Annotated in this window: 48 protein-coding genes (2 of these 48 running past the window's edge); 41 read left to right on the forward strand and 7 right to left on the reverse strand. The window is 31.3% G+C overall.

All coding sequences use genetic code 11. The features are described 5' to 3' along the window. The 14 genes from ACZ5N4_RS07545 to ACZ5N4_RS07610 all read left to right on the forward strand — a co-directional run. A protein-coding gene (locus tag ACZ5N4_RS07545; RefSeq protein WP_464208610.1) for a prolyl oligopeptidase family serine peptidase crosses the window boundary here: on the forward strand, nt 1-738 show its 3' portion. Its footprint begins 513 nt before the window's first position; the window shows 738 of its 1,251 coding nt (coding positions 514-1,251); the start codon falls outside the window, past its left edge; its stop codon occupies nt 736-738. Nucleotides 739-877: 139 nt separating this feature from the next. Next, on the forward strand, nt 878-2,305 hold the full coding sequence (locus tag ACZ5N4_RS07550; RefSeq protein ID WP_464208612.1) for a 6-phospho-beta-glucosidase: 1,428 nt from the start codon (nt 878-880) through the stop codon (nt 2,303-2,305). Nucleotides 2,306-2,476: 171 nt separating this feature from the next. After that, complete coding sequence (locus tag ACZ5N4_RS07555; protein ID WP_464208614.1) at nt 2,477-4,903, forward strand: glycoside hydrolase family 3 protein; 2,427 nt, start codon at nt 2,477-2,479, stop codon at nt 4,901-4,903. A 228-nt stretch (nt 4,904-5,131) separates the two neighbouring features. After that, nucleotides 5,132-5,602, forward strand: a complete 471-nt coding sequence (locus ACZ5N4_RS07560) for a MarR family transcriptional regulator (RefSeq protein ID WP_464208616.1) — start codon at nt 5,132-5,134, stop codon at nt 5,600-5,602. Between the two features lies 1 nt (nt 5,603). After that, nucleotides 5,604-6,149, forward strand: a complete 546-nt coding sequence (locus tag ACZ5N4_RS07565) for a cyclase family protein (protein ID WP_464208618.1) — start codon at nt 5,604-5,606, stop codon at nt 6,147-6,149. A 363-nt stretch (nt 6,150-6,512) separates the two neighbouring features. Continuing rightward, the gene (locus ACZ5N4_RS07570; protein WP_464208620.1) at nt 6,513-7,409 is read left to right on the forward strand and encodes a GNAT family N-acetyltransferase; all 897 of its coding nucleotides are present in this window, start codon (nt 6,513-6,515) and stop codon (nt 7,407-7,409) included. 89 nt (nt 7,410-7,498) lie between these two features. Then, entirely contained in the window at nt 7,499-8,944 is a 1,446-nt protein-coding gene (locus ACZ5N4_RS07575) for an aminotransferase-like domain-containing protein (RefSeq protein WP_464208622.1), read from the forward strand. A 124-nt stretch (nt 8,945-9,068) separates the two neighbouring features. Further along, the gene (locus ACZ5N4_RS07580) at nt 9,069-9,686 is read left to right on the forward strand and encodes a LysE/ArgO family amino acid transporter (RefSeq protein WP_464208624.1); all 618 of its coding nucleotides are present in this window, start codon (nt 9,069-9,071) and stop codon (nt 9,684-9,686) included. Between the two features lie 139 nt (nt 9,687-9,825). Further along, nucleotides 9,826-10,644, forward strand: a complete 819-nt coding sequence (locus ACZ5N4_RS07585) for an alpha/beta fold hydrolase (protein WP_464208626.1) — start codon at nt 9,826-9,828, stop codon at nt 10,642-10,644. A 2-nt stretch (nt 10,645-10,646) separates the two neighbouring features. Then, nucleotides 10,647-10,772 (forward strand): CGGC domain-containing protein, encoded by a 126-nt coding sequence (locus ACZ5N4_RS07590; RefSeq protein ID WP_464208628.1) that lies wholly within the window; start codon nt 10,647-10,649, stop codon nt 10,770-10,772. Nucleotides 10,773-10,806: 34 nt separating this feature from the next. After that, nucleotides 10,807-11,400 (forward strand): DUF1349 domain-containing protein, encoded by a 594-nt coding sequence (locus ACZ5N4_RS07595; protein WP_464208630.1) that lies wholly within the window; start codon nt 10,807-10,809, stop codon nt 11,398-11,400. Between the two features lie 138 nt (nt 11,401-11,538). Beyond that, the gene (locus ACZ5N4_RS07600; protein WP_464208632.1) at nt 11,539-11,967 is read left to right on the forward strand and encodes an N-acetyltransferase; all 429 of its coding nucleotides are present in this window, start codon (nt 11,539-11,541) and stop codon (nt 11,965-11,967) included. 224 nt (nt 11,968-12,191) lie between these two features. Continuing rightward, nucleotides 12,192-12,896 carry a response regulator transcription factor gene (locus tag ACZ5N4_RS07605; protein WP_464208634.1) on the forward strand — a complete coding sequence of 235 codons (705 nt, stop codon included), beginning with the start codon at nt 12,192-12,194 and terminating at the stop codon, nt 12,894-12,896. Beyond that, nucleotides 12,868-15,027: a sensor histidine kinase gene (locus ACZ5N4_RS07610; protein ID WP_464208636.1), complete on the forward strand. Its 2,160-nt coding sequence runs from the start codon at nt 12,868-12,870 to the stop codon at nt 15,025-15,027. Before ACZ5N4_RS07605 ends, ACZ5N4_RS07610 begins: the two co-directional genes overlap by 29 nt. 80 nt (nt 15,028-15,107) lie before the next feature. On the opposite strand, the gene feoB is transcribed toward ACZ5N4_RS07610, so the two are convergent. Both feoB and ACZ5N4_RS07620 read right to left on the reverse strand, forming a co-directional pair. Beyond that, nucleotides 15,108-17,225: a ferrous iron transport protein B gene (gene feoB / locus ACZ5N4_RS07615; protein WP_464208638.1), complete on the reverse strand. Its 2,118-nt coding sequence runs from the start codon at nt 17,223-17,225 to the stop codon at nt 15,108-15,110. A gap of 64 nt (nt 17,226-17,289) precedes the next feature. Continuing rightward, complete coding sequence (locus ACZ5N4_RS07620; RefSeq protein WP_464210864.1) at nt 17,290-17,517, reverse strand: FeoA family protein; 228 nt, start codon at nt 17,515-17,517, stop codon at nt 17,290-17,292. A gap of 367 nt (nt 17,518-17,884) precedes the next feature. On the opposite strand from ACZ5N4_RS07620, the gene ACZ5N4_RS07625 reads away from it, so the two are divergent. Together ACZ5N4_RS07625 and ACZ5N4_RS07630 are read left to right on the forward strand one after the other, a co-directional pair. After that, nucleotides 17,885-18,382: a sigma-70 family RNA polymerase sigma factor gene (locus ACZ5N4_RS07625; RefSeq protein WP_464208640.1), complete on the forward strand. Its 498-nt coding sequence runs from the start codon at nt 17,885-17,887 to the stop codon at nt 18,380-18,382. Nucleotides 18,383-18,407: 25 nt separating this feature from the next. Beyond that, on the forward strand, nt 18,408-18,845 hold the full coding sequence (locus tag ACZ5N4_RS07630; protein ID WP_464208642.1) for a DUF5643 domain-containing protein: 438 nt from the start codon (nt 18,408-18,410) through the stop codon (nt 18,843-18,845). A 123-nt stretch (nt 18,846-18,968) separates the two neighbouring features. Here the strand turns inward: ACZ5N4_RS07630 and ACZ5N4_RS07635 are convergent, their stop codons facing one another. After that, the gene (locus tag ACZ5N4_RS07635) at nt 18,969-20,345 is read right to left on the reverse strand and encodes a DUF4179 domain-containing protein (RefSeq protein ID WP_464208644.1); all 1,377 of its coding nucleotides are present in this window, start codon (nt 20,343-20,345) and stop codon (nt 18,969-18,971) included. Beyond that, nucleotides 20,342-20,899 carry a sigma-70 family RNA polymerase sigma factor gene (locus tag ACZ5N4_RS07640; protein WP_464208646.1) on the reverse strand — a complete coding sequence of 186 codons (558 nt, stop codon included), beginning with the start codon at nt 20,897-20,899 and terminating at the stop codon, nt 20,342-20,344. The genes ACZ5N4_RS07635 and ACZ5N4_RS07640 overlap by 4 nt, the downstream gene beginning before the upstream one ends. Nucleotides 20,900-21,286: 387 nt before the next feature. On the opposite strand from ACZ5N4_RS07640, the gene ACZ5N4_RS07645 reads away from it, so the two are divergent. The 8 genes from ACZ5N4_RS07645 (at nt 21,287) to ACZ5N4_RS07680 (ending at nt 30,252) form a co-directional block, all read left to right on the forward strand. Next, nucleotides 21,287-22,414 carry a tetratricopeptide repeat protein gene (locus ACZ5N4_RS07645; RefSeq protein ID WP_464208648.1) on the forward strand — a complete coding sequence of 376 codons (1,128 nt, stop codon included), beginning with the start codon at nt 21,287-21,289 and terminating at the stop codon, nt 22,412-22,414. Nucleotides 22,415-22,808: 394 nt separating this feature from the next. Further along, nucleotides 22,809-23,636 (forward strand): alpha/beta hydrolase, encoded by an 828-nt coding sequence (locus ACZ5N4_RS07650; RefSeq protein ID WP_464208650.1) that lies wholly within the window; start codon nt 22,809-22,811, stop codon nt 23,634-23,636. Between the two features lie 492 nt (nt 23,637-24,128). Continuing rightward, complete coding sequence (locus ACZ5N4_RS07655) at nt 24,129-25,214, forward strand: VanZ family protein (RefSeq protein ID WP_464208652.1); 1,086 nt, start codon at nt 24,129-24,131, stop codon at nt 25,212-25,214. A 175-nt stretch (nt 25,215-25,389) separates the two neighbouring features. Next, nucleotides 25,390-26,226: a hypothetical protein gene (locus ACZ5N4_RS07660; RefSeq protein ID WP_464208654.1), complete on the forward strand. Its 837-nt coding sequence runs from the start codon at nt 25,390-25,392 to the stop codon at nt 26,224-26,226. A gap of 17 nt (nt 26,227-26,243) precedes the next feature. Further along, complete coding sequence (locus ACZ5N4_RS07665) at nt 26,244-27,131, forward strand: ABC transporter ATP-binding protein (RefSeq protein WP_464208656.1); 888 nt, start codon at nt 26,244-26,246, stop codon at nt 27,129-27,131. Between the two features lie 3 nt (nt 27,132-27,134). Further along, a complete protein-coding gene (locus ACZ5N4_RS07670; protein WP_464208658.1) occupies nt 27,135-27,899 on the forward strand; it encodes a hypothetical protein in 765 nt (254 codons plus the stop codon). Nucleotides 27,900-28,120: 221 nt separating this feature from the next. Next, nucleotides 28,121-28,837 (forward strand): response regulator transcription factor, encoded by a 717-nt coding sequence (locus ACZ5N4_RS07675; RefSeq protein ID WP_464208660.1) that lies wholly within the window; start codon nt 28,121-28,123, stop codon nt 28,835-28,837. Between the two features lie 2 nt (nt 28,838-28,839). Then, entirely contained in the window at nt 28,840-30,252 is a 1,413-nt protein-coding gene (locus ACZ5N4_RS07680) for a sensor histidine kinase (protein WP_464208662.1), read from the forward strand. Nucleotides 30,253-30,412: 160 nt separating this feature from the next. Here the strand turns inward: ACZ5N4_RS07680 and ACZ5N4_RS07685 are convergent, their stop codons facing one another. Together ACZ5N4_RS07685 and ACZ5N4_RS07690 are read right to left on the reverse strand one after the other, a co-directional pair. Continuing rightward, the gene (locus tag ACZ5N4_RS07685) at nt 30,413-31,585 is read right to left on the reverse strand and encodes an iron-containing alcohol dehydrogenase (protein ID WP_464208664.1); all 1,173 of its coding nucleotides are present in this window, start codon (nt 31,583-31,585) and stop codon (nt 30,413-30,415) included. A gap of 52 nt (nt 31,586-31,637) precedes the next feature. Further along, nucleotides 31,638-32,408: a DeoR/GlpR family DNA-binding transcription regulator gene (locus ACZ5N4_RS07690; protein WP_464208666.1), complete on the reverse strand. Its 771-nt coding sequence runs from the start codon at nt 32,406-32,408 to the stop codon at nt 31,638-31,640. A gap of 422 nt (nt 32,409-32,830) precedes the next feature. Here ACZ5N4_RS07690 and ACZ5N4_RS07695 point away from each other — a divergent pair, with 422 nt between their 5' ends. From ACZ5N4_RS07695 to ACZ5N4_RS07765, 15 genes are all read left to right on the forward strand, one after another. Next, a complete protein-coding gene (locus ACZ5N4_RS07695; RefSeq protein ID WP_464208668.1) occupies nt 32,831-33,421 on the forward strand; it encodes a class II aldolase/adducin family protein in 591 nt (196 codons plus the stop codon). 227 nt (nt 33,422-33,648) lie between these two features. Continuing rightward, a complete protein-coding gene (locus ACZ5N4_RS07700; RefSeq protein ID WP_464208670.1) occupies nt 33,649-35,004 on the forward strand; it encodes a Na+/H+ antiporter NhaC family protein in 1,356 nt (451 codons plus the stop codon). 1 nt (nt 35,005) lies between these two features. After that, nucleotides 35,006-36,208 carry an S-methyl-5-thioribose kinase gene (gene mtnK / locus ACZ5N4_RS07705; protein WP_464208671.1) on the forward strand — a complete coding sequence of 401 codons (1,203 nt, stop codon included), beginning with the start codon at nt 35,006-35,008 and terminating at the stop codon, nt 36,206-36,208. Between the two features lie 69 nt (nt 36,209-36,277). Beyond that, nucleotides 36,278-37,330, forward strand: a complete 1,053-nt coding sequence (locus tag ACZ5N4_RS07710) for an S-methyl-5-thioribose-1-phosphate isomerase (RefSeq protein WP_464208673.1) — start codon at nt 36,278-36,280, stop codon at nt 37,328-37,330. A 285-nt stretch (nt 37,331-37,615) separates the two neighbouring features. After that, nucleotides 37,616-38,467: a methyl-accepting chemotaxis protein gene (locus tag ACZ5N4_RS07715; protein ID WP_464208675.1), complete on the forward strand. Its 852-nt coding sequence runs from the start codon at nt 37,616-37,618 to the stop codon at nt 38,465-38,467. 329 nt (nt 38,468-38,796) lie between these two features. Beyond that, complete coding sequence (locus ACZ5N4_RS07720; protein WP_464208676.1) at nt 38,797-39,759, forward strand: CobW family GTP-binding protein; 963 nt, start codon at nt 38,797-38,799, stop codon at nt 39,757-39,759. A gap of 26 nt (nt 39,760-39,785) precedes the next feature. Beyond that, on the forward strand, nt 39,786-40,655 hold the full coding sequence (locus ACZ5N4_RS07725; protein WP_464208678.1) for a uroporphyrinogen decarboxylase family protein: 870 nt from the start codon (nt 39,786-39,788) through the stop codon (nt 40,653-40,655). 129 nt (nt 40,656-40,784) lie between these two features. Continuing rightward, nucleotides 40,785-41,855, forward strand: a complete 1,071-nt coding sequence (locus tag ACZ5N4_RS07730; RefSeq protein ID WP_464208680.1) for a uroporphyrinogen decarboxylase family protein — start codon at nt 40,785-40,787, stop codon at nt 41,853-41,855. Nucleotides 41,856-41,956: 101 nt separating this feature from the next. Next, nucleotides 41,957-42,613, forward strand: coding sequence for a corrinoid protein (locus tag ACZ5N4_RS07735; protein ID WP_464208682.1), 657 nt, complete (start codon nt 41,957-41,959; stop codon nt 42,611-42,613). 15 nt (nt 42,614-42,628) lie between these two features. Beyond that, entirely contained in the window at nt 42,629-43,660 is a 1,032-nt protein-coding gene (locus tag ACZ5N4_RS07740; protein WP_464208684.1) for a methylcobamide:CoM methyltransferase MtbA, read from the forward strand. Continuing rightward, the gene (locus ACZ5N4_RS07745; protein WP_464208686.1) at nt 43,653-45,446 is read left to right on the forward strand and encodes an ASKHA domain-containing protein; all 1,794 of its coding nucleotides are present in this window, start codon (nt 43,653-43,655) and stop codon (nt 45,444-45,446) included. Before ACZ5N4_RS07740 ends, ACZ5N4_RS07745 begins: the two co-directional genes overlap by 8 nt. 342 nt (nt 45,447-45,788) lie before the next feature. Next, nucleotides 45,789-46,412: a TetR/AcrR family transcriptional regulator gene (locus tag ACZ5N4_RS07750; RefSeq protein ID WP_464208688.1), complete on the forward strand. Its 624-nt coding sequence runs from the start codon at nt 45,789-45,791 to the stop codon at nt 46,410-46,412. A gap of 14 nt (nt 46,413-46,426) precedes the next feature. Then, complete coding sequence (locus ACZ5N4_RS07755) at nt 46,427-46,957, forward strand: GNAT family N-acetyltransferase (RefSeq protein WP_464208690.1); 531 nt, start codon at nt 46,427-46,429, stop codon at nt 46,955-46,957. 338 nt (nt 46,958-47,295) lie between these two features. Further along, nucleotides 47,296-51,216 carry an alpha-amylase family glycosyl hydrolase gene (locus ACZ5N4_RS07760; RefSeq protein ID WP_464208692.1) on the forward strand — a complete coding sequence of 1,307 codons (3,921 nt, stop codon included), beginning with the start codon at nt 47,296-47,298 and terminating at the stop codon, nt 51,214-51,216. 42 nt (nt 51,217-51,258) lie between these two features. Further along, nucleotides 51,259-52,626 (forward strand): cell wall-binding repeat-containing protein, encoded by a 1,368-nt coding sequence (locus tag ACZ5N4_RS07765; RefSeq protein WP_464208694.1) that lies wholly within the window; start codon nt 51,259-51,261, stop codon nt 52,624-52,626. Between the two features lie 75 nt (nt 52,627-52,701). On the opposite strand, the gene ACZ5N4_RS07770 is transcribed toward ACZ5N4_RS07765, so the two are convergent. Next, the gene (locus ACZ5N4_RS07770; protein WP_464208696.1) at nt 52,702-53,634 is read right to left on the reverse strand and encodes a helix-turn-helix transcriptional regulator; all 933 of its coding nucleotides are present in this window, start codon (nt 53,632-53,634) and stop codon (nt 52,702-52,704) included. Nucleotides 53,635-53,894: 260 nt separating this feature from the next. Here ACZ5N4_RS07770 and ACZ5N4_RS07775 point away from each other — a divergent pair, with 260 nt between their 5' ends. Then, nucleotides 53,895-56,168: an ATP-binding cassette domain-containing protein gene (locus ACZ5N4_RS07775; protein WP_464208698.1), complete on the forward strand. Its 2,274-nt coding sequence runs from the start codon at nt 53,895-53,897 to the stop codon at nt 56,166-56,168. 233 nt (nt 56,169-56,401) lie between these two features. Next, a protein-coding gene (gene pepV, locus ACZ5N4_RS07780; protein WP_464208700.1) for a dipeptidase PepV crosses the window boundary here: on the forward strand, nt 56,402-57,671 show its 5' portion. 122 nt of this gene lie beyond the right edge of the window; only the first 1,270 of its 1,392 coding nucleotides appear in the window; the start codon lies at nt 56,402-56,404; the stop codon falls past the right edge of the window.

Raw genomic sequence — 57,671 nt, forward strand, 5'->3', positions numbered from 1 at the left:
GTAGATGATTTTAAAAAGTCAACTTATAGTGATGCAGCGGGTAATAAACTTAATTATAGATTTTTTGAACCAAAAACAGAATCTGGTAAAAAGTACCCATTAGTACTATTCTTACATGGCTCAGGGGAAAGAGGAAGCGATAATGCTATGCATCTTTTAGGAAATGAAGGAGCATTAGTATGGGCAGCACCAGAACAGCAAGCAAAGAATCCAGCGTATGTACTAGCGCCACAAGCTCCAATAACCGATAAGTTGACTGCTTACTGGATTGAGGAGCCTAATTATAGTTTAACACTAAGCTTACTTAAAGAGACAATAAAAAAATATGCTGTTGATACAAATCGTATTTATGTAGTAGGTATGTCTAATGGTGGAATAGGAACATGGAATATGATTGAGAAGAATCCGGATTTATTCGCAGCAGCAGTTCCTATTTGTGGAGTAGGTGATATTAACAGTTTTAAAATTGGTGGAGAATATGAACCTTTAAAAGACTATTCAGCATTTAAGGATATAAAGAATATGCCAATTTGGATTTTCCATGCAGAAGATGATCCATTAGTTGATGTTAGATATAGCAGAGATGCTGTAAAAGCAATAAAAGAATTAGGTGGAACTTCAATTAAGTATACAGAATATCCAAAAGGAACTATTAAACCAATGGGGCATTTCTCTTGGGTTCCAGCATTAGAAAATAAAGAAATGATAGATTGGTTATTCGCACAGTCAAAACAATAAAACTTAGAAGTATAGTATTAACGCAAAAGAATTTAAAGAATATTTACCGCATTACAAATAAAAGCATTAGTGAAAATATAGCTATATAAACATAAGTCTATGGGCATATAGCTATATTTAAAGAGAAGGAGGAATAAACATGCAAAATAAAATAAATCAGTTTTCGGAAGATTTCTTATGGGGAGGAGCAGTTGCTGCTAACCAATGTGAAGGAGCGTGGAATGTAGGTGGAAAAGGTGTAAGCACAGCGGATGTAGCTACGGGAGGGGCTGTAGATAAGCACCGTGAATATACAGATGGAGTTATAGAAGGAAAATACTACCCATCCCATGAAGCCATTGATTTCTATCATCACTATAAAGAGGATATTGCACTACTTGCTGAAATGGGATTTAAATGTTTCCGTACATCCATTAACTGGACAAGAATTTTTCCAAATGGGGATGAAGCTGAGCCAAATGAAGAAGGTCTAAAATTCTATGATAATTTATTTGATGAATGTTTAAAGTATGGAATTGAACCAGTGGTTACAATCTCCCACTATGAAACGCCTTATGCTCTAGTTGAAAAGTATGGGTCCTGGAGAAATCGTAAGCTAGTAGATTTTTATGTAAACTACTGCAAAGAAATATTCACCCGCTATAAGGATAAGGTTAAGTATTGGATGACTTTTAATGAAATAAATGCCATTACATTAATGCCAATTGTTTCAGCAGGAATTAAATTTAAGAGCGGAGAGAACAAGGAGCAAGTTTGCTATCAAGCAGCTCATCATCAATTTGTAGCAAGTGCAAAAGCTGTAGAGCTAGGACATGAAATTAATCCTAATTTTAAAATAGGATGCATGCTGCTTTATCCACTAGCTTATTCAGAAACTTGTAATCCAAAAGATGTGCAAGCGGTTAATGAAATGATGAATAAACATTATTTCTTCGCAGATGTACAAGTAAGAGGTTACTATCCAAACAATATGAAGCGTTATTTTGAGAGAAATAATATTAAGATTGAGATGGAAGCTGGAGATGAGGAAATCTTAAGAAATGGTAAGGTAGATTATATTGGATTTAGTTATTATATGACATTAGTAATTAGTACAAAACCAACTAAGGATGCTGCTACAGCTGGAAACATGTTAGGTGGAATAAAAAATTCTTATTTAGAAGCATCAGATTGGGGATGGCAAATTGATCCAGAAGGCTTTAGAATTTCATTGAATAATTTATATGATCGTTATCAAGTACCGCTGTTCTGTGTAGAAAACGGCTTAGGGGCTGTTGATAATGTTGAAGAAGATGGTTCAATTAATGACTGTTATAGAATTGACTATTTAAGAAAGCACATAGTTGAAATGAAGAAAGCAGTTACCATTGATGGGGTAGAGCTTATGGGTTACACACCTTGGGGATGTATTGACTTGATTAGTGCATCAACAGGTGAGATGAAGAAACGTTATGGGTTTATATATGTTGATAAAGACAATGATGGTAATGGAACTTTAGCAAGATTTAGAAAGAAGAGTTTCTATTGGTACAAGAATGTCATTGCTACAAATGGAGAAGAATTATAGTTTTTATTAAATAGTAAAACAGGTTTTATGCTGAAAGAAAAATAAAGATGGAAAATATAAAGTTGAATCTGTTAATGATATGAGTTACGTAGAAAAAGGTAAGGCAGAAAATAAGTAAAGGTGTTTACTTAAAATACTAAATTCAAATTTATTTAAGGAGGGAGAAGAATCATGAATAAAAAATTAATATCGCTTTTAACTATAGCTGTATTTATTAGCAGCTTATCTGGAAGTGTAAGCGTAAAAGCAGCCACAAGCGGAACTGATGAAAGCAGTAAGAAGTGGAATGTACAAAAGACAAATTATGGGTACTACGTAACTAATAAAGGTGGAAAAGCGTTAGGACATTCAGCAGACTCAGGAGTCAAATTATTGTTTGACAAAGGTTTTGCATTCAAAGACCTTAACAAAAATGGTAAGTTAGATAAGTATGAAGATTGGCGATTAAATGATGAAGAAAGAGCAAAGGATTTAGCATCTAAACTAAGTGTAGAGCAAATAGCAGGATTGATGCTATATAGTCCTCATCAATGGGAAATTAACGAAAAACTTAGTGATGAATTAAAAGGATATGTAAAGGAATCTGATGTAAGAGCAGTATTAAATGCCGGTGATCAGGCAAGTGTAAAGGATACTGTAAAATGGAGCAATGCGCTACAAGCTTATGCAGAAGCTATAGACTTTGGAATTCCAGTAAATGTTAGCTCAGATCCTAGAAGTACTGCAAAAGCAGACGGTGTGTATGTAAAGGGAACAGAAGGAGGTATTTCTAGATGGCCTTCAAACCTTGGTATAGCAGCAACCTTTAGTGAAGACACTGCTAGAAGATTTGGAAAAGTTTCTTCAACAGAATTTCGAATGCTGGGAATAAATACAGCATTGGCACCTCAAGTAGACTTAGCTACTGATCCAAGATGGACACGCTTTAATGGAACTTTCGGAGAAGACCCTGCATTATCAAGAGATTTAACTAAAGCATTAATAGAAGGTATGCAGTCAGCATATGACGGTCAAGGAAAAGACTTAGGATGGGGAGAGAGTAGTGTTAATGCCATGATAAAACACTGGCCTGGAGATGGAGTTGGCGAAAGTGGACGTGAATCACATACGCAAACAGGTAAATATGCTGTATATCCAGGAAACCAATTTGAAACACAGCTTATCCCATTTGTTGATGGTGGATTAAAGCTAAATAGTAAAACAGGATGCAGCAGTTCAGTAATGTCATCTTATTCTATAGCTTGGAGCAAAGATGGCTCTTTAGGTGAAAAGGTTGGAAGTGCTTATAGTAATTTTAAAATCACACAATTACTTCGTGATAAATATGGATATGATGGTGTTATATGTACAGATTGGTTTGTAGCATCAAATATGAATGAACCATTTGGTACTCCATGGGGAATGGAAGATAAGAGCATAGAAGAAAGACATTATAAAGCTTTAATGGCTGGAGTTGACCAATTTGGAGGAGATAGTGAGAAGGAACCTGTTATAGCAGCTTATAATATGGGAGTAAAAGAGCATGGCGAAAAGTTTATGCGTAATCGTTTTGAAACTTCTGCTGTAAGACTTCTTAAAAATATTTTCCACATAGGACTATTTGAAAATCCATATGTAGATATGAATGCAGCAGTTAAAACTGTAGGAAATGCAGAATATATGAATGAAGGTTTCAATGCTCAAGTTAAGTCAGTTGTTATGCTTAAAAATCAAAATAATGTTATAAGTCCTAAAAATGCTTTAGCAAGCAAACCAACAGTATATATTCCAATGGTATTTACACCAGTTATTGAACCTTCATTTCCAGGAGTAGAATATAGCCCAGCAAAATGGAGTTTACCTGTAAATAAAGATTGTGCATTAAAATATTTTAATGTTGTTACAGATACAATAAGTCCTAAACTTTCAGGGAAGGATAAAGATGGTAATCCAATGCCAACTGAAAAGGATATAGTGCGTCTATCAAAAGAAGAAATAAGAAAATGTGATTACGTATTACCAGTTATAAATAGTCCTAGAAATGCAGGTACTCAGTTTATAGGATATGGATACAATAAACAAGATGGATATATTCCAATATCATTACAATATGGGAAATACACAGCTGATTCCAGCAGTGTACGTAAACAGTCTATAGCAGGCAATGCAGGAGAAAATCGTTCATATTTTGGTAAGACAGCTAAAATTGAAAATAGTGTGGATTTAGAATCATTACTATATGGAGCAAATGCAGTTAAAGGAACCAATATTCCAGTTATTGCAATAGTACGTGCAGATAATCCTATGGTATTTTCAGAAGTTGAGCCAAATGTAGATGGAATCCTTATGGGATTTGGAGTAAGTGATCAAGCTTATTACGAAATTATAACGGGTAAAGCAGAACCATCAGGGTTACTACCAATGCAAATGCCTTTAAATATGGAGGAAGTTGAAAAGCAATGCGAAGATGTGCCAAGAGATATGAGTTGTTATAAAGACAGTCAAGGTAACAGATACGATTTTGCTTTTGGACTTAATTGGTCAGGTGTTATAAAGGACAACAGGACTAAAAAGTATGATGTGGAAACTTTAAAAAAACCAACTAACATGGAAAAATAAAATAGAATAATATAAAAGGTAATATTTTAATTTAAATTCTTGATAATAAGCTATTAGAATTATCATTCTTATAGCTTTTTTGTATTATATAAAGCAAGTGAGTTTATAGGTAAATCATAGAATAAATTAAATTCTATAAAATTGTTGACATGGAAACAAAAATATATTAATATTATGTCCAAGGAAACAAAAATATGATATTATTGTTTTGTTGAAAATAACAGGAAGGTGTTTAAGGTGGATAATATTAATAATATTATGGAGAGTTTAAAAGAAATATATGAAAAAGAAGAAACTCTAGGAAAGATAGCATTTAGAGGTGAATATGAAAAGTATGGAGTTTCAGAAATACATTGTTTAGATTGCATAGGAAAAATAAAAGATCCTAACGTTACTAAAATATCTCAAAGTATGAATATGACGAGAAGTGCTATAAGTAAGATTAGCAAAAAACTTTTGAATAGTGATCTTATTGATAAGTATAAGAAGCCTGAGAATGATAAGGAAATATATTTTAAGCTAACAGAATTAGGGGAAATGTTATATAAAGATCATGGAATAAAACATAAGAATTGGGAAGAAAGAAATAATAAATTTTTTAAAAATATAGATAAAGAAGAGCAGGAAGTTGTAGCTAGTTTTTTAAAAAAGTTTAATAACTATTTAGATAAGATAATAGAATCGGAAGGAGATATATAATATGAATTTGCATTTAAAGGATTTTAATATTCCTCAAAAAATATTAAAATGGGGAGATTCGCAGCCATCACATCAAAGACAACATATAGGAACTCATATAGATTGTTACAATCTATCAAGAATAGAGTTACCATCAGAAATAGATGTTACTGTAATAGATGTTAGAAATCTAGATATTATAGATATTGATATATTAGATAATATATCAATTAAGGAAGATTCTTTTGTAATATTTAGAACTGGATATTTAGAAAACTATGGATACGGAAGCGAAGAGTATTTTAATTCTAAATCAAGTCCATATTTAACCAATGAACTTGTAGATAAATTATTGGATTTCAATGTAAAATTAATAGGAATTGATTTAAGTGGAATACAGCATGGAAAAGATCATGTAGTAATAGATAAATATGTTGAAAATAAAGGGGCTTATGTTATAGAAAATATATGTAATTTAGATAAGGTTGATTCAAAATTTAAAGCAAATTTAAAATGGATTCAATTAGAAGGTGCTACAGCAATAAAAGTTGAGATTGAAACTTTATAAAGTTATTATAAAGTACATAAAAAACTGTACTTATACCTGCTACGGTTAACCGTAACATAAATGAAGTAGACTTTTCTGTAAATATATATTAAAATATTGAAATTATAAAATATTTATGGTATAATTTGGTATGTAAATTTTGAAAGGAGTGGTTGAACATGATTAAGATAAACAGTAGATTTATAATTAAATTTTTATGTCCAACTACTTTAAGCGAAAGTTATTAAATATAATTTTGATTTGTAACTATTACTACTGTTATGATCAATATTATAAAGATAAGTTTATCAACCCTGAAGTAGTTAGGACAACTAGTTCAGGGTATTTTTATGTCCAAATTTTGATTTGAAGAGGTGTTTTAAAATGTCAGAAAAAATGTTAAATGAAACCGTTTCTTTAAAACAATATATATCAGAAAAGGAGTATAAAGAAATAAATCAACTTGAGGAACTTTGCTGCTCACAGGATAAAACAAATCTAAAGTTAGAATTAGACTATAAGTTAAATATAAGGAGAAATTCTGAAATAGGACTAAAAGAGATTAATGAGTTTCTATATTATGTTGAGGATATTTTAGTAGCTTACCTGGGTATTTCAAGTTTTGGAGGTAGTAATATTGGTGAAATCAATGGAATGACTCATCCCGACTTTCGAAGAAAGGGGTTATTTAAAAAGATCTTTGAGCTTGCAATGGAGGAGTGTAAGAAGAGAAGCTTTAATAAGGTATTAGTATTATCCGATGGTAATTCTAACTCAGGTGTTAAATTTATAAGCTCTGTTTGCAGTGAATATGATTTTTCAGAGTATAGAATGAAGTTACTTAACAAAACTACTTTAGAAAGCACAAGTTCTATTAGTCTAAGAAAAGCTGGAAAGTCGGATGGAAAAGAAATTGGGAGACAAAATGCAATATTTTTTAACCATTCAGAGGAATGTGAATGCTTTTTGGAAGAAGAGGAAGAATTAAATAAAATCACATATATGGTTGAACTAAATGAAAGGGTTATTGGGAAAATTGCGGTAAGCTATAGTGATGATTCAGCTTTTATAAGTGGTTTTGGAATATTGCCTGATTTCCGAGGTAAAGGATATGGAAAAGCAGCATTAAAAGAAGTTCTACGTTTAATAAATGAAAAAAACATCTATGAGATAGAATTGGATGTGGAGTGTAAAAACAATACTGCACTTAATTTATACAAAGCTTGTGGTTTTGAAGAGCTGTCTGTAATGAATTATTATAAGCTACAATATTTTAAATAGCGAATTTGTAATAAAGTATACAAAAGGACCTACATTAGGAAGTTAAATGCAAAGAACACATTTTGATGGAGGAGATAGGATATAAATATATGGTAAGTATTAATTGGAAACCAAATAAAAATTCTTCTATTCCAATATATAAGCAGATTGTTAATTACATTAAGGAAAAAATAGCAACAGGTGAATGGAGTATTTCGAGCAAGCTGCCAGCTCAGAGAGAACTGGCAGAAAGATTTGAAGTAAACAGGAGTACTGTTGTGGAGGCTTTAGATGAACTGAAGGCAGAGGGGCTAATTGAAGGAAAAAGCGGTGGAGGAACAACTATAGTTAATAATACATGGTCTCTATTAGCATCAACACCACCACCCAATTGGCAGAGTTATATTTCAAGTGGAATACATAGACCTAATTTATCTATAATTCAAGCAATCAATAAATTTGAGTATAAAGAAAATATGATACGATTAGGTACAGGAGAACTTTCACCAGAATTATTTCCTAATAAAATGATGAAAGTAGTACTAGATAGTGTTTCAAATAAGATAGAATCTTTAGGATATGAAGAACCAAAAGGATCATTATATTTAAGACAAATTATAAGTCAATATCTAAAGAAATATGAAATAAACGCTTCCCCAGATTCAATATTGATTGTGTCAGGTTCACTACAGGCATTGCAATTGATCTCTCTTGGTATCCTACACCCTGGTTCTACTGTACTTTCAGAAAAGCCATCTTATATAAAATCACTTCATGTATTCCAATCAGCAGGAATGAGAGTAAAGGGAATACCGATGAATAGTCAGGGAATTAGAATAAGTGAGATTATGAGTAGCTTAAATAAAACAACTACGCTGCTTTATACTATACCTGCATTTCATAATCCAACTGGAATTGTTATGCCGCAGCATAAACGAAATGAACTTTTAGAAGTATGCGAAAAAGCAAGGCTACCTATTATTGAGGATGATGCATATAGAGAGCTGTGGCTTGACACAGAACCGCCATTGCCTTTAAAAGCTAAAGATAAAAATGGCAGTGTACTATACATGGGGACTATTTCAAAATCCCTAGCAGCTGGAATTAGAATTGGTTGGTTAATTGGACCGGAGCCTGTTATAGAGCGTTTAGGAGATATAAAAATGCAGACAGATTATGGCTCAAGTTCACTTTCACAATGGGTTCTAGCAGAATGGATCTCAAGCGGACTTTATGAAAAATATCTTGAAGAACTTAGAGAGAAGCTAAGAGTTAGAAGACAGGTGGCACTAAATGCTCTTGGAAAGTATTTTTCTGATATAGCTACATGGAATAAACCTAGTGGAGGGTTTTATATATGGCTAAAATTAAAAAAACAGATATCAATGGAAAAATTGTTTTACCTGTGCTGCGACAATGGTATATTGATTATTCCAGGAAACGTATATGATTTTTCTAAAAATCTAAACCTTAGAATTTCTTATTCATACTCCTCTTTATATGATTTAGAAAATGGATTAAAAAGACTTTCACAAATAATTAGGCTGTTAAATTAAATTTTAATAGCTTTTTTTGGTTGGGTTAAAAAAATTTTCTTGGTTGGAGACATAGAGCTTTTTAATAATTATAATTAGGATCAGATAGAGTATAGGTAAAATACGAAGAATAAGGGGGAGGGCTATGTTTAAATATGTTATGCAGGGGTTTCTATTAGGAATTGCTTACGTTGCGCCGATAGGTATGCAAAATCTTTATATAATCAATACAGCCATAAGTAAAAACAAAGTAAGAGCATATCAGGTAGCTTTAATAACAAGTTTTTTTGATATTTCCTTGGCATTAGGATGTTTTTACGGGATAGGAGTCTTAATGGAAAAATCAAAGATGTTAAAATTGACGGTTATGCTAATTGGAGCCATTGTAGTTGTAAACATTGGAGTTCAGCTTATACGAAGTACATCCAATACAAAACAAGAAGTAGATGTAAATCAATCTATGCTGCAAGTAATTGTGAATTGCTTTATGGTGACTTGGATTAATCCACAAGCTTTAATTGATGGATCATTACTGCTTGGTGGCTTCAGAGTAGCATTACCATATGAGGCTTCAGGATTGTTTATTATTGGAGTTTGTTTTGCTTCAATAGTATGGTTTATGGGAATAGCAACCGTTGTAGCAACTCTGAAACATAATTTTAATAATAAAATTATTAAAATTATAAATAGAATTTGTGGTGGAGTACTTGTTTATTATGGACTAAAGCTTGGATATAGTTTTTTAATTAGTATACATTCATAATGCAAACATATAAAACTTCATTGACACTATTATGCAAACATGTTATTATTTTGGTGAACGTACGTTCTGGTTCTCGCGAATTTAGCATGAGCAATTAAAGAATTGAAGGAGCAATTTATATGAACAAGGAGATGAAAGAATGGAATGTAATATGGAAAATATATCTATAAATTATGAAGTAATAGGTAGTGGAAAGCCAATTATTATGATACATGGTTATCACGTAGACCATAGATTAATGACAGGGTGTATGGAACCTGTATTTAATAATAGAGATGGATATAAGAGGATATATATTGACTTACCAGGGATGGGAAAAACCAAAGGTGAGGATTGGATTATAAATTCAGATGTGATGCTGGATATTTTAATTAATTTTATTGAAAAAGTTATTCCAAATGAAAACTTTTTACTTGCAGGTGAGTCCTATGGTGGATATTTAGCAAGAGGAATAGTACATAAAATGAAAGATAGAGTAGATGGGCTATTTTTATTATGTCCTGTTATTATTGCAGATTTTAAGAAACGTAACGTTCCATCACATATTATTTTAAAGAGAGATGATGAATTATTATCACAGCTTGAACCATCTGATACGAAAGGTTTTTCTTCAATACAAGTAATACAAAGTAGAGAAGTTTGGCATAGATATAGAGATGAAATTTTACCTGGTATAAGACTGGCAGATAGTAATTTTTTACTCAATCTTCAACAAAAAGGATACGCGTTTTCATTCGATGCAGATAGAATGAATGAAAAGTTTAATAAGCCAACTCTTATACTATTAGGACGTCAAGATTCAACTGTAGGTTATAAAGATGCTTGGAGTATTTTAGACAAATATCCAAGAGCAACTTTTGCTGTACTGGATAGAGCAGGCCATAATTTGCAGATAGAACAGGGAGCACTATTTAATTCATTAGTTAATGAATGGCTTGTAAGAATTAATGAAGCATAACAATGAAAGAAGCTGGTATTGAAGTAATTCATTTATCTACTTGTATGAAGAAAATGTGCCCTAGATATGATGAGCATCTAAAAGCACTGTCAAAAGACTTTGAAGTTGTTGGATACACTCATGACTAAAAGAGAGTGCTTTTAATAAAATAGGAGGATTAATATGTTTGAATTTAATGCTAAAGAAGCAAAATGGTTTTTTAAACCTCAAAATTATGTAATTGAAAGAGATAGAGTTGAAATTATAACAGACCCTAACACTGATTTTTGGCAAAGAACTTATTATGGATTTAGAAATGATAATGCTCATGTCCTTTATATTACAACAGATGAAAGATATTTTTCCTTTACAGTAAAGGCAGAGTTTAATAGTACAGCATTGTTTGACCAATGTGGAGTTGTAATTTATCAAAATAGTGAAAATTGGGTAAAGGCAGGAATAGAATTTCATGACAATAATACTGCATGGCTTGGAAGCGTGGTAACAAATCATGGATATTCTGATTGGGCAACTACGGATATTGGAGATTTTGTAAAATGTATGTGGTACAGATTAAGTAGACGAGAGAGTGACTACTGTCTTGAAAATTCTTTTGATGGTATAAATTTCAAACAGATGCGAATTTTCCACTTGTTTGAAGGTGAAAAAGAAATTAATATTGGTTTACTTGCATGTTCACCAAGTAAAAATTCTTTTAAGGCTGTATTTACTGAAATGAAGATAACAGATTGTTTATGGAAAGAGCACAAATCATAAAATAAGAAAAATATTTCGTATTTTTCTTATAAAGTGAATTAATAACTTATTAGACATTAAAAAATGTATAAAATGAAAGGAGGTAAACTTTAGTGAGAGTTTGGTATTTGTGATATACTATCTCGCTAAATATAAAGAATGATTAAGGAATTAGAAAAATTTGAAATAGAAGAAGTTATGGATATATGGTTAAAGACTAACATTACTGCTCATGGATTCATATCAGAACAGTATTGGACTAAAAATTATAACCTTGTCAAAGACGAGTATATGCCTGTTTCTACAACTTTTGTTTATAAAGAAGAGGGGATAATTAAAGGATTCATAAGTATTATAAACAATTCATTTATTGGTGCATTATTTGTTTTAGAAGAATATCATGGACAGGGTATTGGTAAAAAACTAATAAATTATTGTAAATCTCTATATTCAAGTTTAGAATTAGGGGTTTATGTTGAAAATGTGTCTGCAGTTAATTTCTATAAGTATTGTGGTTTTAAAGTAGAAAAAGAGCAGATCAATGAAGACTCTGGTTTTAGAGAATACATAATGTCATGGGTAAAATAAATATAGTATGAGAGATGGTGAAAATTATTTAATATTCATCATCTTTCTATTTTTGAGGACAACCTTTAGAAATTCTTTAGATTTATAACAAGATTATCTTTAAAAAATAAGTGTATTATAAAGGCAGAGAAATGAGGGGGGCAGCAGAAAATGACTATGGAGTAAAAGTTAACTATGATATTATATAATTTGGAACAATTTCATAGAAAGAGGTATGTGGATAAATGAATATATATAATATTTTAGTGGTGGAAGATGAAATAGACATAGCAATTGCAATAGAAGCTTATCTAGTGAATCAAGGTTATAAGGTTTCCATCGGACATAATGGATTTGAAGGTTTAGAAATATTAGAAAAAGAGGAAATACATCTGGCAATTGTAGATGTAATGATGCCAAAAATGGACGGTATAACATTTACCATGAAGCTTAGAGAAAATTATGATTTCCCAGTAATAATGTTATCTGCAAAATCTGAAGAAGTAGACAAGATAATGGGGCTAAATATTGGAGCAGATGATTATGTAACAAAACCCTTTAAACCTCTTGAACTTTTGGCAAGAGTAAATTCTCAGCTCAGAAGATATACAAAGTTTTTAAATATGGTTAAAGAGGCAGGTACAGTGGACAACGTTTATGTAATCGGTGGATTAGAACTTAATACAGATACAAAAGAGGTAACTGTAGATGGAAATTTTATAAAAACCACTCCCAGCGAGTTTAAGATTCTTACATTGCTTATGAAAAATCCCGGGAGAGTTTTTCCTGCAGAAGAAATATATGAAAGGGTTTGGAAGGAACAGGCCATAAACACAGACACGATAATGGTTCATGTAAGAAATATAAGAGAAAAAATAGAGATAAACCCGAAAAATCCAAAATATTTAAAGGTGGTGTGGGGTGTTGGATACAAAATTGAAAAGCAGTAAAAGTAAATATATTATAAATATAATTATTTTATTGATATTAATAGCTTCTTCCTTAGGAATGTATTCTACGTATCCTATAATAAGAGAAAACAGCAAGAGATATGAAAAAAATATTTTTGAAAGAAGTGATCTTCTATATTATATAACAGATAGTAATTATAGTATATATTTTGATATTTTAAAGAAAAAAGAAAATAAAAATATAGAACCATCAACTATTTTGTTAAATCTTGATAAAAAATATGATAACTACACACAGAATGCATTTAATGAAGAGATATATGAATATAAAAGAAACTTAGATGAACGTATAAAGAATTTAGAATATTATGCTATAGAAAAAGATAGTAAATTAGTAGAAGAGAGAAATCAAGGTGATATAAGCTCTCTTTTAGATAATAATATTAACATTAATCTTCTTGAACAAAATCTTAAGAAAAACTATGATTTTTACATGGTTATTGATTATGATGATAGAGGAAATATCACAATTAGCAAGCTTTATGGTGCAGATATGTCAAACATATCAGAACAACTTAAAAATAATAAAGTAACAAGTAGAAATGGTCTGGAAATGAAGTCTATAAAAAATATGACTTATGTTTATGCTGTTCCAAAAGAGTTAAAATATAAGGATTTAATATCTTCTTATAAAGAGAATAAAGAAAGCATCTCTTACCACAATATATTAACATTTTGTACGATTATAGCTTTTTTTGTCTGTATATTAATAACTGCTCTTATAACTCCATATAAAATATCAAAGGAATTAATTGGATTTAAAAAGATTGCTAAAACACCTATAGAGATAATTGGTTTTGTAATTTTTATGACATCTTTACTCATAAGTGAATCACCTAATCTTATTGCTATCAGCATAATAAATAAAGAATTACCTAAGTTTTTACCAATAGATGTGAGGCCAGAGCTTATTTATGGTTTAATAAATGTTCTTTATTGGTTCCTATGTTTTGCAGTAGCATTTATTTCAGTTATTATTATAAAGCATATTTTTAAAACTGGAATTAGAGAATATATAAAAGGAAATTCCTTGATATATAAAATTTTAAGAAGCATTTGGAGAACTAGTGGGAGAGTCAATAAAAAGTTTTGTGGTTACTTAAGAAATATAGACTTAAAAGAAAAAAATACTAAAAAACTTGCAATATTATTAGGAATAAATCTAATTATAGTATCAATAATAAGCTGTTTTTGGTTTTTGGGAATAATAGCAGCAATAATATACACTGTTATATTATTTGTAGTAATAAGAAAGCATTATAATAATATAAGTAATAAATATAATAAGCTCCTTGAAGCTGCAAACAAAATAGCAGAAGGTAATTTGGATATAACTATTGAAGATGATTTAGGAGTGTTTAATGCTTTTAAGAAAGAAATAGAAAGTATACAGAAGGGCTTTAAAAAGGCTGTAAATGAAGAAGTAAAAAGCCAAAGAATGAAGACAGAGCTTATTACTAATGTTTCTCACGATCTAAAAACGCCTTTAACATCTATCATTACTTATGTAGATTTATTAAAAGATGAAAATCTCTCAGTGGAAAAACGAAAGGACTATTTAAATACATTAGACAGAAAATCACAAAGACTACAGGAACTAATAGAGGATTTATTTGAAGTGAGCAAGGCTACAAGTGGAAACATACATTTGAATATTGTGGATGTGGATGTGGTGGACTTAATGAAGCAAACCCTACTTGAATTAGATGATAAAATATTAAAGGCATCACTTATAATAAAAACAAACTTCCCAAAATCAAAGGTAATATTGCCTCTAGACAGCCAACGTATCTTTAGAGTCTTTGAGAATTTAATAATTAATATGACCAAGTATGCAATGAAAGGTTCAAGAGTTTATATAGATATCGTTTCCATAGAAGATAAGGTTGAAATAACATTAAAAAATATGGCAGCCAATGAAATAGATTTTAATGTAGATGAGATAGCGGAACGATTCGTAAGAGGAGATAAGGCACGTAACGCAGAGGGATCAGGCTTAGGACTAGCTATAGCGAAAAGCTTCATAGAACTCCAAGGTGGAGAGCTAAATATAAGTGTTGATGGGGATTTATTTAAGGTTATTATAACTTTTCCCAAAATAAATATATAATATAGCTGGTTAAAATAAATAGTATAGTGTTGATTATTATAAATTTATAAGGGAAGTTCACTTTGGACTTCCCTTATAAGTTACCCTAAACCTAAAGTCTTAAATATTATGGTTGTCATAAAGCATACAATAAATGCTATGCAGGTTGGAATAAGTGCTGAAAGTGCCGTCCATTTTAAACTGCCTGTTTCTTTTCGTATAGTCAAGAGAGTCGTAGCACAAGGCCAATGGAGTAAGCTGAACAACATAACATTAAGTGCTGTGAGATATGTCCAACCATTATCAAGTAATATCTTTCTTAAGGACTCTATGCTGTCAAATTCAATCATAGAACCTGTTGCTAAATAAGACATCAACAGTATTGGCAGTACAATTTCGTTTGCAGGAAGTCCAAGTATAAAGGCCATTAATATAAATCCATCAAGGCCGATAATTTTGGCAAGCGGATCAAGAAAAGCTGCAGCATGACCTATAATACTTAAATCACCAATATATATATTTCCAAGTATCCAGGTTATAGCACCTGCTGGAGCAGCAACAACTGCCGCTCTCCATAGTACAAATATTGTTCTGTCGATTATGGAAGTATAAAGAACTCTTCCTATTTGAGGTACTCTATAAGGAGGAAGTTCTAGGGTAAAGGTAGAGGGAACACCTTTTAGTATTGTCTTTGATAATCCATAGGATACTAATAGTGTTACAGCTATACCTATAACTACTAAACCTGTTATAGATAATGCTGGTAAGAAGCTTGAATCATTGCCAGTTTTTGCAACAAGGAAAACCGTAGATATAGCTATTAAAGTTGGAAATCTTCCATTACAGGGAACAAAGTTGTTTGTTAAAGTTGCAATAAGTCTTTCTCGTGGAGATTCAATTATTCTGCAGGCTATTATTCCAGCTGCATTACATCCAAACCCCATGCACATTGTCAAACATTGCTTGCCGTGAGCGCAGGCTTTTTTAAACATATGGTCCAGATTAAAAGCTACTCTAGGCAGATATCCAAGGTCCTCTAGTATTGTAAAGAGAGGGAAGAATATTGCCATCGGAGGAAGCATAACAGATACTACCCAGGCCAAGGTTCTGTAAAGTCCAAGCACGAGAACTCCGTGTAGCCAGTTGGGAGCGTTCATGTTATTAAACCATAAAGTAAGCTTATCTTGTATACCGAAAAGTACATTAGCTATAATTTCAGAAGGTACATTGGCTCCGGTGATAGTAATCCAGAATACTATAGCTAAAGTTAAAAGCATCAGTGGGATACCAAAAATTTTTGATGTAATATAATTATCAATTAATTTATCTCTATTAATTTTAGCCTTATCTTCTTTTACATACTTATCTCTTATTTCTTCAGCTCTCCTGTAAATCTGTTCTGATATATTATCTCTAATATTTGTCTTATCATTATCTTTAGTAGATGAGTTTGTGATTTTCAATATTTCTTCTAATGAATCCTTGTCAATATTACTGAAGATAGAAGTCATTATTTTTGAATCTCCATCTATAGCTCTTAAAGAAAGCCATCTTGAATTAATACCCCTTATATTTTTTTCAATAAGGGGCTCTATAGATTTGATCTTTTCTTCTATATAATCTTGATATTTTACTATTTTAGGCTTAGGTTTAATCTGTCCTGTAGTAACCTTATATACCGCTTCCTTCAGCTCTTTTATACCTATACCACTTCGCGCTGCACATAAAACTACAGGAACACCAAGCTCCTTTTCTATACCTTGCCCATCAATAATTATATTTTTCTTTTTTGCCTCGTCTATGAGATTTATACATAGCACTACCTTATCAGTAAGTTCCATTACCTGATAAACAAGATTAAGGTTTCTTTCAAGGCAGGTTGCATCCGTAACTACTATTACTGCATCAGAATTACCAAAGCATATAAAGTCTCTAGCTACTTCTTCTTCTACAGAGGATGCAAACAAAGAATAGGTTCCAGGTAGATCTACCAGGATATTCTCTTTCTCTTTATGTGTAAATTCTCCTCTTGCGTTCACTACTGTTTTACCAGGCCAGTTGCCAGTATGTTGATGAAGTCCAGTTAATGCATTGAAAACGGTGCTTTTACCGGTGTTAGGATTGCCAGCAAGTGCAATAATATATTGTCCTTCTTTTTTCTCAATGGCAAATATGTCTGTTAAAGCATCATTTTTGGTGGACTGAAATGTGAGTCCCATTTTTGTTAACCTCCTGAAAATTTTTGCTAATTAAAAGCAGGTATCAACCTGCTTGAATACGTATCTAATTATGAGTAACTGAAATTAAGGATGCCTCCTCTTTTCTAAGGGCTATCATTGCGCCTCTTATATTGTAGACAGTAGGGTCTCCTGATGGCCCCTTCCTTACAACTTCTATTCGAGCACCTTTAGTTAAACCAAGTGCAAGCATTCTCTCTCTTAACATTCCAGTAGATGATAAGTCTTCAACGGTTACGTAATTTCCTACAGATACATTATTAAGTTCCAAGATAATATTCCTCCTCTTAGAATTAGTTGTTATATTATAAACAAAATAATCTTTCACTAGCTTAATTTAGTTTCTTCATATTAATTTTGTTACCCTAAGCTAACTTTAATATAATTTATGCTTATAGTTCTAAAAGGGTGCTACTATAAATAAAATAATAAGTTAGTATGTAAAGTTGTTTTAGCATCGTAATAATATAAAACCTTCATCACCCAGAACTATCAAAATGAACTAATTATGATAAAGTATCAGAAAATATCTTTTAAAAGTTGAAACTTTATTACCTACTTATATGTCTAATGTGTGTAACATCGATGTTAATAAAATGTTTTAATGCTTATAATTGTTAAATATGGAAGGCGTGACTACTATGAAATCAAAAATCCTTAACCTCAAAATAGATGACGAAACTCGGCTTATAAAAAAGTCTATAGCTGGTGATAAACAATGTTTTAGTGAGCTTATAAAAAGACATAAAATTTACCTTTATAAAACAGCTTATAGCTATACAAAGAATGAGGAGAATGCATTAGAGATAATACAGGAATGTACCTATAGAGCTATGATTAACATAGGAAAGCTTAAGAAGCCCAGTTACTTTAAGACTTGGATAACTAGAATAGTAATAAACTGTTCTCTGGACCTTATAAACAAGGGCAATACTATATGCTCACTAAATGACGAAGAAAAAATAGCTGTTATGGACACTAATATATCATTAGAAGAGAAGTTAGATTTGTATAATGCCATAGACTTGTTAAGAGATAACTATAAAACTGTGATCATATTAAAATACTTCAATGATATGACAATAGAAAATATTTCAAAGGTAATGGAAATACCGGAAAATACAGTTAAAACCTATTAAGTTAACTTCCATTGGTACAAAAGGCTTGAGTGAAAAAGATAATGATCAAAATTTTAATAGAACTTGGGCATTTAAAGGACCAGTCAAAGTAGATAAATCCATAAGTAAAAATATAGCTGTTAATTATAAGGGAGCTAATGGATTTTCACTAGATTCCATTACAATTACTCCATTTAATGTGGTGGTAAATAGCACCAATTCCAAGTATGACAATTATTATATAAGAGTATTTGATGACAATAATAATGAACTTGGATGTGATATGGGCAGGAAATTTAATGAAAATAAAGAAATAAATTATTTTAGCGCTATACATAAAGGATGTAAGAGCTTAAGAATTGTTGTATATAAAAATATACTAGAGAAAGGGGAAACTGTTAAAAACTCTGATGGTAGCTCTTCAGCTGCGTATAAATATGTAGGAGATGAAATTCTTATAGATAAGAGCATAATTATAGAGTAATTGATATGAAAATCCCTTTCGTATTTATTATTTATTTAATGGTGTAAAAAAAGGAAAGTACAAGGGTTAAAGGATTGTACCTTCCTTTTTTATTTTAATAGCCGATTAATATTTTGTTTGCAGTCATTTCTTTAAATCAATTGTAAACTTACTATCTTTAAGGATGATTACATCCTTCATATCAAGAGTTCCAACATAAATATTGCCACCGTTTCTATCTTTAAAAACCTTTGTAATTATGTCTTTATTATTATCTATTTTTCTTGAATTTCCTACATCTTCTATATCTAATTCCTTTTTGTTGTCATCATATAAATATAATAAATTTCCTGGTATACCAAAACAGATTCCTTCAACTCTATAATCCACATATATTTTTCCGTTTTTCCGTTGTATATTACTTATAGTTATTTTGCTTTCATTGTTTTGTTTTAAAATAATAGGTAAATCAACACTGTAGAGTATAGGTTCTGTAGGTTTGGAGTTAAAAGAATCATAATAAGGTGTTATATAAAGTTTTCTTGAATCAATAGGTACTGCTGAAAAACTAAGGAAACTAGGAGATTCTTTATTATCATAATTTATCTTATCTCTTTTAGGATTAAAGGATCCATTAGTATATGTCAAATATCTTCCTTTATCATCTGTAATTATAAAATACAAAGGATCACACATAGAATCAACGGGCATATCACGTTTAAAATCAAAGAATATAGTTGTACTAATAGGTGTGATAGTAATATTTTTAATATCCATATCTATATCCTTAAACTTTAAATTCTTATTTATTTTTATGGTATTTGTTTTATTTTGAATTTCGTTTTTCGATACATTAAATTCAAATTCCCAAGGTCCGTCTATTGTTTTAAAATCTTTTTGATCTTCCTGATAAATTACAAAGTTTTCATAAACAATTTTTATATTCACATTATTAGGTATTTTAATATTAGAAACATCAAGTTTATTTACAGCTACATAAGTATAATCATCGATAAACTGACTACCGCCACCGCCGCCCGAAACATTGATTAGCTTTCCGTTAATAAATAGTTGGAGACTCATTGTAGCAGGAACTGAGGATTTAGGAAGTTTTTCATTACTTTTAAAGGTTGAAGCAATTATAAGGCTATTGTCATCAAGTACTACTTCATCTAAAGTAACCTTAAGGCCATTTTTTTCTATAGTTTTATTTATTACTGAAGTGTATTTATCAAATTCATCAGTATTATAACCATAGCTATTTTTAATTAGGGTTCCTATTAGAGGTATTGTTCTTGCAAAGGTTGGATTAACTTTAAAAGTGGCAATTCCTATTAAAGTTAAAATAGCTAAAGATATGGCCACATATTTACTGATTTTACGAAAATTATATCTTTTATTTTTTATGGAATGTTGAAGTTTCTTTTTAATTTTTTTTCTTTCCAAATCATTTAATTGAGTTTCATCATATTCTTTTAAGTCTACTTCAATATAATTTAATAAATCATATATGTCTTTCATGACTTATTCACCTCACGAACAATTAATTCTTTTAGTTTTTTTCTTCCTCTACTGAGTCGATTATTTATAACTTCTTTATTTACATTTAAGCTTGAGGCTATATCTTTAGTGCTTTCATCATTAAAATATTTACGAACAAATATTTCTTTGTCTTGTGGTTTTAGCTTGGACAACAACTTTAATAACTCTTCATAATTTTCTTTTTCTAAAAGTTTTTTATCCACAGTAGTGACATCCTCTATTTCTAGGTTATCTATATTTTCACTATTTAGTTCTTTAATCAGCTTTCTTTGATAATCTATTGCCTTGTATTTGGCAATGGCAGCTATCCAGCTTTTTAATTTATTATCCTTATGAAACTTGTCTATGTTATTCCAAATTCCTAAGAAGACATCATTTATACATTCATCTACATTTCCACTATCCTCAAAATTGAAAAGTGTTTTTTGAACTATGGATTTTATAAGACCACCGTAAGTATCTACAATAAAATCTAATGCTTTAGGATTTTTTTTATGCAGTTCTGCAACTACATTGTCATTATTAATCTTCACGAGTTGGCTCCTTTCTGTAAAAGCTTCTACATTAATTAAGTCGTAAGAATCATGAAAATTATATCAAAAATGGCATAAAATTATTAAAAATATAAAATAAAATTTGCATATATTTTTGAATCGTAGGTAACAGACTGGGTTTAAGAGAGTAGTGATATAGATATAGTTTTATCTTTTTCTTTTTTGATTTTAATGTCATCAATGTTATATCTTGAATATTTCATAAAAAATATTATTTTTTTGCAATGCATTGAAAGAAAATGTCTAAAATTATATAATAAATATATAAAATTTAGCGTTATTTGTAATATGTAGAAATTTAAGATATTTTTTTGACGTTTTATGGTAAAAATAGAATTGTATTTGAAACAAAGGGGGACTGGGTTCGTGAATTTTAATTACGAAATAGAAAAAATAAATCCTATAAATATTAGTGATGAGGAATTTAACGTATATAAAATTCCCAATAATGTTCGAAAATCCATAGCCCTGTATAACAAATCCGTTATAAATTTTAAAATAAGTTGTGTGGATTTAGCTATAATCGATCTAAAAAAGTCATTAGCTCTTAATCCTGATTTTTCTGAAGCAATAAAGCTTTTAGGACTCTGTTATGTTTATAAAAAGGATTTTGATAAAGCCGAAAAGTTTTTCAAAAAACTAGCTAAATATGACATATATACTGAACCAGCAAATAAGTATTTACAGGAAATAAAGGCTGACAAAACTGCGTCAAAAGCTCTTGATACCATAAAAAGTGCTAGTTCAACTTCAGCTAATGATATGAAGAGAGATAGTATTGTAAAATTGCCTGCATATAGAGATAAAATAAAGAAGATTAAAAATCTACCTAAAAAGTTTATTGTACCATTCTTAGCAGCTACTATAGTCATTACTGTTGCAGGAGTAGCTTATTGTAATCGTTCTAATATTCAAAGTATCTTTAATAAATCTCAAAAGGCTGAGGTTGAAAAAAACAAAGAACTTGAACAGCAAAAAGCAGTAAGCGAAAAAAACAAGGAAATGGATGAGAAGCAGAAGAGATTGCAAAAGAACTTAGAATCTACAAAAGCAGAGCTTGACAATTATAAGAATAAAAATGCTATTTCAATTCTTAATGATGCTGAGAAGTTTTATTCTGAGGGGAATTATGAAAGAGCACTGGATAATTTAATAACGTTGAAGTCTTTAAAACTGGATGATGCAGAAAAATCAAGATTTGACAAACTGTGGAATAGCATAAAAACTAATGATGTATGGGCTATATATAACCAGGGAAATAAATTGTATAAACAGGGAAATTACCAAGAGGCATTGCCAAAACTTTTAAAAGTTCAACAAGTTGCACCGGAATTAAATGTTATGCCATGGACTCTTTATCAGATAGGAAATTGTTATAAACAAACTAATGATAATAAAAATGCACTTGTATTTTTTCAAAAAGTTAAAAATGACTATCCAAATACTGAATACGCAGGATACTCTGAAGGTATGATTAATGGAATAAATAAGTAAGAAATAAAATATAGGGTTACTAGACCGAAAGTTAACTTATACGCCGGAATATGTTTCCAAGCTTCAGCACGTTAAAAACTTTTAGCCAGTCTAAAGCTTGTGCTTCAAGACAACCTAAGAACTTTCGAGAACTCGCTTCGCTCAAACAACTCTAAAGTTCTAAGGTTCTCTTAAAACCCTTCGCTAAGACTGTCACAAAGTTTTTAAATCTACTTCAGCTTTGGAAACATATCCCTCTGTATAAGTTAACTTTCTAGTTAGTTTCTTTATAAATCAGTTAATTACTGAAAGTTAAAACATAGCAAATAACTTAAAATATAAATATTTCTAAAGCGTTTTTACAAATAAAGGTATTTTGGTAAAAATGAAGAATATTTAAGTTGGGGGTGTTACTATGTTTAATTATATTGAAGGTAAATTAAAAAGTTTTGATGGTACTGAAATATTCTATAGGAAGGACACAGTTGAGAATTCAAAAGCTGTAGTAGTTATAGTTCATGGCTTATGTGAACATTTAGGCCGTTATGATTACTTTACTAAAAGACTAAATGAAGCAGGGTATACAGTTTATAGATTTGACAATAGGGGTCATGGTAAATCTGCAGGGGAAAGAGGTTATGTAGAGAACTTCCAGGATTTTTTTGAGGATGCAGATAAGATAGTTAACATGGCTATAGAAGAAAATAAACATGCTCCTGTATTTATGTTTGGTCACAGCATGGGAGGATTTATTACTGCTGGCTATGGTATGAAGTATACGAATAAATTAAAAGGTCAAATATTGTCTGGAGCTGCAGTAATTGAGCTCCCTATATTTGAGGACTTAAAGAGGGATAACTATTTTGAAAGCCATCCTTTGGAGAAGTCTCCAAATGCCCTTTCTAGTTTAATATGTAGAGATAGAAAGGTTGTAGAGGATTATGATAACGATCCGCTGGTATTAAAAGAAACTAATCTTAAACTTTTAGGAGAGGCTTTTGTGAAAGGACCTATTTGGATTAAGGAAAATGTTAAAAACTATACTTATCCTTGTTTAATACTACATGGAGAAAATGATCAAATAGTTATAAAGGAAGCATCGAAATGGCTATTTGAAAATACAAATTCTAAAGACAAAAATATAAAGATATATCCTAAGTGTTATCACGAAATACTAAACGAAAAAGAAGAGAAACATATTGTCATAGATGATATTTTGAATTGGATTGAAGCTAAACTATAAGTATTGGTTATATTTATCTTCCCTCAAACTAAGAGTTTGAGGGAAGTTTTCTTATAAAGAAATATAATAGATACGCAGAACTAAGGGGGAGTTGCGTAAAGGGTTTGGGGTTTGCGCTGTTTTTTAGGTAACATAAGAATTTAAAGCGCTTATTGCAAGAGGGGAATGAATGGAGGTGAGTTTTTCTCTTAAAAAGGCAAATAAAATATGGAAACATATTGAAACTTTGTAATTAAATAAATTAAGGATTATTTAATGTTGGAGTTATCATCAGTTAAGGTTGTATATTTATAATAAAAGTAAATGATAATTAAAGGGATAACAATAAATAGAAAGAAAAATGCATCTATAATATGTTTATCTAATATATTTACCAGTAGAAATTAGACTTAAAGGGTTATTCTTTGAAAATTACAAATGGATGATTATTTTTGCAGCAACACTATTCTAATTGTATTTCTTAAATTGTTGAAGATATTGAGGAGGATTTTTATGCAAGAATATTTGTTACCTATAAAATATGCTTTTATCACATTCCCGTTTATAGCCTTACTTTTTACTTTTCCCTTTGCGATTTATCAATATAAAAAGTACGGATATATAAACAAATTTAGAATTTTTATTTTATATTCTTTTTTATTATATTTAATCGCAGCTTATTATTTAGTAATATTACCTCTGCCAAAAACAAGAAATATAAAAAGTCTGCAAAGACCTGGCACTCAATATTATAGCCTAGTACCTTTTAGGTTTATTGGTAACATATTTAAAGAAACAAATGTAGTTCTAGCTAAGCCTTCAACATATAAATATCTATTAACCGAAAGGGCTTTTTTACAGGCAGTTTTTAATGGAATTTTACTTACTCCACTGGGCATTTATTTGAGATATTATTTCAAAAAAGATTTGAAGAAAACTTTAGCTATTACTTTTCTAGTTTCACTATTTTTTGAAATAACACAGCTTACCGCATTATACGGTATTTACAATGCTCCCTATAGAATTTTTGATGTTGATGATTTGTTTTTAAATACTCTTAGTGGGTATATTGGATATTTGATAACTCCAATCTTTGCTTTTTTTCTTCCAGATACAAATGAAATTGATAATAATGTAAACTTTGAAGAAATAAGAGTAAGCTATTTTAGAAGAATTTTAGCATTTTCCATAGATATGTTTATAATTGGTTTAGTTCTAAACATAAAAGAAAATATTATTTTCGAAGGATTAATATATTTTGTATACTTTATTTTAATTGTTTATTTTACTAATGGTAAAACCATTGGTAAATGGCTTACAAGTACAAGAGTAAAAGGACGAGAAAATAAGTTAAGTTTTAAAGAAGTATTTAAGAGATATGGTATTTTGTATTTTGGGGTATTTGGTTTAAACAAAGCTCTACTTTCTGCAGCTACATTAAATCTAAACAGTGCAATTGGGTATGTATTTGTCGTTATAACTCTAATACAATTTGTAATAATCTTCTTAATTCTAGTTCATGCAGTGCTTTGTGTTATTAAGAAAAATAGATTTTTTTATGAAAAAATTAGCAATACTCGCATTGTTGTATCAAAATAATAATTTAAATAATAAAGGTGGATTGATTTACAATCTGCCTTTATTATTTTTTGAAATATCATCGAGTAATAGGCGGTTTATAATTGTAAGTTTTAATTAAGGTTCATGTTATCAAGAGTTAAGAATGAGGAGTTAAAATATTTTTGTAGTCAAGAAAATACAGGAGGAAGAAATAATGATTAACTGGGAAATAAAAAAAATATTTAAATCAAAAAGTGGAATAATTGCTTTAATATTATTCTTTATCCTCTTTATATCTATGGTATTTATAAAACCACAATTAGGAGGGGGAGGTGGTCATAAAGATATTACCTTTTGGAAGGTATTTAATTATAGAGCATTTCATCCACTTATGACCTCTATTATGCTTATCATAATAATAATAATTTTTTCTAATATCTATACAGATGAGGTTATATCAACTGTTGATAATTTAATTTTATCATCAAGAAATAAAAACAAGGTTTTGTATTCAAAATTAGCCTTAAGCATAGGAATTCCAACAGTTCTTTATACTGTGTATTTAGCAATACAATTTATAATCACCAATATACAATATGGAAAACCAATTAATGGAGAGTTACAGGCTATAAGAATATTTGATAATCCATTGTTACTTAAAGATGGTTATACCATATACAAATTTGTATTACTTAAAATAGGTATTATGCTTATAATCCTTATTTCATTAGGAGTATTAGCAAGCTTATTTTCATTCATTACCACAAATTATATTCAATCTACAAGCGGATTTTTAATCTTTATATTTTTGGGTAAAGCAATGACTTTAATTAAATTTTTACCAAAAGAAGCATTGCTTATATTTTCAAAAATTAATTTTATAGATTTGATATTTAATTTCAATGAATTCGCTGGAATGTATTCTGGAAGATTAAAAGTATTTTCTACAAGTTTAGATGTAACAAATTTATGCTTGGGGATTATGATAGTTACTTTATTTATAGAAATATTTTTATGCACAAATATCTTTAAAAAATTCTTAACAAGATAAATTAGGAGGAGTTAAACATGAATAGACTTGAAATAAAAAATTTAACTAAGAGTTATGGAGAGAAAAAGGCAAATAATAACATAACACTTACATTGGAAAATGGAGTATATGGACTTTTAGGACCTAATGGAGCAGGTAAAACAACACTAATGAAGCAAATTGCTACATTAACTAAGCCTACAAGTGGAGAGATAATCTACAATGGTAAAAGCATTTATAGTATAGAAGATGAATATAGAGGGGTTATAGGTTATTTGCCACAAGAGTTTGGAGTTTATAAGAACTTTTCAGCTAAGAAGTTTTTGCAGTATGTAGCAGCATTAAAAGGCATAGATAAAAGGGAGGCAAATGGAAAAGTAGATAAATTATTAAACTTAGTTGGATTGTACGATGTAAGAAATAAAGCTGTTGGAAAGTTTTCAGGAGGAATGAAAAGAAGAGTAGGAATTGCTCAGGTGTTATTAAATGACCCTAAAATTATAATACTAGACGAACCAACAGCAGGATTAGATCCTCAAGAGAGAACAAGATTTAGAAATCTATTATCAGAGATATCCAAAGATAAGATAATAATACTTTCAACTCATATAATTTCTGATATAGAGTCCATAGCAAAGGAAACTATTATGATAAAAGATGGCGGAATAATTATGAAGGGAAGCCATAGGGAAATCTTATCTGATATGAATGGAAAAGTATATAGAATAAGAACTAATGATGAAAATCAATTGGCAGAAATACAGAATAAATATAAGGTAGTAAATCTCCAAAGGGGAATAGATTTTACTGAGCTTAGAATTGTAAGCGATAAAACCATATCCTATGAAAATGCAGAGGTCATGGAAGCTAAATTTGAGGATGTTTATATGTTCTATTTCGATTTGGAAAACACAAAGGAGGTATAATAAATGGGTACACTTTTAAAAGCAGAATTAAGAAAGATGCTATTTAAAAAAAGTATTTTGATAACTTGGGTAGCAGCCTTATTGCTAGGAAGCTTATTAGTTCACAATGGTACTGTAAGTGATGTTTATGCAGATATCTTTTATAAAAGCTACGGATATACACCTATAATGGGGCTAATTATGTTTATGATTTTGTCTGGAGCCTATACCTTAGAGTATAATTCCAACATGCGTGATTTAATAAACACCACAAAGAATGGAAAGAAAAGATTAGTTATTGCCAAGGGAATAGGAGCTGGTATAGCAACTTCTATAGTAAATCTATCTATGGTAATTACAATATATTTGGATGGACTTAGGAAAGTAAACTTCAAAGGTCTGGACATGCCATTAAAAAATCTTTGGTACTTTAAAGGAATAAATTCAAATTTAAATGTACTGCAAATGATGATAATAGTGATTATTACAGTGGTTATAGCTTCTTTTTTCTTCTCACAGCTAGGTTTATATTTATCTTCAATAAGTAAATCAGCCTCTATGCCGTTTATTTTTGGCGGCTTGATTATGGGAATTCCATATATATTAGAAGCTATTATACCTAGCAAATTTATTGTTATGACTCCACTATGGGGAATGATGTCTTCACAGTTAATTAAATATAATGCAAGCTCATCAATAATGGTAATTCAAGGAGTTATATTAATAGTGGCGTGTTTGATCTTTCTCAAACCCACATATACTGCATTTACTAAAGAAAGTAAAAGATAAAGTTAAAAAGAAGAATTTTAAAATATTATCTGTTTCTTCTTTATAGAATATATTAGTATATATGTTTTATCCATACAAATAATAAAGTTAAAAAGAAGAGCCAAGTTAAAAATATTATTTGACTCTTCTTTTATTTGGATATAATTAATATTAGAATATAATTAATATACAGTGGTGGGATATTGGACAAATAATAGGAAAATGTGATGGGAGTGTTTAATATGGAAACGTCATTAAGCAAAAAAAAGATATTAATAATAGATGATGAAGAAGATATATTAAAGTTATTGTCTATGGTGTTAAAAAAAGAAGGCTTTGAAAATATATATACAGCCGAGGATGCAGAAAGTGGATTTAATCTGTTTGGAAGAGTTAATCCAGATATTATTCTTTTAGACATTATGTTACCTGATGAGGAAGGATATGAGGTTTGTAAAAAAATTAGAAAGACTTCTAATATTCCTATTTTATTTATATCAGCAAAAACTGAAGAAATTGATAGAGTACTAGGTTTTGCATTAGGGGGAGATGACTACATAACAAAACCCTTTAGTACCAAGGAAGTAGCTTATAGAATAAAAGCTCAGCTAAGAAGAAGTGGTTATAATGATGAAGAGGAAAATAAGAATACTGTACTTAATCTTGGAGCTTTTCAAATAGATGAGGAAAAAATTGAAGTTAGGAAAAATGGAGAGCTAATAGAATTGAAACCAAAGGAATATAAAATGTTTTTGTATATGGCAAAGCATCCTAATCAAATTATGAGTAAAGAAAAATTGTGCAGTGAAGTTTGGGGAGAGGATTATATAGGCTTTGATAACACTATAATGGTACATATAAGAAGATTAAGAGAGAAAATTGAAGAGGATGCGTCTAATCCGAAATATATTGTTAATGTAAAAGGTTTAGGATATAAGTTTGTTTTAAAGGATGAATAGATATGAATTGGAAAATAACAGGCAGGTTTATTGTAACTGTAGTTTCAGTTGCTATTATTGTAATAGTTATTAATATTATTGGAGGGGCTGTTCTTATATTTAGTGGAGGTAGAAATAATATTGGTATAACAAAGGATATTAGCTATTCTTCAGCAGAGGATTTTACAAGGGAATTCCAAGAGTATTTAATAGAAAATAACAATAAAATATATATCAATAGTAATGGTGAAAAAATTTTGAGAGAAAAAGAGGCTTGGATACAGGTTTTAGATGAAGAAGGAAATGAAATTTATAATTACCAAAAACCTGCTAAAGCTAAAAGCCACTATACACCTGCAGAACTAATAGATACATATAAATATATTTCAATTGATACTATGTCCACTATATTTGTATCAGAAAAGAAGCTTGGAAATAAAAATTATAGTTATATTATAGGATTTCCACCTGAAAGGATAAGGAGAAATGTTATTTCTTATGATGTTTATAGCCTAGGTAATGATTTGAAATTTGGAATGTATATAATTTTGGTTATTGATACCATTATAGCTTTATTGTTTGGGTATTTATTTAGTAGAAGGCTTACAAAACCATTGGTAAATATTATAAAGGACGTTAAAAACCTTTCAGAAGGAGAGTATAATTTAAAGAGAGAAGAAAGAGGAATTTATAAAGAAGTTTACTGTAATGTAAATAACTTATCTTCAAAGCTTAGAAGCAATGAAGAAGAAAGAAAAAAGTTAGATAAAATGAGGGAAGAATGGATATCAAATATCTCTCACGATATAAAAACACCATTAGTTTCAATAAAAGGATATGCTGAGATTTTATCCAGTGAAGATTATGAGTATACAAAAGAAGAAGTAAAAGAATACAGCAAAATAATAGAAGATAAGTCTAACTATATAAAAGATCTTATAGATGATTTAAATCTTAGTACCAGATTAAAGAATAAAGCTCTTGCGTTAAATTTAAAAAATACCAATATTGTAAGCTTAGCAAGGGGAGTTGTAATAGATATCTTGAATAATCCTGAAACTAGCAATGTAAATATTGATTTTTCAGCCTTAAGGGAAGTTATTGAAAAGGATGTAGATGAAATATTAATAAAAAGAGTTATTACTAATATTTTATATAATGCTATAGTTCACAATGATAAAAATGTTAATATTGAAGTTAAAGTAGAAAAAAGAGATAGAGTTCATATATCTATAATAGATAATGGAAAGGGCATTAAAGAAGAAGAGCTAAAACATATTTTTGAAAGATATTATAGAGGGACAAATACAGGAAAAAGACATAAAGGTTCCGGACTTGGAATGGCCATAGCAAAGGATATTGTAAAAGCACATGATGGCATTATAAATATAGAAAGTGAGTTTGGAGTAGGAACTAAAATTGAAATAATTCTTTAATCTACTGATTTTTTATCTGAAAAATGGAATCTAATATTTAATACAAAAAAATTTAACAATATGAAATCCAGTAGAAAGCTATTAACAAGGCTTACTACTGGATTTATCATATCAAAGGGAGCTTAATGGTTTTATATGGGAATTTTTAACGCTTATGTAATTACTGAGCCAAACATAATATATCTATAATTCTATCCTTATCTAGTGGTAAATAGTGACCTACAGTACATGTATTGTTCTGAGTAGCTCTAAGAGCCATTTCTTCAAAGTGTTCATTTGTAATATTTAACTCTGTAAGGGTTGTCTTTAAATTAAGAGATTGGAAAAACTCTTTTAACTTCTTAGATAATATTAATGCCATTTCATCTTCCCTATAGTCGTGATAGTCTACATTAAAGACACGATTAGCAAGTTGAGCCAGTTTTTTTGGTTTATGAGCTGTTGAAGCCATATAATGAGTCCAAGCAACGAGAACAACAGACATGCCTTCACCATGAGTGATTCCATATTGGGCACTTAATTCATGTTCTATTCTGTGAGAGCCCCAATCGCTAACTCTTCCTGTATCAAGGAGATTGTTATGAGCAATGGATGCTAACCACTGAACTTCAGCACGTGCATTATAGTTATTTGGATCTTTCATAAGACGATGAGCATTTAAAATTAAAGCTTTTATAGCACCTTCTAATAAAAAGTCAGTTGTATCTACATTTTCTATATCTGTAAAATATCTTTCTAATAAATGTGAAAGAATGTCTGCTAGTCCACATGATGTTTGATATGGAGGCAGTCCAATGGTGAATCTTGGATTCATAATAGCAAATTTAGGAATAATTAAATCACTTTCTACTCCAACTTTTAAAACACCATTAGAAATAATTGAACAGTTTGAGGTTTCAGAACCACTGGAAGGCAAGGTAGTAATAACACCTATTGGTAGTGCTTTTTCTACATTATTTGTTCCATCAAAGAAATCCCATACATCTCCTTCATGAGGAATTCCAATAGATACAGCCTTGGCAGTATCTATTGAGCTTCCACCACCTACAGCCAATATAAAGTCTACTTTCTTGGATTTTCCTAAGGATACTAAATCACGAACAAGCTCTACCTTAGGATTAGGGACTACGTTTCCTTCTTCATAAAAAGCAATATTTAATTTTTGACAAGCAGAATGTACAGTATCCCATATTCCTAGCTTCTTTATAAAATCACCACTATAAACTAAAAGTAATGAGTTGACTTTATACTCTTTTAATAAATTCTCGATTTCATTTTCCGCACCATCGCCGAATATAACTCTTGCGGGATTATTATATTTAAAATTTATCATACATAAACCTCCTGTAATTAAGATTGCAAAACTATGCTAACGAATACCTATATTAAATATAATCTACTTTAATATTCAACTCTGAGCATTTTCTTTCCCATTCAGAAGTAAGCTTTTTATCAGTAACTATAACATCTATGCTGCTTAAATCAGCAAATATAACATTTGTAGATTCTGAAAACTTTGTATGATCAACAATTAAAAAATGCTCACGAGATTGCTTTAACATATAGGATCTAACCATTCCCTCATCGCTATTGTTATCTACAAGACCATGATTAATATCAATAGAAGGACAGCTAATAAAGCTTTTGTCCGCAATAAATGATTGTAATGTATCAATGGTTTTGTAGTCCACGAAAGAACTGTTTCTTGTACTTAATGTTCCACCGGGACATATTAATTTAATATTTGAAGGTGTATCATTACATAGATTACAAATCCTTAATGAATTTGTTATAATCGTAAGACTCATATTAGTTGACAATAATTCTTTAGCAAGTGTTAAACAGGTACTGCTGGAATCTAACATTATGAAGTCCTTCTCTTTTATGTAAGATTTAATAACATGCCTTGCCATAAGTTCCTTTTCTTTTACGAAATAGATTTCACGAAGTTGTATAGGAATTCCTTTAGTATAAGTTTCAGGTAAATACGCGCCTCCATGAATTCTACATAGTTTGTTTGCTTGCTCCATTTCCTTTAAATCACGCCTAATAGTTTCTTCACTGACAGATAAATTTTCACTTAGTTGAGATATTAAGACACTTCCCTTAGATCTAAGTTCCTCTTCAATTTTATTATGTCTATCAATTTTCAACATGTGTATCTTCTCCTTTATAAATTGTTGTTAATTAGCCTATTTTAGAATGCTGTAATTTATAGATTAACCTTATTTATAATGTATTGTACTACTATTATAAACTAAATAATCTAATATTTTTAAGTAAGTATGTGAATTAAGTTTGTGTCATCTATAAGAGTTTGTGGCTTAAAACAAAATTAAAAAATAATTCTAAAACATTTATGCTGAAATTAATAAACAAAAATCTCAAAATCAACCCATATTTTAAAATTTAAGAACTTACTAATTGTAAATGAATACAACAACATTATACAACATTAAAAAAAATAAAACAACATATTCGTTCAAAAAACAAGCAAAACTCTCGAAGTTATGTTGACTTTTGAGCGGATATGTTGTATATTGTTATTATTGTAAGATATCTATTAGGAGGATTGACGATGAGAGAAACAGAAATTGTATTAAATGCAGCCAAAGGGCTATATGAAGAAAAATTGGTAGCGGGAACAAGTGGAAATATAAGCATGAGGAAATTTGATGGAAATAATGAAAGTTTTTTAATTACACCAAGTGGATTTCCTTATCGTTTAATGACAGAGGAGGATATTGTAGAAATCGATGTAAACGGCATACCTAAAAAACCAGGACAAAAGCCGTCATCAGAATGGAGAATGCATTTAGAGGTATATAAAAAATATCCTAATATTAATGCCATAGTTCATACACATTCACCTTTTGCTACAGGCTTTGCAGTAAACAGGCAAGACATTCCTTTAATTTTAATTGAAATGAAGCCTTTCTTAGGTGGAGAAATTAAGGTAGCACCATTTAAACCTGCAGGTTCTCTTGAATTAGGGCAAGCTATAATTCCTTACTTAGAAAAATCTAATTCATGTCTCTTGGCAAACCACGGTACTATTAGTTGTGGTAAAACTATGGATGAAGCCTATACTGCAAGTGTATATGTAGAAGATGCTGCAAAAATATACTATTATGCAAAGACCTCAGGTAATCCAGTAATAATCGAATAATATTCGATTATTACAAAGAAGAGCTCTGGAATATAAGCTTTTTTCAAAATAGAGAAGGTAATAACGAATAAGACTAATTTCATTAATAATAGCGAGTAGTACAAGTAAATACAGGAAGAATACAGCAAAATAATAAAATCGAACCTTTAGTAACCCAGTGTTATTTATGAATCTTTAATAATTGTTAAATGAATACAATAAATTTATATAAAAAGGAGATTTATATTATGAATAATAATTTAAAGGGAAAAGGTAACTTTTTAGGACTAGTGCCACTTATTGCTTTCTTAATTATTTACATGAGCACAGGAATTTTCACCAAGAGCTTTGACAATATGCCTCTCATGGTAGCAATTTTAATTGCCTCAGGTATTGGATTAGCTTTAAAGAAACCTGGAGAAAAGAAACCAACAACCTTTGATGAAAGAGTCAATATGTATTGCAAGGGCGGTGGAGAACAAACACTTATTTTAATGGTAATTATATTTATACTAGCGGGAGCCTTTTATGGTGTAGCAAACGCTATGCATGCGGTAGAATCTGTAACAAATTTTGGGCTCACAATATTACCTTCTAATATGATTTTGCCAGGATTATTTATAATAGGCTGTATATTAAGTTTCGCTATGGGAACATCCATGGGAACTGTAGCAGCATTAACTCCTATAGCTGTTGATATTGCACATAAAACTGGATTTAGCTTACCTTTGGTATGCGGTATAGTTATAGGTGGAGCGATGTTTGGTGACAATCTTTCATTTATCTCAGATACTACTATAGCTGCAACCCGTACACAGGATGTACCTATGAAAGCTAAGTTCAAAGCCAATATACTTATGGTGTTACCTGCTGTTGTGATTAATTTAATTCTTTTATCTATGCAGCATGCACCAAATCTTAATTTAACAGCTACACACAATTATAATGTTGTAAACGTTATCCCGTATATTTTAGTTATTATACTTTCATTAATTGGCATGAATGTTATGTTTGTTATGACTTTAGGTGTTGTTTCAGGTGTAATTATAGGAGTTATTCACGGAGACTTTACTTTAGTAGGATCTTTTACAGTTATTCACACAGGCATGACATGGATGGAGGATATGTCTATTATTGCGATACTTGTAGGAGGGATGGTAGCCTTAATGAATTACTTAGGTGGAATTGATTGGCTACTTGAAAAGTTAACGAAAAAAACTAAAACAGCACGTGGCGGAGAGCTAAGTATAGCAGCTTTAGTAAGCTTAATGGATATTGCTACTACAAACAATACAATTTCCATAATTGCAACTGGTCCTATTGCAAAGGATATATCTGATAAATTTGGAATCGCAAGAGAAAGGGTAGCAAGCATTCTTGACTTATTCTCATCAGCCTTTAACGGACTGCTTCCTTACGCAGGTCAAATGTTAGTTGCAGCTGGACTTGCAAAGATATCGCCAATGTCTATTATGCCTTATGTGTGGTATTGTATGCTTATGCTTGTATTCGGAACTTTCTTTATATTAATTGGATGGCCTAAATTTCAACCAAGAGGTAAAAGTCCACAGGTAAAAGAAGGTATAGAGGTAGGGGGAATGTAAGATGAGTAGATATTCTGAGCACTTTTTAATGGATGCTGAGGAAGCAAAAATTTATTCTAAAGAGGTAGCAAAGTATTTCACCGCTGAAGAAGAGGTAGCAGCTGTAGAAATCGGAGATGGAAATATCAACTATGTATTTAAGATTTGGAATCCTAAAACTGGTAAATCATTAATTATAAAACAAGCTGACAAGCTTTTAAGATCCTCTGGAAGACCCTTAGACATTAATCGTAATAGAATTGAAGCTGAAATTTTAAAAATAGAAGGAACTTTGGCTCAAGCTTTTGTACCTGAGATTTATCATTATGACGAAACTATGTGTGCTCTTTGTATGGAGGATATATCCGAATATAAGAATTTAAGAACAGAGCTCTTGAGTGGAAAAACCTTTCACCATTTAGCTGATAACATATCTACTTTTTTAGCAGATACTCTACTTCCAACTACAGATTTAGTAATTGACAGAGCAGATAAAAAGGATAGAGTTAGTAGATTTACAAATAAGGAACTTTGTGATATTAGTGAAGACTTAGTATTCACAGAACCTTATTATAATTATAAAAATAGAAATATAATTATAAAGGAAAACGAAAACTTCGTTGAAAACAACTTGTATAATAATGAAAGGTTAAAGGCTGAAGTTGGCATTTTAAGAGATAGATTTATGAATCATGCGCAAGCACTTATTCATGGAGACCTTCATTCAGGTTCAATTTTTGCCAATGAAAAAGGAATTAAAGTAATTGACCCAGAGTTTGCTTTTTATGGACCGATGGGATATGATGTGGGAAATGTAATAGGTAATTTATTCTTCTCATGGGCTAATAAATACTATACTGAAGGCAGCAATTCAGAATTTTTAAGCTGGATTGAAAAGACAATAGAAGATACCTTTAATCTTTTTATGAAAAGGTTATCAGAAAAGTATGATGCTTTAGTTAGCTTCAATTTATATAACTCTTATTTTAAAGAGCATTACATAAGTGAAATATTAGCGGATTCTCTTGGCTATGCTGGCACAGAAATAATTAGACGAGTTGTAGGGGACTCTAAAGTTCTTGAAGTAACTAGTGTAAAAAATTTAGAGCAAAGAATTCCTATGGAAAGAGCTTTAATTAAAATTGGTATTAGTTTAATAATGAACAGATACAGATTTACTAAAGGAAGCGATATAACTGAGGACTTTAAATTGATACTGTCTTAAGAATATAAATATAATAAAACTTCAAGGCAGCTTAATGGCTGCCTTGAAAGATAAAAAAGGTGATGTAAAATGGAAAGAATGGATCAAGACTTGGCTTTTATGCTGCAGTATGAAAATGTAGCTTGGTATGAAAATGGTACGGTAAGGATTTTAGACAGAAGAATTTATCCAAGAGAAATTAAATTTGTTGTTTGTAATACCTATAAAGAGGTAGCAAAGGCAATTAAGGATATGGTAACTCAGAGTGCAGGTCCTTATACCGCTGCAGGTATGGGTATGGCACTTGCAGCCTTTGAGGTAAGAGGAAAAAATGAGGCTGCACAGCTAGAATTTCTTGAAAAGGCAGCTCATGATATTTCCCATGCCAGACCTACTACTGCAAATCGTATGAGCATTGTAACAAAAGGCTGTTTAGAGGCTGCTAAAAAAGCTTTATCAGAAGGCAAAGATGCCTCAGAGGCTATTTTTAATACAACCATAAACTCTTTAAATAGACGTTACTCTACCATGGAGACGGTAGGAGAATATCTTGCTGATATGTTCCCTAAGAATGGAAGCATCATGACCCAGTGTTTTGGAGAGACAATCATAGGAATGATGCTGATGGCAGCAAGAAAACGAAATAATCAAATAAAAATTTACTGTGCAGAGACGAGGCCTTATTTGCAGGGAGCTAGATTAACTGCCAGCTGTTGCAGCGGAATGGGTTTTGACACAACAGTCATAACTGATAATATGATTGCATATACCATGCAGAATAAGAATATAGATCTATTTACTTCTGCTGCAGATACAATAGCTAAAGATGGTCATATTGCAAATAAAATTGGAACCTTCCAAATTGCTATTTTAGCAAAGCACTTTGGAATACCTTATTTTGTAACAGGAATACCAGATGCAGATAAAGAAAAAGGTTCTGACATTGTAATAGAGGAAAGAGATCCTAAGGAAGTACTATACTATGATGGTATGAAAAACACATTAGATGGAGTTAAGGGAATTTATCCTTCATTTGATATTACACCACCTCATCTAATTAGTGGTATTGTAACGGATAAGGGAATCTTTTCAAGTTATGATTTAAAAAGATACTTCGAAACGAAGAGTGAGAAGTTTTACTAGAATATAATTTATATATAAGACTGCTGGCAAATATATTTTGTTAGCAGTTTTTTCGCAGGAAATACAAATAAGGAATATAGGAAATGGGATTTACTGAGACAGTCCCTTGATTATGTAATTTTTATATGACAGATAATGAATGTATGCACCAAATATTAAAGATGTAGATAAATAACAAGAAAATTCTATAATAAATGCTTGAACAATATATTGTATACCAATATAATGAATAATATGTAGAAAATACAAGGTTTTAAAACAATTTACTAGATGGAGGCTATGTGTATGGATTATAATAAATATTTTAGTGAAGAGTTAAGTGATGAGGAGATTTTAAGATCATTTTCTGTTGTTTTACCATATTTAAACAACCTCTCAAGAGATGATACAGCATTTGGACTATCAGATAGGGAAAAATATATTTATTATGAACCTGCTGAAGGATTTGATTTACAAGTTAAATATGGTACTGATGTAGTTGCAACAGTAAAAGATTCTCTAAATAGCGGCAAGATTCAAAAAGGAAATATACCAGCAAGCGTGTTAGGCAAAGCTATTAAAGTTATAGCAATACCTATAAAAAATTCAAAAGGGCAGATTATCGGAGCAATTAGTAATGGAATTGATATGGAGAATTCTAATCAGATGGTAAGTAGCATAAGTGAGTTATCTCAATCAATAACGCAAGTATCAGGTGGTGTTGGTGAACTAGCAGACTCGGCTTCAGAACTTGCTAAGTCCGGACAAAGTGCGATTCAGTTGGCTCAAGATACAATGGAAACTTCAAAAAAGACTTCAGAAGCACTAGAAATTATTAAAAGCATTGCTGATAAAATCAACTTACTAGGACTAAATGCAGCCATCGAATCCGCTAGAGCTGGTGAACAAGGAAGAGGATTTAATGTTGTATCAAGTGAAATTAGGAAGCTTGCAAAACAAAGTAAGGAGTCTGTTACTACTATAAGAGATATTATCGAAGAGATGAATTTATCGGTAAATAACATTACTAAAGCAATTGGTGAAGCAGCAACTGTAAGCGAAGTGCAAGCAGCATCTATTGAGGAAATAAGTGCAACTATTGAAAATATTAATGATAACTTGCAAAATTTAAAGGAATTTAGCAAGAGATTTCTATAATGAGCATGTACTATTATTATAAGTTTTAAATATACATATATCACAATGACAAAATAGGGACTAGCAATAGTCTCTTAATTTTGTCTATTTTCAAGAGCTGAAAAGGCTCTTTTTTAACTATAGAAATAACTTATAGACATAGATTCAATAATAAGAAACATTAATTAGACTGCTATTATTTAAAATGCTACAATTGTTTGAGGATTATCAACAAAATAATACACATATAGAGTTCAAAGGCACTATATGTGTTTTTGTATACAAATATTAATATAAAATTATTAGTTCTTTAACATGCAAATAAAAAATATTTACAAAGGAGGTTTACATTGAGTATTAACGTAAATATAATTTCTGGATTTTTAGGAGCTGGAAAGACTACATTTTTAAAAAAAGTTATTCCGAATATGGAAGGTAAAATCGCTTTAATTGAAAATGAATTTGGTGATATTGGAATTGATGGAGACCTAATTAATGACAAGCTTCCTATTAGAGAAATTTATGCTGGATGTATTTGTTGTAGTTTGGTGCAGGATTTTAAAAAAAGCATAGAAGAGCTAGTCAAAGAATATAGGCCCGATCATATATTGATAGAGCCATCTGGTGTAGGAAATTTATCGGACATTGTAAAGGTTTGCAAGAAAATTTCTGAAAATTCCCATCTTGATATAAGAATAAATCACCTAATAACCATTGTGGATGTGAGTGCATTTAGCGATTACATAGAGGACTTTGGTAAGTTTTATTTAGATCAAATTCAGAATGCTCATATCATTTTTTTAAGCCATCTTGACAAGGTAGATGAAAAAGAAGTTGAAAAAGTAATTTTAAAAATAAAATCAAATAATGAAAAAGCATTTATCCTTAAGGATGAGTGGTATTCCTATGATGGCGAAAAAATAGTTGAAATATTAAATACAATTGAAAGCTGTGAAATTGATTTGAAAGAAAAAAATTCATCAATGCCAGCAGGTAAAGTATTCAGTACTTTTTCTGTTGCTAATCCGAGAATTTTTTCAGAAAAAGAGCTCGATAAAATGCTAATTTCTTTAAAGGAAAAGGAATGTGGTTTTATTTTAAGAGCTAAGGGAATTTTAGAACTTGATACAAATCAATTTGTTTACTTTGATTTTACTCCACATCATTATCACTGGGAGTATGTAGAAGAATGTAAAGAAACAAAAGTAGCTGTTATTGGTAGTGGCTTGAAAAAACAAAAAATATTGCAATGTTTCACTAGGCAGACATCCAAAATTTTAAGCAGATATTCAAAATCCACGCTTTTAAAATGATCGCTATTAAATAAGGGGGGATTAGCATGAGTAAGATTATTGACTTTCAGTGTACCTATGATAATTCTGTAGGGATTAGTAAGGAAGTTACGCAAAAAGTGGCCTTGCAGTTTCCAGAAGCCTACAAGAATTGGCGTAGTATGGCTATACTAGCGGAAGAGCTGAAAAAACATGACAATGCAAATTTTTGCGGATTACCATTTTGTCATACCGTTGAAGGGGAAGCAATGGGAGGAAGCATTAATTTTGGAGATGAAAACATAGGTCCAAGAGCGAAAGATTATATTTGTACAACTGCACAAGAAATATTAAACTTACCTGAAATCGACTACTCCAAAGGGCGTATATCAGAAGTTTTAAAAGCTTGTAAGTATTTAAGGGATAAAGGAGAAAATGTACTCTTATATATTTCAGGTCCTTTTACAATTATGAATGTTTTAATTGACCCACGTCATATTTTTAAAATCTTTAGAAAAGATCCAGATACCATGAAAGCCATTTTCAATAAATTTCAAAATGAAATATTACGATTTGTGGAAGAGGCTCAAAAAGTAGGAGTCAACATGATTAGTTACGCTGATTCTTCTGGAGGATTAAATATTTTAGGACCTAAATTTGCTGAACAAACGGTAGAAATGTTTACTTATCCATTATTAAAAAAGATTGAAGAAATGATTAATGATGAAACAATCCTATTACTTTGTCCTAAAACTACATTTGCATTACTAGGAACAGACAAAGCTATATGGAAGGATATTAACCTTGGAGAGCCTATAAAATATTCTGAAGCTTGTGTAAAAGTGATGGGACAAGCAAAATTTGTTGGACAAATGTGTATTAAAGATAAAGAATTTGAGTTAAAAAATGGAGTAATCAAAACAATTGACTTGATTTAATCATCATAGGGTTCAAAGTCCGAAAATTGCCTTACATGCCGAAATATATCTATAGTTCTTTGTGTAAGTCAATTTTCTAGTTTAAGATACTATAATACAAAAATTAATTTAGAGTAGGGAGGACACTATATGCACAAGTATGATCAAATGACCCCAAATGAAAGATTAGCCGAATTTATGACAGGAAAACCTATGGACAGAATTTTAGCTATGCCAGTTGTTTGCTCCATGTCTGGACTAGCACTAGGAATGACTCACAAGGAAAAAAGAAGCAGCGCTTTGAATGAAGCGAGGGCACAGATTGCTTGCTATGAAAGATTTGGCAATGATTTAACTATTGTTGAATATGGATTACATGGTATAGGTGCAGCACTAGGAAGTCAAATGAGCGACCCAGAGGACTCAGTACCAGCGATTATGAAATATGCTTTAGATGATTTGAATAATGTTGATCAACTAGATATGTCAAAACTAGAACTAAAAAATGATAAAGCATTCCAGCTACATCTGGAAGCTGCAGGTATCATAATGGATAAGATAGGGAATGAGGTTCCAACTGGAGTTTTAATATCTGGACCTTTTACTGCTGCTGCAAGTATCTATAAAACAGAAAACTTACTCAGAGCAACTAGAAAAAATCCAGAAAAGTTACATCAACTAATTAAATTCTGCAATGATACATTAAAAATGATTTGCAGGGAGTTTATAAAAGCAGGTGTTCTTATCTTATTATGTGATCCTATTGCATCAGGAACAATTCTTAATAAAAAGCAATATCAAGAGTTCGTTCTACCATATACAATAGAGTTGATGAAAGATATTCATGATGCAAAGGGTATGGTTTGTTATCACATTTGTGGAGACACCACAGCAATTGTAGGGGACATGGTAAAGTCAGGTTGCGATATGATGAGCATTGATAATAGGGTAGACTTGGCATATACAAAAGAAGTAGTAGGAGATAAAGTTCCTATTCTTGGTAATGTAGATCCAGTAGAGGTGCTGATTTTAGGAAATACCAATGATGTAGATTTAGCAGTAAAAAATTGTATACAAAAGGCTTATGATAGTCCTTGTGGATATATTCTGGCATCAGGATGTGATCTTTCAGGAGCTGTTCCTCTAGAAAATATTGATCAATTTATGGCTTCTGCTAGAAAATATGGAAAGTGGCCATTAGATCCAAAAAATTTTCTTTAGAATATAAGCATAATTCTTGGTTTTAGGTGGATTTTTAAATTCTATCTGAAGCTTGGACAACGGATAAATCTATTAAGTAGTAAAAAATGGGGGGAAAAACAATGGCAGTATCAAAAGAAGAATTATTAAAAAAACTATCTGATGGTGTAGTGGAAATGGAAGAAGATGATGTAATTGAAGCAGCTAATGAATACGTAGAAGCAGGATATCCAATACTTGATGGTATTATGGAAGGTCTTGTAGATGGTATGAACCGTGCAAGTCAATTATATGAAGATGAAGAATACTTTGTTACAGATATATTATTATGTTCAGATGCAATGTATGAAGGTTTAGCAATTTTAAGGCCTCATCTTCCTTCAGATGAAGTAGAAAGAGAAAAACCAAAGGGAGTAATCGGGGTTGTAGAAGGAGATACCCATGATATAGGAAAAAATCTAGTAAAAATCATGTTAGAGACAGCTGGATTTGAAATGATTGATTTGGGTAGAGATGTTCCACTTCAAAATTTTGTAGATAAGGCTAAGGAAGTTAATGCTGCATTTGTATGCATGTCAACATTGATGACAACAACAATGGGTGGAATGAAGACTGTTGTAGAATTATTAAAAGAAGCTGGCATAAGGGAAAATGTTAAGGTTGTTATAGGAGGAGGTCCAATTTCAAAGAAATTCTCTGATATAATTGGCGCAGATGGATATTCTCCTAATGCAACTGAGGCAGTTAAATTAGTAAAAAGATTACTTAATGTAGCGTAGAAAGAGGTGAGGACTATGTTATTGCCAAAGGAACGATTAAATAAGGTTTTCAGCGGAGAAAAAGTTGATAGACCACCATGTATTTGTCCTGGTGGCATGATGAATATGGTCACAACAGAACTAATAGAAAAGGTTGGAATACAATTTCCACAAGCTCATACGAATGCTCAAATGATGGCTGATTTAGCAACAGCAGTATATAAAGAAGGTTGCTTTGAGAATTACGGGGTTCCTTTTTGTATGACTATTGAGGCAGAAAACTTTGGCGCAAAAGTTGACATGGGAACAGAGATGTATGAGCCTCATGTTGTAGAATATGCAATTGATTCTGTTAAGGAATGGAAGAAAATTTCCGAAATTAATTATGAAGAAGGAAGAGCAAAAGTAGTGATTGATGCAATTAAATTGTTGAAATCAAAGGGCAGCGATGTTCCTATTATAGGTAATTTAACTGGACCTATCAGTACAGCAAGTTCTATAATGGAGCCTTCTACCTTCTATAAAGAATTAAGAAAAAACAATAAAGAGGCACATGAGTTTGTCAATTTTGTTACAGATCAGCTAATCGCATTTGCAAAAAAACAAATTGAAGCAGGAGCAGATATAATTGCTATTTCTGATCCTAGCGGCACAGGTGAAATCTTAGGACCAAAGCTATTTGAAGAATTTGCGGTTAAATACATTAATAAAATTATTGATAGTGTACAAAAAGAAAATATAGGCACAATTGTGCATATATGTGGACAAATGAAAAAGGTATATTCAGAGGTAGATAAAATAAAAAGTGACGTTCTAAGTTTTGATTCTATAGTTAATATGAGTGATGCAAGAAAAAATTTAGGAGATAGATTACTAATGGGTAATGTAAGTACTTATACAATTGAATTTGGAGAACCAAAGAAAATTGCTGAACTAACTCAAAAGTGTGTAAAAGACGGGGCAAATATTATATCTCCAGCTTGTGGACTTGGAATGAAGTCTCCTCTAGAAAATATAAAATCAATGGTGGAATATTTATCAAAAGGAGATTCAGTTACTAATGCCTAAGATTTCTATTAAGCCCCAGAATAAGATATTTGAATATATACCTGATAAAAATTTATTACAACTTTTATTAGAAAATCAGATTTTTGTTGATAATCCTTGCAGCGGGAAAGGGTCTTGTGGAAAGTGCAAGATTAGACTACTAGAAGGAAATCTACCTGATATCTCAGAAACAGAAGAGAAACTTTTAAAGAAGGAAGAAATTGATTCAGGCATAAGACTATCCTGTCTTGTAGTGCCACAAGAAGATATTGCAATTGAAATTTTACAAAAAGAAAGAAAGCATGAAATACTTACGACGGGATATATGCCTGATTTCGAGTTTAATCCTTTAATTCATAAAGAGATTTTCAAAATAGAAAAACCTACATTAGAAAATCAAAGTTCCTTTGAGGATTCTATATGCAATACATTTGATGTTGAAGAATTTGATTGGAGATTGCTGCAGCAGCATGAATTTATAACTGGAAAAGTTACAGGAGTTTTTAATGGCAGGGAGCTAATTGGAATTGAGCCTGGTGATACTACTGACCTACTTTACGGAGTTGCAGTTGATATCGGAACTACAACAGTTGTAACGGCGTTGATTGACATGAAGACTGGTAAAGAATTGGCTACAGCTTCAATGATTAATGCTCAAAAAAACTTTGGATTGGATGTTTTAACTAGAATCACTTATGAAGTAGAGCATCCAGAGGATTCTAAAGAAAAGCTGCAATATGCAATTGTTAACTCTATCAATGAGATGATTCAAAATATATGCAATAAATCAAAAGTTGATAGAAGAAATATTTATGAGATTTCCATTGCGGCAAACTGTACAATGATGCATTTCCTTTTAGGAATTGATGCAACATCTATCGGAATGTCTCCGTATGCACCGACATTTGTAAAGGCAAAAAATATACTGGCAAGGGATATTGGTTTAAAGGCAGCACCAGGTGCTAGATTGTACTGTCTGCCATCAGTTTCAGCCTATATAGGTGCAGATATTATAGCAGGTGCATATGTCTGCCAGTTACATAAGGCTAAAGAAAATGTTCTATTCATAGACATTGGAACTAACGGAGAAATTGTTTTATCCAATCATGGAAAGTTGCTATCCTGTTCCTGTGCAGCGGGTCCAGCCTTAGAAGGGATGAACATTAGCTCAGGCATGAGGGCAGCAGAAGGCGCAATTGAAGATGTAAAAATTACTGAAAGCGGAATTGAGCTTAAGGTTATAGGAGACCAAAAGCCAATAGGAATATGCGGAAGTGGAATATTAGCTGCTGTGAAAGAGTTGATTCGCACAGGTCTTGTAAAAAAGGATGGAGCATTCATAAAAAAAGAAAAGCTAGAGGAATCAGATTACCGCTATGATATGATTCAATTAGATGGAAAGAAACGTGAGTTTATTTTAAATAGAGCACCAGAACAACTATTAATTACACAAGCTGATATTCGACAAGTACAATTAGCAAAAGGAGCTATTCTTTCAGGTTTTTATGCCTTACTGAAAAAAGCAAACATTGATATGAATCAACTTGATAAAGTTGTTATAGCAGGGCAATTTGGAGCTCATTTGCCTGCTGACAGTTTAGTAGGAATAGGTATTTTACCAGAAGAAATTAAGGATAGGTTAGTATATGTAGGTAATTCTTCTAAAACAGGAGCATATATGGCTCTTATGTCTGCTGAGGTAAAGCAGCAAATTGAAGAATTAGCTCATCAAATAGATTATATGGAACTAGGGGCATCTGACGGCTATGAAAGGCTTTTTGCTCAGTGTCTAATATTTCCGAATTAAAGAATTATTATAGCAGTGAAATAGTATTTCCTTATAAAATAGCCTTATATTAAAGACTTTAGAAGATTTTAATTGAAAATTAAAGTGTGCTTTATATTCCCTCAGACTAGTATGGTTTGAGGGATTTTTTTACTTGAAGATTTTTATATAGTCCTTACAAGATACATTTATTTAAAAAACTTGAAAACGACATTAGTGTCGTTTATAATAAGTGTAAGGAAATACACTCTAGAGTGTAAGTCAATTTTCGGTCTAGTATCCCTATGGCTTATGTTTTGTAAATAAATTAATTCTCCAAAACATATTTCATTAAGATGTGGACACAGGAGGTGTAAGCAGGATATGTCACCAAAAGTAAGTGATGAGTATAAAAAGAAGAAAAAAAATGAATTACTCCAAGCTGCAAGAGATGTGTTTACCCGAAAAGGATATGCACATGCAACGATGCAAGACATTATAGATGAGGCTGGAGTGTCTAGAGGAGCTCTATATTCCTATTTTAGCAATATTGAGCATGCATTTAGAGAAGTTCTTCAAGCTGAAGATCAGGAAGATATAAACTATTTTGAACAAGATGATCAAACTTATTTTTGGGAGCAGCTGACAAATTGGATTGAAGTACAACAAAAAAACATTGAAGCTATCAATAAATCTCTTTTGCTCTGTAAGGCGGAGTTTTTTATAATAACGCACTATGAGAAAAATAAAGAGAGCAATCCTTATATAACAGAAAGATATGATAGGCTAATTATCTCAATAAAAAGATTCATTGAAAAAGGAACTGAAAAAAGAGAATTTCATCCATGCTTTCCGCCAGATAATATTGCTTTATATCTTATTTCATTTATAGATGGATTAATGTTGGATACATTTAATCTGGGCATAGAGAGAACAAAGGTAAATGAGCAACTTAAGATTTTACTTTTTACATTAAAACAAATGCTTTGTCCAATTATAGAAAGGTAAAGGAGTGTATTTTTATGTTATTTGATTCTGATAGAATTTCTTTTAAAAAAATGACTCCAGAGGATGTAGATATTTACCATATATGGAGAAATGATATGGAGGTTATGAAATCGACCTCTCCTTTTTTAGATGTTTATGATCTTGAAGAAACTAGAGAATTTGTTACTAAAATTATTTTGGGTTCTCATTTATCTAAAAGTTACATCATAGTAGAAAAGAAATCAGATACACCAATAGGAATTACCTCATTGATCAATATAGATTACAAGAATAGAAATGCAGAATGCATTATTGATATTGGTGATAAGGACTTTTGGGGGAAAGGATACGGAACAGAAGCATTGAGATTACTTCTTGATTATGCTTTTCTTGAGTTGAATCTTCATAGAGTATCATTGAGGGTTTTTTCTTTCAACGATAAGGCTATTAAACTATATGAAAAGATAGGATTTAAAAAGGAAGGGGAATCTCGTGAAAGTATCTTTCGAGATGGAAAATGGCATCATATTATTCATATGGGAATCCTACAAAGTGAATACCGATAATAAGTCAAGCATCCAGGTTGGATATTATTGGGTTATAAGCTTATTAATATATTGTTCTGCATGGAGGCTTCAACCTCTTAAGAATTTAATTCATGAATTCTTAAGAGGTTTTTGTTTTAATAAAATGCAGTTTATAAAAGAAATAAGTAAGTGAAGAGCTAAATGAAGGATACGAAAATATGTCAGAGAAAGAAAGTATAATTCAAAAGATAAAGCATTAATATGAAAATAAAAATAAATAGAAAAATTTAAAAAATTTAGAAGGAAAATTGTGCATAGTATAGAATATATTATATGCAAACGGTTTCTTGATAAAAATTTTTTAAGGGGGAGATGCAATGAAAAAGTGCAACAAGGGTTTAAGTTTATTTGTGATTTTTGTATTCATAATGACCTTAATGCCTGTATTTAACACAAAGGTTAAAGCTAACAACGTAGCGACATCAGACACAATGGTTACACTAGTAGGGGATTTCATCAAAGCTAATAATTTAGGTGATGATTGGCAACCTATGAATAAAGCTACATTAATGAAAGAATATTTAAATGGTATTTATGAATTAACTGTGGATTTTAAAACTATAGGAGATTATAATTACAAAGTTGCTTTGAATGGAACTTTAGATGTGTCCTATGGAGACAATGGAAATAATAAGAAAATTTCTGTAACAACTCCAGGAAAAGTAACTTTTAGATTTGATTCGAAGAATGGAAAGGTTTTTGATTCAGTAAATGATGCAGCTCAATTTAAAGAATATGCTACATTGATTGGTGGATTAGATACAGCAGCGGAGGGAGGTAAAAGTTGGGATCCTTCAAAGGAGAAAATAGATGAGATTCTTGGATTCACAGCAGTTGAAAAACCAGTTGCAAGTCCAGTTATAAATGCTAATGGTACTGTGACTTTCTCTTATAAAAACGCAGATGCAAAAGCAGTTTATTTAGTTGGTAACATTACAAATGGTGAAACTAATAAAATACTTATGACTAAAGATAAAAATGGAGTATGGTCTACTACTAAGAGAGTAGGTGACAATGCGCAAACGTTAGCATACAAATTTTTAGTAGATGGAAATTATATTACAGATCCATCTAATGATAAAAAAGATGCAGATGGAAGCTCAATTTACGATTTTCCACAGTATACAGGTAGAAAAATAGTACTAGCTGGTTCTATACAAACAGTTGCTGGAGAAGCTGCTTGGACTCCAAGCTCAGACAAAACTACATTTACTTATAGCGGAAATGGAAACTATACCTTTACATTAAAGGCTGTGCCAACAGGAAGTTATGAATATAAAATAGCTATGGGGAGTTGGACAGAAAACTATGGAAAAGGTGGAGTAGCAGGAGGAGCTAATATTCCTTTAGTTGTAGGTGACTCTGAAAATATAACCTTTTGGTACAATGATGATAGTCATAATGCTTTAGATTCTACATCTTATAAAATGCTGGATGTTAAGCTTTCAGGTACAGGTATTGCTGAAACAGTAATGAAAGATGAAACTCTAGCAGGTATATACAGTGCAAAAGTAACTTTAACTAAGGGTGAGTATAAAGACTTAGTTGTTACAATAGGCGACAAAAAATTACCTGTAGGTGATATAAATATAACAGACAATAGCAAAATAGTAACTATAAGCTATGATTTCCAATCAGATTCAGTATTTAATGATTCATCTAACAAGGTTATTAATTTAAGTGAAATTTACTTTAATTCAAGAGATGAACAATACAAATCACTTTTTGGTGCTGCACCACAAGGCTCTGAAATTACCTTTAATTTAAAAGCTGCAAAAGATGATATTACATCAGCTAAACTTCTAATTACAGGTAAAGATGGTTCAAAGAAATCATTACCTATGGATAAAAATGGAGCCTTTGATGATGCTCATGATAGATGGACAGTTAAATATACCCCAGATACAATAGGTTTATATAAATACTATTTCGTAGTATCCAATGGTTCAGATGTAAAGGCTTACGGAGATGATGATGGATATTTTGGACCAGGAATAACTGGTACTCTTGGATCAGTTAAAACTTATGATTTGAATGTATATAAAGCTGACTTTAAAACGCCAGATTGGATGAAAAATGGAGTAATATATCAAATATTCCCTGATAGATTCTTTAATGGAGATCCATCCAATGATAAAGCTCAATTGACATCAAGAGGGCCAGCTGATTATGAATTCTATAAAAACTGGTATGCTATACCTGAAAATCCAAACTTTGAGTATTTAAAAGATGCAAATGGAAAAACAAAATATAATGAAGATGGTACACCAGTTGTAGACCCTAAGTATATAGCTGATGGTGGAACTGTAGGCGATGAATATAAGCATCACATATGGTGTAATGAAATGTACGATGGAGACTTAAAAGGAATACAAGCTAAGCTGGATTACTTAAAAGCATTAGGTGTAACAGTACTTTATATGAATCCAATCGATGCTTCAATATCAAATCACAGATATGATACTTCAGATTATAGAAAAGTAGATCCTCTACTTGGAAATATGGATGATTTTATAGCTCTTGCTAAAGCAGCTAAGGATAGAGGAATGTATGTTGTACTAGATGGTGTGTTTAATCACGTATCAGATGACTCTGTATACTTTGATAGATATGGAAAATATTTTAAAGCAGGTAGTCCAATAGGTGCATACCAATATTGGTCAAGAGTTTATGATACTATGAACGCTAGTCAAGGTATGTCACAAGCTGATGCTGAGGCTAAAGTTACTAAAGATTTAGCAGCTCAAGGTATTACAGATTTACATTATAAAGATTGGTTTGTAGTAAAAAACAGTAAGACTGATAAGGACAAGGATGGTAATGCAGTAACACCTTATTATCAGTATGAAGGTTGGTACGGATATGATTCAATGCCTGTAAATCAAGAACCAAATGGTTCAGAATATAACCTTAAGTCTTGGGCTGATGAAATAATAGATGGAAAAGATGCAAACTCAAGATTGTGGTTAAAAAATGGATCAAATGGTTGGAGACTTGACGTAGCTAATGAAGTTTCAGATGAAACTTGGAGACATTTTAGAGACACTGTTAAGGGTGAAGGTAAAGACAATGTGATAATAGGAGAAATCTGGTCAGATGCATCAAAATATATCTTAGGAGATATGTATGATTCAGTAATGAACTACAGATTTAGAAATGCTGTTTTAGATTATGTTACAGGGACTATCAGTGCAGAAGATTCATTTAATGCACTTGAGGCTATGAGAGAACAGTATCCCAAAGAAGCTTTCCAAGCAATGTTTAATCTTGTAGCTTCTCATGATACTGAAAGAGTTATGTCTCACTTAGATGGAATAATAAAGGACTCAACTGACCAAGTTATAGCTAAGCCAGCTACAGACAAGGCTAAAGGATTATCAAAACTTGTACCATTATTCCAAATGACATACCCAGGTGCACCAGACATATACTATGGTGATGAAATGGGAATGGTAGGAGCAAAAGATCCAGACAATAGAAGAGGAGCTAATTGGGGGAAAGGTGATAAAGAATTAGTTGAGTGGTATTCAAAACTTGCTAATTTAAGACACAGTAATGAAGTTTTAAGCACTGGAGATATTCAGGCTACTGGAGTAGCAAATTCTAAAGACATTATGTCATTCTCAAGAAACAACTCTAAAGATCATGCGGTAGTTGTTATAAATAGAGGAGATGCTGTAAACAGTTTAGAAGTAGAGGTTAAGGGAGCTGTAGCAGATGGTACAGTACTTACAGATGCTATAGGTGGAAAAGAATATACAGTTTCAAGTGGAAAAGTAACTTTAGATGTTCCAGCAAAATTAGGAGCAGTACTTTTAACTAACTATAAAGCTCCAACTGTAGATAAAAATGCGCTTAAGGATGCATTTGATCCTGCTTATATTGTACCAGATAAAACTGATATTCCAGATGTACCAGCTACTTCAGATTTTACTATAGAGAATGCAACTGCTGCAGATCATTTCACATTAGGACAAGATGCAAAAGTAACATTAAAAGTTACTAATACTTCTGCCGCTACTAAGAGTGCTGCCCTAATTGTAGGATTGTTTGATGTAAATAACCGCATGGTAACTTATGGAGCGTCACAACAAGCTATTGATTCTAAAAAGTATGTAAAACTTCAAGTATCACTTGCTATACCTAATACAGGGAAATATACTGTGAAGTACTTCCTTTGGGATGGTTTAGATACTATGAATCCACTAACACAAATGGGAGTTATACCAGTTAAATAAAATTTAAATCGTCAATATACAAAAAGGAGTGAGATAAGAAGTATGAAAATAAAAAAGTTAGCCCTATTATGCGCCTTTTTAGCTGTTGTAAGTGGAAACAGCATAGTATCAGCAAGCGAAAGTACAGCTCCTCAAAGTGAGAGATTAAGTGGAATGAATAGATATGAAACAGCAGCTAATGTTTCAAAGTCTGGATGGAAGAATGGTTCAGATTATGCTGTCATTGCTAATGGAGAAGAATTTGCAGATGCATTATGCTCAATACCACTAGCTAAAAAGTATAGTGCACCAGTACTTTTAACAGAAAGTAGTAACTTGTCAGAGGCTACAAAACAAGAGCTTGAAAGATTAAAAGCTAAGCATATAATAGTAGTTGGTGGAGATGCGGTAGTTTCACCTCAAGTCATAGATACTATTTCCAATTCTTTAAGTAATAAGCTAGATGTAAAAAGAATATATGGAAAAGATAGATTTGAAACTTCTACTAAGGTTGCAGAGGAGCTTGGGAGCGTAAATTCAGTTTTTGTTACTTATGGATACAATTATGCAGATGCATTGTCTGCTTCTTCAGTAGCTGCAATAAAAGGAATGCCAATACTCTTAACAGATAGGAATGTTTTACCGGATAGTATTGAAAAATATATTTCAGATAAGAAAATATCTAATTCATATATAGTTGGTCTTCAAGGGGTTGTAGGCAAAAATGTAGAAGACAAGTTAAATAAGATAAAGGGCAATTCCTCTACAAGACTTGGAGGAAAGGATAGATACGAAACTAATGTTAATGTATTAAAACAGTTTTCTAAAGATATTAAATTTGACAATGTCTTTATAGCTTTAGGAGAAGGTCCTACAGGTAAGGAGTTTGCAGATGCACTTTCAGGATCAGCTTTAGCAGCTCAAAAAGAAGCGCCAATGGTATTAACCTATACTACAATGCCTCAAATAACAGAAGATTTTCTTAAGGAAAATGTTATTAAGAGTACTGCAATTACTGTAATTGGTGGAAGTTCAGTAGTACCAGACTCTATTCAGGAAAAAATAAAAGGTTATGTAAAGAATAAATTAGATTCACAGCAACCTTCAAAGCCTGCTACTGGAAATAGTGGTGGCGACAGAAGCGGTGGTAGCAGTTCTTCAGGAAATACTACTAATAAGTTTGGAACTAATCCATTAGTTCAAGTTAACAATAGAACTGTAACAATAACTTATACAGCCAACAATGATAAGGTAGGGGATGTTACCATAACAGTATATTCCAAGGGAACAAACAGCTATAAATATATAGATCAATCAGTTTTAACTGGTGGTAGCTGTAAGTTTAAAACTACACTAGATAATGATATATATCAAGGTGAGTTAAATGTAAATGGAACTAAGATACAATTACCTGAATTTACTGTTGAATAAAAACTTATGGAAATATTAATGCAAAGACTGTATGTGAAAGTACAGTCTTTGTTAATAGAACTATATTGTTTTTAGCTATATATAATGATTTATCAGACTATAAGCTTGCTTTTTAATATTATCTATTATTTCTTGTGGTTCAATAACTTTTGCACAAGTACCTAGCTGAACAAAATAGCTAGAAACAAAGTCTATCTCGCTTCTATCGATTATTGTGTCAATATATCCATTTTCATCATCAGTAATAATAATATGAGGCTCTAACCATGGCTTACTTTGACACTGTCTTATCCCTTCTCTTGTTAGCTCAACATATAATCTCACAGGTGTTTTAACTGTATAGCTATCAAACCAATCTATTAAATTCATCGGAAACTCATAAGTTATTTCGGAAATTTCTAAGGATAGTATTCTATCAACTCTGAATAATAAAACCTTATTTTTTTCAAGGTCCAAAGCAGGCATATACCAAAGTCCGTCATGTGCATAGGTGCCGATTGGTTTAACTTCTCTTTTTTTATTCTTTGTTTTTGATAGATATTCAATTATTAATATATTGTTCTGAATAGATGCTTCAACTATATCCTTCAAGAAGGGTGAAGCAATATTTCGCTTTGGGTTCCATAAACATATGAGAGATTCTAAGCGACTTATCTTCTTTTTAGCATCCTCAGGAAGACTAGCATACAATTTTCTAGAAGCTGAATCGATATCTGTATCAAAGGGTAATGATTTATAATATTTTAGTGATTGAAAGGCAAAGAAAATTGCTGTAGCTTCGTTTTCATCAAATATAATTGGAGGAAGAACTCTGTTTTCTAGTGTGCGATACCCGCCATTTCTACCTTGCTCAGTATATATAGGAACTCCTAATTCACTTATTTCCATTAAATATCTATGTGCAGTTCTAACAGATATGTTGAATTCATATGCAACATCTTGAGCAGTAAAACTTCTCTTAGTATTTACATACATAATTAAATCAAATATTCTCTTAGCTTTTGACATATAAACTCTCCTTTACAACAGGAACTATTTTTATAATGTAGAGATTAATTTTAATAAAAATAGACAACAATTGTCATGTTTTTAGTATACAGTATTTATGGTAGATACTCAAAGTATATATGCTTGTTAAATTAAAAGATTAATTCAAGTAAGGGGATTATCAATATTGGTTAAGATGTTTGTGCCTTAGAGAATAGCAGAGTTTAGAGTTTTAATAGTTTTATTAAGTATAAAAACAAGTTTAGTAAAAGGAGATTACTATGAGAGAAGAAAAATGTGATAATAATATACATGTTATTGGAGCCAGAGAAAAAAACTTAAAGAATATTGGTATAAAGGTTCCAAAGAAGCAAATTACTGTTTTTACAGGTGTTTCAGGCTCTGGAAAGTCATCTCTTGTATTCGATACAATTGCAGCAGAGTCACAACGTCAATTAAATGAAACCTATTCAAGTTTCATACGTCATCGTCTTCCACATTATGGACACCCTGATGTAGATTCTATCAGGAATCTCTCTGTAGCAATTGTAATAAGCCAAAAGAGAATCGGTGGAAATGCAAGGTCAACAGTTGGAACTATAACAGATATTTATTCCTTACTACGTTTGTTATTCTCACGAATTGGCAATCCTTTTGTAGGGTATTCTGATGTGTTTTCTTTCAATAATCCTATGGGAATGTGTCCTAAATGTGAAGGGTTAGGAAAGGTGGATACAATAAATGTTGAAAGGTTATTTGATAAAAATAAATCCTTAAATGAAGGGGCTATTCTGTTTCCAACTTTTGAACCAGGAGGGTGGAGATGGAAACGTTATGTCTGTACAGGTCTTTTTGATAATGACAAAAAGCTTAAAGATTATAGTTCGGATGAATGGAATACACTGCTTTACAAAACCGGGTTTAAGCCACCAAATCCTACCAACGGTTGGCCTACCACTTCAAAGTATGAGGGAATTGTCCCAAGAATTGAAAGAACTTTTTTGAATAAAGAATCTAGGGAAGCGAAACTATATAAGGAGGAGATTGACTATGTGGTTGCAAGGGGTATTTGCCCATTGTGTAAGGGTGCAAGACTTAAAGAAGAGGTATTGGGGTGTAAAATAAATGGTAAAAATATTGCAGATTGCACAAGAATGCAAATCAGTGACTTAATTAGCTTTATGGAAACTATTAAAGAACTTTCTGCATATACAATGGTGAAAGCTATCATCAATCGGCTGGAGCATTTGAATTCTATAGGGCTAGGCTATTTAAGTTTGGGTCGAGAGACAGCAACTCTTTCTGGAGGTGAGTCTCAAAGAATAAAAATGGTTCGTCAGCTAGGAAGCAGCTTAACTGATATTACTTATATTTTTGATGAACCAAGTATTGGTCTTCATCCCCATGATGTAAATAGAATTAATAATCTTTTGAGGTTATTAAGAGATAAAGGAAATACTGTTTTAATAGTGGAGCATGACCCCGATGTTATTAGAATTGCAGACCATGTAATTGATATGGGGCCAAAAGCTGGCACAAATGGTGGCAATATTATGTATGAGGGAGGAGTGGAAGGATTATTAAAAGCAGATACATTGACCGGAAAGTTTTTGAATTATAGATCTAGTTTGAAGGAAAGTACTAGAGAACCTAAAGGATGGTTATCTATAAAACAGGCTACTTTGCATAATTTGAAAGAGGTTTCTGTTGATATTCCTATAGGTGTTCTGACTGTGGTTACAGGAGTAGCTGGTTCGGGCAAAAGCACTCTCATAAACCAAGTACTACCACAATATTATCCTGAAGCAATTTTTATAAATCAAAGAGCAATTCAAGCCTCTAAGCGTTCTAATATAGCTACCTTCACAGGAATTTTTGATTTTATACGAAAGTTGTTTGCAAAAGAGAATCAGGTGGAAGCATCTCTTTTCAGCTTTAATTCCAAGGGAGCTTGCCCAGAATGTAAGGGTTTAGGAATAACATATACTGATTTAGCTTTTATGGATCCTATTGTAGGTGTTTGTGAGGCATGCCAAGGAGATAGGTTCACTAAAGAAGTACTGCAGCTTAAATTACGAAAGAAAAATATTAGTGAAGTTCTTAAGATGACAATTGATGAGGCTATGGAATTTTTCGATGAGAAAGAAATACTACCTACTTTAAGAAGTCTAAAAGATGTAGGAATAGGCTATATTACTCTTGGTCAGCCTTTAGACACACTATCTGGAGGTGAACTTCAAAGGGTTAAACTTGCAGCAGAGTTAGAAAAGGAAGGGAATATATATGTATTAGATGAACCTACTACAGGACTGCACATGTCCGATGTGTCACAGCTTATAACAATTATGAATCGCATTGTTAACCAAGGGAGCACACTAATTGTGATAGAACATAATCTTGATATAATGAGTCAAGCGGATTGGATCATAGATTTAGGTCCAGGAGCAGGTCAAGAAGGAGGAAAAGTTATATTTCAAGGAGAGCCTAGAAATTTGATAAACCAAGGTTTTTCTATTACAGGAAAATACTTAAGGAAACATATTTATATTAAATGATTTTTTTACAATGAAAAAGCTAGGAAAGAGCTAGTCCTTTAATAATGGAGTAAATATCTTTAAGTCTAATTGTAAAATTGACGGATTTTTAGCAAAAATAATGATGAATTCAACAAATAATTCAATATCGTTGAAAAAGTGTAAGAAGAGGTATACAATAAAAATATACAAAATGTGCCATAGATAAAAATGTATTACTTTTTGTAAAAATATTAAAAATAGGGGGAACCGATATGGAACTTAATAAAAAAATTGATGAAATGAAAGAGGAACTTATTAAGGCAACTCAAGAAGTAATTAAAATTAAGAGTATTGAAGAAGAAGGAAAGCCAGGCATGCCTTTTGGTGAGGGCGTAGCAAAGGCACTTGATAAGGCACTTGAAATCTCTAAAAGCCTTGGATTTAAGACATACAAGGAAGAAGAAGGATACTACGGATATGTAGAGTATGGTGAAGGAGAAGACTATGTGGCAGTTCTTGGCCATATGGATGTAGTTCCTGAAGGAGATAACTGGATTCATCCACCATATGGAGCAGAAATTCATGATGATAAAATGTTTGGAAGAGGTACGTTGGATGATAAGGGTCCAATAATGGCAGCGCTTTTCGGACTAAAAGCTATAAAGGAACTTAATATGCCACTTTCAAAGAAAGTTAGAATTATTTTTGGAACAAATGAAGAAACAGGAAGCGGCGAAATGCATATTTACAATAAGAAAGAAAAGGCTCCAGTTGCTGGATTTACACCAGATGCTATGTATCCTGTTATAAATGCAGAAAAAGGTATAAGAAGATTTCACGTTGTTAAACCTTTAAAGCCTTGCAACTGTGGACTTGCAATTAAATCAATAAAAGGTGGAATAAGACCTAATATGGTACCAGACAAATGTGAGGTTGTAATAGCTACAAAGGATGGAGAAAGTATTGTTAATGCTGTAAAAGAATTTGCGGCTAAAACAGGATACAATATGAATGCTGAAATTGTTAATGGGGATGTTGTTGTAAAATCCTTTGGAGTATCAGCTCATGGTAGTATGCCAGAATTGGGAAAAAATGCTGTAATGTATGCAATGGAGTTTTTAGGAACAATTGCTAAAGGAACTTGTGGACTTGCAGATTATATCAATTTCTTTAACAAGAATGTTGGATCAGAAACAGAAGGTACTTCACTTGGAATAGCATGTGAAGATAAACCATCAGGAAAATTATCATTAAATGTTGGAGTAGCTGACTTTAACGAAGAAATGTCAGATCTTTGGATAGACATGAGATACCCTGTTACAATGAAGGGTGATGAAATAATGAATAAGCTTTCTGAAAGATTTGCTGAATGTGGTGCTAAAATAGAGAGAATAGATGCTGATGAGCCTCTTTACTATCCAGAAGATGGTGAGTTAGTTAAAACTCTTCTTAAAGTTTACAATGAGCAGACAGGTGAAGAAGCAAAGGCTTATGGAATAGGTGGAGGAACTTATGCTAAGGAACTTCCAAACATAGTTGGTT

This window comes from Clostridium nitrophenolicum (genome assembly GCF_055391695.1).

Coding starts and splice junctions, on each gene's coding strand:
- ACZ5N4_RS07550 (WP_464208612.1), top strand. CDS start 878: ATGCAAAATAAAATAAATCAGTTTTCGGAAGATTTCTTATGGGGAGGA.
- ACZ5N4_RS07555 (WP_464208614.1), top strand. CDS start 2,477: ATGAATAAAAAATTAATATCGCTTTTAACTATAGCTGTATTTATTAGC.
- ACZ5N4_RS07565 (WP_464208618.1), top strand. CDS start 5,604: ATGAATTTGCATTTAAAGGATTTTAATATTCCTCAAAAAATATTAAAA.
- ACZ5N4_RS07570 (WP_464208620.1), top strand. CDS start 6,513: ATGTCAGAAAAAATGTTAAATGAAACCGTTTCTTTAAAACAATATATA.
- ACZ5N4_RS07575 (WP_464208622.1), top strand. CDS start 7,499: ATGGTAAGTATTAATTGGAAACCAAATAAAAATTCTTCTATTCCAATA.
- ACZ5N4_RS07580 (WP_464208624.1), top strand. CDS start 9,069: ATGTTTAAATATGTTATGCAGGGGTTTCTATTAGGAATTGCTTACGTT.
- ACZ5N4_RS07585 (WP_464208626.1), top strand. CDS start 9,826: ATGGAATGTAATATGGAAAATATATCTATAAATTATGAAGTAATAGGT.
- ACZ5N4_RS07590 (WP_464208628.1), top strand. CDS start 10,647: ATGAAAGAAGCTGGTATTGAAGTAATTCATTTATCTACTTGTATGAAG.
- ACZ5N4_RS07595 (WP_464208630.1), top strand. CDS start 10,807: ATGTTTGAATTTAATGCTAAAGAAGCAAAATGGTTTTTTAAACCTCAA.
- ACZ5N4_RS07600 (WP_464208632.1), top strand. CDS start 11,539: ATGATTAAGGAATTAGAAAAATTTGAAATAGAAGAAGTTATGGATATA.
- ACZ5N4_RS07605 (WP_464208634.1), top strand. CDS start 12,192: ATGAATATATATAATATTTTAGTGGTGGAAGATGAAATAGACATAGCA.
- feoB (WP_464208638.1), bottom strand. CDS start 17,225: ATGGGACTCACATTTCAGTCCACCAAAAATGATGCTTTAACAGACATA.
- ACZ5N4_RS07625 (WP_464208640.1), top strand. CDS start 17,885: ATGAAATCAAAAATCCTTAACCTCAAAATAGATGACGAAACTCGGCTT.
- ACZ5N4_RS07635 (WP_464208644.1), bottom strand. CDS start 20,345: ATGAAAGACATATATGATTTATTAAATTATATTGAAGTAGACTTAAAA.
- ACZ5N4_RS07650 (WP_464208650.1), top strand. CDS start 22,809: ATGTTTAATTATATTGAAGGTAAATTAAAAAGTTTTGATGGTACTGAA.
- ACZ5N4_RS07655 (WP_464208652.1), top strand. CDS start 24,129: ATGCAAGAATATTTGTTACCTATAAAATATGCTTTTATCACATTCCCG.
- ACZ5N4_RS07660 (WP_464208654.1), top strand. CDS start 25,390: ATGATTAACTGGGAAATAAAAAAAATATTTAAATCAAAAAGTGGAATA.
- ACZ5N4_RS07665 (WP_464208656.1), top strand. CDS start 26,244: ATGAATAGACTTGAAATAAAAAATTTAACTAAGAGTTATGGAGAGAAA.
- ACZ5N4_RS07670 (WP_464208658.1), top strand. CDS start 27,135: ATGGGTACACTTTTAAAAGCAGAATTAAGAAAGATGCTATTTAAAAAA.
- ACZ5N4_RS07675 (WP_464208660.1), top strand. CDS start 28,121: ATGGAAACGTCATTAAGCAAAAAAAAGATATTAATAATAGATGATGAA.
- ACZ5N4_RS07680 (WP_464208662.1), top strand. CDS start 28,840: ATGAATTGGAAAATAACAGGCAGGTTTATTGTAACTGTAGTTTCAGTT.
- ACZ5N4_RS07685 (WP_464208664.1), bottom strand. CDS start 31,585: ATGATAAATTTTAAATATAATAATCCCGCAAGAGTTATATTCGGCGAT.
- ACZ5N4_RS07690 (WP_464208666.1), bottom strand. CDS start 32,408: ATGTTGAAAATTGATAGACATAATAAAATTGAAGAGGAACTTAGATCT.
- ACZ5N4_RS07695 (WP_464208668.1), top strand. CDS start 32,831: ATGAGAGAAACAGAAATTGTATTAAATGCAGCCAAAGGGCTATATGAA.
- ACZ5N4_RS07700 (WP_464208670.1), top strand. CDS start 33,649: ATGAATAATAATTTAAAGGGAAAAGGTAACTTTTTAGGACTAGTGCCA.
- mtnK (WP_464208671.1), top strand. CDS start 35,006: ATGAGTAGATATTCTGAGCACTTTTTAATGGATGCTGAGGAAGCAAAA.
- ACZ5N4_RS07710 (WP_464208673.1), top strand. CDS start 36,278: ATGGAAAGAATGGATCAAGACTTGGCTTTTATGCTGCAGTATGAAAAT.
- ACZ5N4_RS07715 (WP_464208675.1), top strand. CDS start 37,616: ATGGATTATAATAAATATTTTAGTGAAGAGTTAAGTGATGAGGAGATT.
- ACZ5N4_RS07725 (WP_464208678.1), top strand. CDS start 39,786: ATGAGTAAGATTATTGACTTTCAGTGTACCTATGATAATTCTGTAGGG.
- ACZ5N4_RS07730 (WP_464208680.1), top strand. CDS start 40,785: ATGCACAAGTATGATCAAATGACCCCAAATGAAAGATTAGCCGAATTT.
- ACZ5N4_RS07735 (WP_464208682.1), top strand. CDS start 41,957: ATGGCAGTATCAAAAGAAGAATTATTAAAAAAACTATCTGATGGTGTA.
- ACZ5N4_RS07740 (WP_464208684.1), top strand. CDS start 42,629: ATGTTATTGCCAAAGGAACGATTAAATAAGGTTTTCAGCGGAGAAAAA.
- ACZ5N4_RS07745 (WP_464208686.1), top strand. CDS start 43,653: ATGCCTAAGATTTCTATTAAGCCCCAGAATAAGATATTTGAATATATA.
- ACZ5N4_RS07750 (WP_464208688.1), top strand. CDS start 45,789: ATGTCACCAAAAGTAAGTGATGAGTATAAAAAGAAGAAAAAAAATGAA.
- ACZ5N4_RS07755 (WP_464208690.1), top strand. CDS start 46,427: ATGTTATTTGATTCTGATAGAATTTCTTTTAAAAAAATGACTCCAGAG.
- ACZ5N4_RS07760 (WP_464208692.1), top strand. CDS start 47,296: ATGAAAAAGTGCAACAAGGGTTTAAGTTTATTTGTGATTTTTGTATTC.
- ACZ5N4_RS07765 (WP_464208694.1), top strand. CDS start 51,259: ATGAAAATAAAAAAGTTAGCCCTATTATGCGCCTTTTTAGCTGTTGTA.
- ACZ5N4_RS07770 (WP_464208696.1), bottom strand. CDS start 53,634: ATGTCAAAAGCTAAGAGAATATTTGATTTAATTATGTATGTAAATACT.
- ACZ5N4_RS07775 (WP_464208698.1), top strand. CDS start 53,895: ATGAGAGAAGAAAAATGTGATAATAATATACATGTTATTGGAGCCAGA.